The organism is Pantoea sp. Ep11b, assembly GCF_040783975.1.
GTDB lineage: Bacteria > Pseudomonadota > Gammaproteobacteria > Enterobacterales > Enterobacteriaceae > Pantoea.
Window position 1 is genome coordinate 3262393 of record NZ_CP160631.1, and the last position, 57671, is coordinate 3320063.

Genomic DNA, 57671 nt, shown 5'->3' on the forward strand with positions numbered 1-57671 from the left:
ACCCAGGCCCGCTTTGAGATCGACAATGCCGTGATTACCAAAGTTTTCGCAGAACTCACCGTTATCCGCGTTGATGGCAATCAGACGCGCATCGATGGTGTTCATCAGGATACGGCGCTGACAGCTGTCGCCGGCGGGCAGCACAGCGGCAGGCACCGGGGTGGTGTCAGGCTTGTCTGGCTGCTGCAGCGGTTTGGTCGCATCAAAGTAGGCCAGACCACGGCAGCGTGGCCAGACTTCCGCCTGAGCGTTGATTTCGCGTTTCCAGATCTGCTTACCGGTATTAGCTTCAACGGCGATGACGTTGTTGTGCGGCGTGCAGAGGTAAAGCGTGTTGCCGACCTGCAGAGGGGTCTGCTGATCTTCTGCACCGTTACCGGTCGGGCTGATTGGGGTATCGCCGGTGCGGAAGGTCCAGGCCACCTGCAGATCTTTCACGTTGTCGCGGGTGATCTGATCCAGCGCGACGAAGCGGCTGCCCTGAGGGGTGTTACCGTAGTTGTCCCAGTCTTTCTGCTGTTTTGCCTTATCCACCGGGATCAGCGGCAGCTCTTCGCCTGTACCTGCCACGGTCGGGTGCGGCTGGAACATCTGCACCAGGGTCACCACCATGCCGGCTGCCAGCAGCGCAGAGAAGAGATAAGCGGGTTTTGCCAGTGCGTGCTTACCTTCCTGCCTGCGCAGTGAAGGCCAGATCAGGAAGGCCAGCAGCGTCAGTCCGGCAGGCACCATCAGACGGGAGACCAGCGGCCAGAACTCCAGACCCGCGTCGAACAGCGACCAGATGAGGGTGCCGACGAAGACCAGCAGGAACAGAATCGCTGCCGACGATTTGCGGCGGAAGAACTGAATTGCGGAGAGGATCGTGACGATACCCGCAATTAAAAAGTACCAGCTGCCGCCAAGGGCGACCAGTTTGCCGCCGCCGATGGCAAAAAACAGACCGGTGGCAAGCAGCACCAGCCCTAGCAGCACGGATGCAATTCCCAGCCCCTTTCCGGAGCGGGAGGATGTTTCAGCCATAACACTTACTCTCCTGAATAAACAGAGCGACCGGACAGGACGCATCCTGACTCTGCCGCGCGATTAGCGCTGCACAGAGCGTTGCTCAGTTTCAAATCGAATATAAACAGACCCGCGTCCGTGAGTTTCTGTGGGCCGGAAGAGCATGAATTGCGCTGCCTCTCCCACGACGCGGCAGGATTGTACCACCTGGTACATTACAGAGTGAACATATACAACGCATTTGTTACGACGCAATAGCATTTTTGCTACAAAAAGGCCGCAGTAACCCGGTCCTGGCAGAGGAGAAAAAGCAGGCTCAGTGGGCCGGTAAGCGGAAAAGCAGGCGCGCGCGGGCGATCAGGCCATGTCCGTTGCGGCAGAAATAGTCCGTTGCGCCGCAGGCTCTGAGCACCTCAAGGGGCGCCTGGCACGTCGGGCAGCAGGGCTGCGCAGGAAAATGAGCGCCACAGGCAGAACAGATAAATTCACCGTCGCGGAGCAACAGCGGATGCTGACAGGTTTCACAACGCTCACACATTCTGCACTTCCGGTAGCCGGTTTCGGGCAAAAAAAGAGGGCCTGCTGGCCCTCTCCGTTTAACGCTTGTTCTTTTTCATGTGCGCCATAAGACGCTTACGCTTACGCTGCTGAGTCGGTGTCAGCAGGTTACGCTTGCCTTCATAAGGGTTTTCACCCTCTTTGAACTGAATGCGGATAGGTGTTCCCATCACGTTCAGTGATTTACGGAAGTAGTTCATCAGGTAGCGTTTGTAAGAGTCCGGCAGATCCTTAACCTGATTACCGTGGATCACCACGATAGGCGGGTTATAGCCTCCGGCGTGCGCATATTTCAGCTTCACGCGACGGCCGCGCACCAGTGGTGGCTGATGGTCATCTGCCGCCATGTTCATGATACGGGTCAGCAGCGAGGTGTTTACGCGACGGGTCGAACAGTCATAGGCTTCGGTGATCGACTCGAACAGGTTACCCACCCCGCTACCGTGCAGCGCAGAGATAAAGTGGATACGCGCGAAATCGATAAAGCCCAGACGGAAGTCCAGCGTCTCTTTGACTTCGTCACGCACTTCCTGCGACAGGCCATCCCATTTGTTGACCACAATCACCAGCGAACGGCCACTGTTGAGGATAAAGCCCAGCAGCGAGAGGTCCTGATCGGAAATACCGGCGTGGGCATCGATAACCAGCATAACCACGTTGGCATCTTCGATCGCCTGCAGCGTCTTAATGACCGAGAATTTCTCAACGGTGTCTGAGATTTTGGCACGCTTACGCACGCCTGCGGTGTCGATCAGAACGTATTCACGTTCGTCGCGCTCCATCGGAATATAGATACTGTCGCGGGTGGTGCCCGGCATGTCATAGACCACAACGCGGTCTTCACCGAGGATACGGTTAGTAAGCGTTGACTTACCTACATTCGGACGGCCAACAATCGCCAGTTTGATCGGCAGGCCCGTCGGGTCGAAGTTCTCTTCTTCCTCTGCAGCCTGCTGTCCCGCCGACTCTTCAGCGTCCAGCGCCGCCCAGTAGGCCTGGTTCTCTTCTTCTTCGGTCAGTTCGACCTGCTCAACCTTCTCCATCCACGGCAGCAGCGCCGTTTCGATCAGGCTGGTGACGCCACGACCGTGGGAGGCGGCAATCGCATGGATTTCGCCCAGGCCCAGGGAGTAGAAGTCGATTACTGCCTGATCCGGATCCAGTCCGTCCGTTTTGTTCGCCACCAGGAAGGTCGCTTTCTGACGGGAACGCAGATGTTTCGCGATTTGCTGATCGGCCGCCATCATGCCGGCACGCGCGTCAACCATAAACAGCACGACGTCCGCTTCTTCAATCGCCAGCAGTGACTGCTCAGCCATCCGCGTTTCGACGCCCTCTTCGGTGCCGTCGATACCGCCGGTATCGATAACAATAAATTCGCGCCCTTCCACTTCGGCGCGACCATATTTGCGATCGCGAGTCAGTCCAGGAAAATCCGCTACCAGCGCATCACGAGTGCGGGTTAAGCGGTTAAATAGCGTAGATTTTCCCACATTGGGACGCCCAACCAGCGCGACCACAGGTACCATAACAAAATGCCTCAATAGAAAATGAATCGCCCGAATGGCGTGATTATAACGGCTCTGGCCGTCAAGTTCAGGCTTAAGGCGCAAAGAATACCATGCCTGACTAAAAACGAAACGGCCCCTGATTAAATCAGGAGCCGTCGGAACGGAGGATTTTCCCTGCCGGACGTTTACCCGTTAGCGGGTAATCGCGTAAACCTCACCATCTTTCGACTGGATCAGCAGCTTATCGCTGGCGACCACCGGCTCGGTCTGGAAGCCTGAGCTGTCCAGTTTCTGCTGTGCGACGAAACGACCGTCGGTGGTGTTCAGCCAGTGCAGATAGCCTTCGCTGTCGCCGACCACCAGATAGCCGTTGTAGAGCACTGGTGAGGTCAGGTTGCGATGCAGCAGATCGCTCTGACGCCAGATCGCCACGCCGCCGTCAGCATTCAGTGCGATCACACGGTCGTCCTGATCCACCAGGTAGATGCGGCCCGCATCGACAATCAGATCCTTCACGCCGCCAATTTCGCGTTTCCACAAAATCTGACCGGAACGCAGATCCAGTGCCGTCAGGTTGCCATTGTAAGCCAGCGCGTAAACCACCCCGTTGACGATCACCGGCGTCGTATCGACATCATTAAGACGGTCAATCTCTGTGGCGCCGCTCACCTGAGAAATCCGCTGCTGCCAGATCAGCTGACCCTGGTTCATCACAACCGCACTGACGCGTCCGTTGTCACCCCCCACAATAGCGCCGCCAAATGCGACCGCAGGGGCAGACTCACCGCGCAGAGACAGCGCTGGCATATCCAGGTTGACGCTCCACTTCACGGCACCGCTGCTCTGGTCCAGACCCTGCAGCATACCGTTGCTGGTGTGAATCAGCACCAGGCCATCGCTGACCACCGGACGCGACAGCGCTTCACCGGCGACTTTGGTCTGCCAGGCCAGGCTGCCATCACTGCTGTTCAGGGCATAAACCTGTCCGCGTTCGCTGCCGACATAGACGCGGTCGCCATCTGCCGTCAGGCCGCCAGATAACAGCGCGGAACGATTTTTCGAAAAGAAGCCGGTTTTCTCAGAGAGATCGACCTTCCATTTTTCTTTACCGTCTGCGGCATCCAGTGCTTTGACAATACCAAAGCGGTCAGCAGCGTAAACCGTGCTGTCCTGCCAGGCAGGATGCAGGTTTGAGTAGAAATCACCGACGCCATCGCCTACCGAGGTGCTCCAGACTTTCTGTGGCGTGAACTGATTTTCCACCTGAGGCAACGGGGCCATTTTCACTACATCTTCTTCGCCGCTAAACAGCGAACAACCGCTGAGCAAAGTGACTGAAATCAGTCCCGGCAGCAGGTATTTACGTAATTCCATGCGCTCTCTCTTGACTGGCTTAGCTTAAGTTATTCATCTTCATCTGCATCATTTGCTTCAGTGCCGGAGAGGCGTCAGACTCCACCCCTTTACTCCAGGCATCGCGCGCGCCCTGCCTGTCGCCTTTAGTCAGCAGCGCTTCGCCGCGGATGTCGGCCACAATGGCTGTCCAGCCATCACCCTTCACACCGTCAAGGGTCTTAAGCGCCGCGTCCGCCTGATTCTGTTGCAGTTGAATGCGTGCCAGGCGCAGGTTAATCACCGCCTGCAGATTGGCATCTTTGGTATCTTTCAGTCCGTTTTGCAGCAGCGTTGCGGCCTTATCAAGCTGACCGGCGTCGACATACTGCTTTGCCAGATCCATCGCGGCCAGCGCACCGTAAGTGTTGCTGTTTTCGCTGGCAAAACGGTTAACGGCTTCCAGCGTCTCAGGTTTGTCCGCCTGCATGGCGGTGGTGAGCTGCTGATACTCTGCGGAGACTGTCTTCGCCGTATCGTCCTGATGACTGCTCCAGTAACGCCAGCCCCCCAGCGCAGCAATGCCGATTACCACGCCAATGGCTAACGCTTTCCCATTGTTGGCAAAAAAGTTGCGCAGCGCTTCAGTCTGCTCGTTTTCATTGCTATACACTTCCACGCAATCCTTCTCCTTTCTATGGTTGGTGCTGCGTCACGCTTACTGTAACAGCGAACGTAATACAGCAGCAGCCTCTGCCTGATCCCGCGTTTGCTGCTCGCCACGGCGCAGATCTTTAATCACGACCTGACCCGCTTTGACTTCATCCTCGCCTAACACCAGCGCGACGCGCGCGCCCCACTTGTCAGCACGGGCAAACTGTTTTTTGAAGTTGCCGCCGCCGAAGTTTGTCATCAGCCGCAGTTCCGGCGCTTCGTCGCGCAGTTTCTCAGCCAGCTGCATCGCAGCAGACTGCACGCCCTGACCGGAAGCGATTACATAGACATCCACATTGCTCGTCGGTTCAAATTCCGGGTTAACGGCCTGAACCAGCAGCACCAGCCGCTCCATTCCCATCGCGAAACCTACGGCTGGCGTGGCGCGACCGCCGAGCTGCTCGACCAGGCCATCGTAGCGGCCGCCGCCGCAGACCGTGCCCTGAGAACCCAGGCTATCGGTGACCCACTCGATCACGGTGCGATTATAATAGTCCAGCCCGCGCACCAGACGCTGATTGACGGTATAGCCGATGCCGGCATCGTCCAGCAGGGCACACAGGCCGCTGAAGTGTTCGCGGGATTCGTCATCCAGATAGTCGCCAAGCTGCGGCGCATCGTTCAGCAGTTGCTGAATCTCAGGATTTTTGCTGTCGAGCACGCGCATCGGATTGCTGTACATGCGGCGTTTGCAATCCTCATCCAGCGACGCTTTATGCTGTTCCAGAAACGCGACCAGCGCGTCACGATAGTGCGCGCGCGCTTCCAGCGAACCGATAGAGTTCAGTTCCAGACGGACATGATCGGCGATCCCAAGCGCTTTCCACCAGCGGGCGTTCAACATGATCAGTTCCGCATCGATATCCGGTCCCTGCAGACCAAAGACTTCCACGCCGATCTGGTAGAACTGGCGATAGCGGCCTTTCTGCGGACGCTCATAGCGGAACATCGGCCCCATATACCAGAGACGCTGCTCCTGGTTATAGAGTAAGCCGTGTTCAATACCGGCGCGCACACAGCCTGCGGTCCCTTCCGGGCGCAGCGTCAGGCTTTCGCCGTTGCGGTCCTCGAAGGTGTACATCTCTTTTTCAACCACATCGGTGACTTCACCGATGGCGCGTTTAAACAGTGGTGTTTGCTCCACCAGCGGTAAGCGAATTTCGCTGTAACCGTAGCTCGCCAGCGTCTGCTTGAGCACGCCTTCAATCCGTTGCCAGAGGGCCGTATCCGCAGGCAGGTAGTCGTTCATCCCGCGAATCGCCTGAATATTCTTCGCCACGTTAAAATCTCTTAATGCAAAAAAACCTGTCCGGCATCATACCTTATGAGGATGAAACCGCACAGGTTCAGTCAAAAAAGTCACGTACGCAGGCCGCGCACGCCATTATTTTTCCAGATGCTGCACGTCGATACGGCGGCTGGCATCCAGCATCGACGCTTTGGCACGGATACGCGCTTCCAGCTGGTCGATCATATTGTCGTTGTCGAGGCGATCGCGCTGACGCACGCCATCCTCGTAGAAGCCGCTCTTCTTACTGCCGCCGGTCACGCCCAGCGTCGAGAGGGTCGCTTCGCCCGGTCCGTTGACCACACAGCCGATGATAGAGACATCCATCGGGGTGATCAGATCTTCCAGACGCTGCTCCAGCGCGTTGACCGTGCCGATCACGTCGAACTCCTGACGTGAGCAGGTCGGACAGGCGATGAAGTTAATGCCGCGGGAACGGATGCGCAGTGACTTGAGAATATCGAAGCCGACTTTGACCTCTTCGACCGGATCGGCCGCCAGCGAGATACGCAGCGTATCGCCGATGCCTTCGGAAAGCAGCAGGCCGAGTCCGATCGCGGATTTCACCGCACCGGCACGCGCGCCGCCCGCTTCGGTAATGCCGAGATGCAGCGGCTGTTCGATCTGCTTCGCCAGCAGACGATAGGATTCGACGGCCAGGAAGACGTCAGACGCTTTTACGCTGACTTTAAACTGGTCGAAGTTAAGGCGGTCAAGATGGTCGACGTGGCGCATGGCGGATTCCAGCAGCGCCTGCGGGGTCGGTTCGCCATACTTTTCCTGCAGATCTTTTTCCAGCGAACCGGCGTTAACGCCAATCCGGATAGGAATATTTTTGTCGCGTGCGCAGTCGACGACCATGCGGATGCGCTCATTGTTCCCGATATTACCGGGATTGATGCGCAGACAGTCGACGCCATACTCAGCCACTTTCAGGGCGATGCGGTAGTCAAAATGAATATCTGCCACCAGCGGCACGTTTACCTGCTGCTTGATCAGCCTGAATGCTTCTGCGGCATCCATGGTAGGCACCGAGACACGCACGATGTCGACACCGACGCGCTCAAGGGCTTTGATCTGATTTACCGTCGCTTCCACGTCCGTGGTGCGGGTGTTGGTCATCGACTGAACAGCGATTGGGGCGCCGTCACCGACCGGCACCTTGCCGACGTAAATACGTTTAGATTTACGACGGATAATGGGTGCTTCGTTATGCATATATTTCTTCTCCACAATTGCCCGGTACAGAATACGCTGTTATTGCGCACCCAATGTCAGGCGAGCAACCTGGTTATTACGGATAAAACGACTTAAATCAACGGGCTGATTCTGATATTGCACCTGAACCGCCGATGGCGCGCCAATTTTCAGACGATACGGAGGTGTTCCTGCCAGGCTGAGTTTACCACCACTGCGCTGCGTGCCGCTGAACAGTTTTTTGCCGGTGGCATCGCTGACTTCCAGCCAGCAGTCCGCAGTGAAGGTCATCACGACCGCATTCGGGTCAGCTGCAGGTTCACTGACTGCGGCAGCTCCGACGGGCATCTGAGAGGCGGTGCCGGTGCTGCTGGTCGCAGCAGGCGCTGCCGCCGTATTCTCTGTCGGTGCCTGGCTCGGCGACACCACAGTGTTGCTGGCCGCATCCGGCTGAGTAGTGGCGGTGCTGTTGCTGGCGCTGGCAGCCGGTGCCGCCGTGGCAGGCGTGCTGGCTGCTGCACTGTTGTCGCTGTTGGCGCTGTTGCTTTCGTCAGGCGCCGCCGGGGTCGCGCTGTCACCGCTGGTTTCACCCAGCGGAATAGACTGGCTGTTATCTCCGCTGCCGTTCTGATCGGTCACTGACACCAGATCATCCTGTGACGCCTTGTGGTTCTGCCACCACCAGGCACCGGTCAGCCCCACGACAACAAACAGCACCAGCCAGGTGAAAATCATCAGCCAGCCATCGCGTTTTTTGCGGCGCTTGCCCAGGGAGAAACTTTGCATGGGCGCAATTTTGGCTGCCCGGACCGGCGTCTGTTTCGCCATCATCGGCAGCAGTTCCTCTTCAGGAATGTGCACCAGACGCGCATAGGAGCGGATGTAACCGCGCAAAAACGTCGAGGCGAGATCGACAGGTGATTTATCTTCCTCGATATCACGCACGGTGGTCAGTTTCAGGCACAGGCGTTCAGCAACGTTCTGCTGCGTCAGCCCCATCTGCTCACGAGCCAGACGCAGGCGTTCGCCTGTAGAGTGTAATGCAGAGTTTTCTTGAGTGGCTTCAGTATTCATTAGCTAAATAACGCTGGTACTGTATCGATTGCGGAAAACGTCGCGCTAACTGGTCGCCATAACGTAAAACGTCAGCGGCATTTCCCTGTAGCGCGGCGAAACGTAAGTGTAACGCCAGACTTCGTGCCGTTTCAGGCAGCGAGTGCTGGTAAACGTCGAGCAAAACCGGCACGGTTGTCAGATGGTTATCACTCATCTGCTTTTCAGCTTCAGCCAGCAACGCGTCCGCCTTGCGACGGTCTGCTTCAATGGCCAGCCGTAGCGTCCTGCGGGCTGCGGCATATTCGCCAGCCTGCAGATAACAATATCCTGCCAGCTCAAGCGCGTCATTACGTGCATCAGACTGCTGTGCTGCTCTTGCCCGACTAAACTGTTGATGCGCTTCATCATACTGCCTTAAAGCGCAGAGAAACGCACCGTAATTGTTAGCGACGAAACCATTATCCGGCGCCTGCTGCTGTGCCAGTATAAAGCGAGCCTGCGCCGCTGTCTGATTCCCCTGCGCCTGTGCCAGTCGTGCCAGCGCAAGCGAGACCCGGTAATCCCCGGGAGCGGCGGCCTGCGCACGCAGGAAGTTTCGCTCTGCGGCGGCGTAGTCGCCCCCGGCCAGATAGTGCATGCCGAGTTGCAGACGCACCTCTGCGGCGCCGGGTTGATGAGGCTGACTGACACACCCGCTTACAACTAACAGCGCCAGCAGTAATCCGTTACGCATAATCGTTTCCCTCCGATTGACGTTCACAGGCAGCAGCCTGCCACGCGTTATCCCGTCAGGAAACGTCTGCGATTACGCTTCTAGAGCGCCTTCACAGAGATGGCTTCACCCGCCATCTTTTTCCGCATGGTCCGCTTGGTACGGTCGATGACCTCTCCGGCTAACTGACCGCAGGCAGCATCAATGTCGTCGCCTCGGGTTTTGCGCACGATAGTGGTAAAACCGTAGTCCATCAGGACCTTGGAGAAACGATCGATGCGGCTGTTTGAGCTACGGCCATACGGCGCGCCCGGGAAGGGGTTCCAGGGAATCAGGTTGATTTTACACGGTGTTTCTTTCAGTAATGCGGCAAGTTCATGCGCATCATCTGTGCTGTCATTAACATGATCCAGCAACACGTACTCAATCGTTACGCGACCCTGATTGGCGTTGGATTTGCCGATGTAGCGTTTTACCGCCGCCAGGAAGGTTTCGATATTGTACTTTTTGTTGATCGGTACGATATCGTCACGCAGTTTGTCGTTAGGCGCGTGCAGGGAGATCGCCAGCGCGACATCAATCATATCGCCCAGTTTATCCAGGGCAGGCACCACGCCAGAGGTGGAGAGGGTCACACGACGCTTCGACAGACCAAATCCGAAGTCATCCAGCATGATCTCCATCGCCGGAACCACGTTGTTGAGGTTGAGCAGTGGCTCGCCCATGCCCATCATCACAACGTTAGTGATAGGACGCTGGCCGGTGATTTTAGCTGCGCCGACAATCTTCGCCGCGCGCCACACCTGACCAATAATTTCTGACACCCGCAGGTTACGGTTAAAGCCCTGCTGTGCGGTCGAACAGAATTTACACTCCAGTGCACATCCAACCTGGGAAGAGACGCAGAGCGTGGCGCGGTCTCCTTCCGGGATGTAGACCGTTTCCACCAGCTGATCGCCCACGCGAATCGCCCATTTAATGGTGCCGTCGGTGGAGCGCATCTCTTCCGCCACTTCTGGCGCGCGGATCTCCGTCAGTTCCATCAGCCGGTTACGCAGCTTTTTATTAATGTCGGTCATCTGCTCGAAATCGTCGCAGCAGTAGTGATAGATCCACTTCATGACCTGGTCAGCGCGGAACGGCTTTTCGCCCAGCGACTGGAAGAATTCGCGCATCTGCTGACGGTTGAGATCGAGCAGGTTGATTTTCTGGCTTTTCGGGGAAACGACAATGGGGGATGCGGACGCGGACGTCACAATCTGTTCGGACATAATATTCTCTGGCCTCGTTGTTACACGTTATGGCGCTGTTCAGGGATAGGTGAAAAAATTGCGCCTTCATTAAGCGGAGTCAATGAAGGCGCAATATTGTACAACATCTGCGGCCTGATAACAGGCGGGAGTCACCTCCCCCAGGCAGATTTTTGTAAAGCCGCTGTAACGTTTATCGCCAGGCGATTAACGGGTACGTGGGCAGATTTCGTTTTCGCCGAAGAAGTAGGCGATTTCGCGGGCCGCGGATTCAGCAGAATCTGAACCGTGGGTCGCGTTTTCGGTGAAGCTGTCAGCGTAGTCAGCACGCAGTGTGCCAGCCAGTGCGTTTGCCGGGTTAGTGGCACCCATCAGGTCGCGATGACGCTGAACGGCATTTTCACCTTCCAGCACGGAAACAACAACCGGGCCAGAGGTCATGAATTCAACCAGGCCATCGAAGAATGGCTTGCCCTGGTGCTCAGCGTAAAAACCTTCAGCCTGCTCTTTGCTCAGCTGCAGCATTTTTGCGCCAACGATTTTGAAGCCTGCGCTCTCAAAACGGTTGTAGATAGCACCAATCACGTTTTTAGCGACGGCGTTTGGCTTGATGATAGAAAAAGTACGTTCGATTGCCATGATGACCTCTGTCTTGACGTTCTGAAGAAACCGGTGGCATCCGCCCCGGTTAAGAAACGGCGCCGATTATAGGGGCTGAGTCCGGCATTGCCTATCAGAGATCCCTAATTTGGTGAAAATTCTTGATCTGAGTCGAAGCAGAGGCGCCAATATTATGATTTAGCGCAAAAAATCGTCAATCCCGCCGGAAAGTGACCGAGACCACGCCCCCCTCTTCATCCATCACCACCAGCTGATATTCACCGGGTCGATCGTGCGCCAGCGCCAGGTGTGTGGCGGCGTCCTGCGTCACCAGCGGTTCACCATTCAGAAACCACCAGCGCCGTGTGCCCTGCCCGCCCTGTACCGCAACCGGGATAGTCAGCGAACCTCTGCCCGGCAGCGGTCTGACGATCTGTCCCTCCGTCACGCCGGTGACGATCAGCGGTGCGCCACTGCCCTGCTGTAACGGCGGACAGCGCATATCCACCGACGGCAGGCGCTGTGCGCGCCGCTCCTGAGGCGGCAGCCAGGCCTCCAGCGGCAGCGGCCAGACCAGCAGTTCGCGGCGGGTCGCATCGGGGCAATCGGCGGCCACGCGCAGCCCCTGCCGGTTCTGCCAGTAGCTCAGGTGCAATCCGCTGAGGCTCTCCTGCCCGGCAGCCAGCAGCGTGGGCGGCAGTGTTCCGGCGGCGACCCAGCTCTGCCGGCGCTGCCGACAGTTTTCATCCCCGTCGGGCAGCGGCTGACCGCCAGGCCAGCAGATAGTCGCCACCGTTACCGTCGCCGGGCGCGGATCGACCGGAACATCCCGCCGGTTAAGGCGGCTCATCAGCAGGCTGTTGATCTGATTCATCACGGGCACGGCAGAGGCAAAACCGAACTGTCCGGCGACGGGCGTGGCATCCGGTCGCCCGACCCAGACGCCGATCAGATAGCGGGGATTGATGCCCACCGACCAGGCATCGCGATAGCCATAACTGGTGCCGGTTTTCCAGGCCAGAGGCACCACGTCGGGGACGATGCCACTGGCCGCAGGCTGGGCTTCACCAGCCAGAATACGCCGGATGATCCACGCCGATTCCGGCGACAGCAGCGGCCGCTGCTGCAAGGGTTGATCGGGCATCCAGCGCAGCTGAGCGGCGTAGCCGTGGCGGGCAAAGGCGCTGTAGGCCGCCACAAGCTCATCCATGCGCGCGCCGGTGCCGCCCAGAATCAGCGAAAGATTCGGTTCGGCGCCAGATGGAAAACGTAACGGCAGACCGACATTGCGCAGGCGCGCTGTAACATTCTTCGGTCCCAGCGCCTCCAGCAGCTGAACAGCGGGGAGATTCAGGGATCGGACCAGCGCATCACTGGCGCTGACCGGCCCGTGAAAGCCGGTGTCGAAGTTGCCGGGCCGGTAATCGCCGAAGCGGCGCGGCACATCCTGCAGCAGCGATTCGGCATGGATCAGCCCTTCATCCAGCGCCATGCCGTAAACAAAGGGTTTTAACACCGAGCCGGGCGACCGCACGCTGGCGATCATATCGACATGCCCAAACCGGCTGTCGTCGCTGAAGTCAGCCGAACCTGCGTAGCCACGCACGGCCATCGTGGTGTGATCGACTACCAGCATCGCCAGCGAGGTGCGTGGCGGGAGCTGATTTTTAACATTCAGCGCCAGGTTTTCCAGTTCACGCTGCAGGGCGGGATCGAGCGTAGAGACAATCTTGTCGCGGTGACTGACGGACAGCAGTCGCCGGGCCAGCAGCGGCGCCATCTGCGGCATCTGGCGCGGCGGCAGCCAGACCGGCTCCTGACGGATTTCCGCGACCTGCTCAGCAGACCAGATGTGATACTCCGCCAGCCGATCCAGCACTTTGTTGCGGGCGGCCTCCGCCCTGTCGGGCCAGCGGTCGGGGCGCAGGCGGCTGGGCGCCTGGGGCAGGACGGCCAGCAGCGCCGCCTCGCCCGGCGTCAGCTGCGACGGCGCTTTTCCGAGCCAGCTCCAGCTGGCCGCCCCCACACCCTCCAGCGTGCCACCAAAGGGGGCGCGGTTCAGGTAGAGCGTCAGGATGTCACGTTTCGAGAGATGCCACTCCAGCTGCAGCGCCCGCCACGCCTGGATCAGCTTGCCGCGCAGCGTACGGGGTTGCGGATCGATCAGGCGCGCCACCTGCATCGTCAGCGTACTGCCGCCAGAAATGACGCTCTGATGACGCAGATCCTGCCAGGCGGCACGGAGCAGCGCCAGCGGATTGATGCCAGGGTGATACCAGAACCAGCGATCTTCATAGGTGAGCAGCGCCTGCAGATAGGCCGGTGCGACCTCCTCCGGCGTTACCGGATAACGCCAGATCCCGTTGCCGTCGGCAAAACGCCATAATGGCGTACCGTCGCTGGCCACCACTACCCGCGCGGGCTGCACCTGCTTAAGCGGCAGCGGGAACAGACGATCCAGCCCCCAGACCGCCAGCCACAGCATCAGGAAAAAAAGCAGCAGCGCGAGCCACCGCCTGTTGAGGCGACTGCGTTTTATCACAGGTCCCGTCACTTACTGAATGTGCAGCTGCGACGGTGTGCTACCGGTCGCGCGCCACTCCGGCACATACATCGATTCGACCTGGGGTGGCGGCATCAGGAAACGGCCCGGCGTTACCGCCCGCGCCAGATAGACCAGCGTCGCGGGACGATAAGTGTCGATCGCCAGCGCGGCAACAAAGCGGTCGTCGCGGAACTCGATGTGCCTGATGTCCGCCTGCTGCATGTCACCCATGCTCTCTTTGAGCGCATCCGCACTGTCACCGAGGCTGGCGCTGCTGTCTGCCAGGTTCTGGTTTTCCAGCTCCAGTCCGGCAGGCAGCAGATCCACCACCAGCGCATCGCTGATGCTACGCTTCGAAGAAACGGTCAGACGGACCACCAGCAGTTCACCGCTGCGCAGATTGCTGAGATCGGCAGCTTTACCATCCAGAGTGAAATAGTCGCGTTTTATTCCGAGCTGGTTGCTCTCCGGTGGTGGCACGGTCAGCGGATAGCCCGTGACATCCAGACGACCATAGAGCGGCGCACTGCCCGGATTTTGCACCTCAACGCCCTGCAATAACCGCTCAGCCCCCAGCCCTCTGTTCAGTGGCGCATCGCCCTGCAAAGGCTGTGGCGAGCCCGCCAGCAGCGCCTGCCAGCCGCCACCCTGCCCCTGCTGCAGCGTGTGAGCCGCCAGCCAGAGCGCGTTATTTTCCTGGGTTGAGAACCAGCGTTTACCGTTGACCTCTTTCGACAGCGCCAGCAGCAGACTGTTCTGCAGCTGAGGCTGCAGCTTATACTCCGCTAACAGGGCGATCATCATCCCCTCATCGCGCACCGTGCTGCCGTAATCGCCATACCAGGTTTTTTCTGGTCGCGTCAGCGTGGCCCCCTGCATGATCGCCTGCTGCGCGCGCTGCCCGTCACCCATCAGCTTCAGCGCCACACCCAGCTGCATCAGCGCCAGACCGGAGCGGGCATGCTCACGCTGCTCATAGATCGCGCGCAGCGCCCCCAGCGGCGCGCGCTGCTGACGCGCCAGCACCAGTCCGGCGTAAGCCTGAACGCTGAACCGCAGGGCGGCGTGACTGTCACTGTCGCCACCGCTAATCTGCGTGGGATCCTGCAGATAGCGCAGCAGACGGGTGTTCGCGCGATCCACCACATTATCCGGCAGCGCATAGCCCGCCTCGCTGGCACGCAGCAGGAAGTCCGTTACGTAAGGCGTCAGCCAGAACTCCTCTTCACTCTGTTTATCCCACAGCCCGAAACTGCCGTTGGCCCGCTGCATCCCGGCCAGGCGGGCTATGCCAGTATCGATCGCGGCCCGGCGCGCCTCATCGCTGCTGGTTTTTATTCCCATCGCGCTCAGTTCGGCGTGGCGGGTATAGAGAGACGGCCAGAGGCCACTGGTGGTCTGCTCCAGGCAGCCGTACGGATAGGCATAAAGCGCGCTGATATAGCGGGCAATATTGAGCGGCGGACGATTGCTCAGCGTCAGCTGTCCGCTCAGGGTCTGAGGATCCAGCCCGGTAAAGGCGGCGGCCGCGACCTGCCAGGGCCGATCAGGATTAATGACCGCATCAAAGCTCAGCGTGCTGGCCGGATAAGGCGGCCTGACACCGATTTTCCACTGCTGTTTCATGGGCCGCAGCGTCTCGCCGGGCAGATTCAGCCCGGAGATGGCCACCGTCACCGCACCATCACCAAAGCCGGTTTTCGCCGTGACCGGAATCTGCAGGGTCGTGCGCGCACCTTTGGCCAGCGTCACGCGCTGGCTGGCCGCACCGGCCAGATCCACCAGCCCGGTGCTGCTCAGATCCACGCTCAGGGTCTGCGGCAGATCCGTCAGGTTGGTGATATCCAGCGCCAGGGACGCCGAGTCGCCGCTGGCGAGGAAGCGCGGGGTCGCCAGCTCACTGATGAGCGGTGCCGCCACGGTCAGCCTGCGCTCTGCCGCCCCGAAGCTGTCCTCGCTCCAGGCCTGGGTCATCAGCCGCAGCTCTCCGTTAAAAGCCGGAACCGGCAGCGTTATCACGCCGTTGCCCGCTTTATCCAGTGTTACCGCCTGAAGCTGCTGCGCCACAATATTGACGTGCGTAACCGGTTTTTTACCGCCGCGCGTCATCGAATCGTCATCCCCGTCGCCGCCAAACCGCAGCGCCGCCAGCCGGCCCCCGCCGTCGATCAGCTGCCCGAAGACATCATACTGATCGGCGTTATAGCGTTTGCGGCCAAAGAAAGCCTGCCATGGATCGGGCGTTCTGAAATCCGTTACGCTCAGCACACCGCTGTCCACCGCAGAGAGCAGTACATTGACTTTTTCAGGCAGCAGGCCGCCGTCACGACTGGCATGAACCCTGACCGTCAGCGTCTGTTCAGGCCGGATTTTGTCGGGCGCATCCAGCGTCAGAGTGAGACGCCGCGCCTCTGTTGCCATCGGCAGATGCAGCAGCCCCACCGCACGTTTCGGCGTGGCACCGCTGGCCTTATCGCCGTCGCGCACCACGATGGCGCTGAAGTAAAGATCGTGTCGCCGCCAGCTCTCCGCTACCGGCACATCGACCTGGATGCCACCCTGCGGCACCGTCAGCGGTTGCCACCAGAGCGTGCCGCTGGCCGACTCCACCATCAGATAGCCCTTCCCGGCGGCCGGTGATTCAACCTGCAGGTGCACCGTGTCACCAGGCTGATAGGCCGCTTTATCCAGCTTCAGCCTGACCTGATCGGGCCGCAATGCGCCCGTGCCGTTGGTGTTGTCCTGCCAGTCATATCCCGCCTGGAACCGCACGCTGCTGACGATCTTTTCGCCCGCCTGGACTTCCAGCCGGTAGTGGCCCCACTCGACCGGGAAACTGACCCGGGTGCTGCCGTCTGCAGGCACCGCGATAATCCGCTCATCTTCCTGCAGATCTTTATTGCTGTACTGCGACTGCCAGCCTTCGCTGTCTGAGAAGCTCCAGTAGTCATCGCGGCGCTCCTGAATCAGTCGCACCGTCAGCTTATCTGCCGCCAGTTTTTTGCCCTGACTGCTGGCATAGACGATGTCAAATTCGGCCAGTCCGCCTTCCGGTACGGTAGGCTCATCGTGGTAGCGGTCAGTGCGGTAGTCATAGACCGCCTTGTTGCCGAACAGCGGCCGGATGCCGGGCAGCGCCCCGGCGGGCCAGATCGCCTGCGTAATCCGGCGCGTTACCGGGCGGCCACCGGTTTCCAGCAGGCTGGCCTGCAGGATCAGGCTGAGCGGCGAGTGCAGCTGATCCCACTGATTTTCGACCGCGAGCGTCGCTTTACCGCTGGCGTCGAGTTTCAGCTCCACCTCATCCAGCGTGCGCTTCAGCCCGTCCTCGGTAATGTCGCCAAACTGATAACCCGGCAGGGCCGCCACCGCTTCGCGCGCGGGCCGGAGATAGAGTTGCCCCTGCAGCGTGTTACCCGCCGCAGGCGCGCCGTAGAGGTAGCGCCCCTCGATACCAAACTCAATGCTGGCATCCGCGGGCTGTGGCTGCGGGTCGCTTTTCAGGGTTAAAGCCATGCGCTCCGGCAAAAAATCCTCGACGTGGAACCGCCACTCGCGCTTAAGGTTATCGCCGGTATTGAGCCGCAGCATCCAGTCGCCGGTCATGGCGGCGTCAGGGATCGGCAGACGCTGCTGATAGAGCCCGGCTTCCGGCTGCCAGACAAATGTCCGCATCACCTGACCATCGGGCTGAACCAGCTCGGCTTTAATCGGCTGGGCGGGCAACGGCTTGCCATCGGCATCGCGAAGCAGCGCATTGACGATGACCGTTTCACCGGGCCGATAGATGTCGCGCGGCCCGAACACAAACAGCTGTTTCTCGTAGCCCTGCGGCCCGGCCACCGGAAACTCCGCCAGGTCCAGCGCCGGACGCGCCAGGTCGATCAGCGAGGTCTGCTCACCCTGCACGGCCAGCAGCAGCTTGCCCTTCTCCTCCGCTCTGAGGCGAAGATGGCCGCTCCCGTCACTGGTGCCGCTCTGCAGCACCTGCCCTTTCTCATCCAGCAACCGGACGCTGACGCCAGACAACGGCTGGCCGTTAGCCAGGCTCTGGGCGAACAGTTCGAGCTGCGCCGGGAAGCGATGCAGCGACAGGCCGATATCACTGAGGGTGAAAAGCGTGGCAGGCTGGCTGTAGCGATAGGTCCCGGCCTGCTTCATCACGGCCAGATAGACGCCTGGCTGCTGCAGCGCGGCGATATCACTCATCGGCAGCTGCAGTTTTTCGCGGGTGTTGCGCGCCGGATTGAGTGCAAAGCGCCCGGAATAGACCAGCTGGCTACTTTTCAGCAGATCTTCAGACTGCCAGGTAGAGAGATTGTTGCCGTAGTTCCACTGCGCGAGAAATTCCGCCAGGCCCGCATTCTTTATCCGGAAGAAATCGACATCGACCTGATCCACGTTGAGCGCCAGCACCGGCAGCCCCTGAGTAATGCGCAGCGGCAGCAGAGAGCCGCGGCTGGCAAAGCCTACCATCGGCTGGATATCACGGGTGACGATTTTCTGGCTGTAACCGGCGGCCAGCGTCTCACCGCTGGCGGCGCGCAGGCCCGCCGCGACCGTGACGGTAAAGTGACGTGAGGGTTCGGGATGGCGGAAGCGCAGCGTCCTGCGATTGCCGGAAAGCTCCCAGCCGCCATCCACCCGGCCCTGTTTGTCGTCGGTCAGCCTGACGCTCTGCGCGAAATCCTGTTTCTCATCGAGCGGCTGACTGAAGGTCAGAACCAGCGCGGCGGCACCGTCGATCTGCAGTTCTGAAAGGTCGATAATCGTCAGCGGTTTGCTGACCTGGGTTGTCGCTGGGGCTTCAGCCGCGTAGAGCGGCAGAACGGGAAACAGGGTGGCTGCCAGCAGCGACCCTCCGAACAACATGCTGAACAGCAGTCGGTTAGTGCGTTTTTTCATGGTAGTTCCTTCACCGGGACGCAGAGAGTGTCAATTGATGACGCAGGGCAATTTCATATCAATGCTCGCATTTAATCAACGCTTCTCTTGAGATGGGGCGCACATTCCCCGACACTGGTACGACAGATTGCTGAGATGAGGTTGTTATGACGACTCCCCTGTTTGTGTCCGCCGACTGGCTGCATGAGCACTACGATGATGAGGGGCTTCAGGTGCTGGATGCCCGGCTGCTGCCACCCGGGATGGAGACGGTGCGCGATGTTCAGGCTGAATATCTGGCGGAGCATCTGCCCGATGCGCCCTACTTCGATATCGAAGCCCTTTCCGATCACACCAGTCCCTATCCGCATATGCTGCCGCGTGCCGAGGCTTTTGCCGTCGCCATGCGCGAACTGGGCATCAGCAGCGATAAGCACCTGATCGTCTATGACGAGGGGAATCTCTTTTCCGCTCCGCGCGCCTGGTGGATGCTGCACACCTTTGGTGTGGCGCAGGTGTCGATCCTGGCGGGCGGATTGCAGGGCTGGAAAGCCGCCGGGTATGCGCTGGCAACCGGCGAGGTGGATCTGCCGGAGGGTGAGTTTGAGGCGCACGCAGATGACAGCCGGGTGAAACGCCTGACGGATGTGCTGCTGATCAGCCATGAGGGCGGCGCACAGATCGTGGATGCGCGTGCCGCTAATCGCTTTAACGCAGAGGTGGACGAGCCGCGTCCCGGCCTGCATCGCGGGCATATTCCCAACAGCCTGAACGTGCCGTGGAATATGCTGGTCGAGCAGGGAAAACTGAAACCGGATGCGGAACTGCGCCAACTGTTTGCCGACGCGGGCGTGGATATCAGCCGCCCGGTGGTCGCCAGCTGCGGCTCAGGCGTCACGGCGGTCGTCCTGATTCTGGCACTGACCGCGCTGGGCGTTCGGGATGCCACGCTGTATGACGGCTCCTGGGGTGAATGGGGCAGTCGCGACGACTTACCGATCGCGAAATAAAAAGAGGCGGCCCGTGAGCCGCCTCTTTTTTTGCCTGTCAGATAATCCGTTCGCTGCCCTTAAAGTCACGCAGGAAACTGCCCCAGCGACGTTCATAAAAGGGCGTGATGTGGGCGGTGAAGAAGTGGCTGATGCCGCGTTCCTCTGCCCTCACCTCACAGATATCGATCGGCGCGTCGTCCGGCAGCGTGTCGGTTGCCACGCTGCCCGCGGCCTGAATAATCGCCTCAATGTTGCTGTCCGCTTCGATCCCAATCAACAGATTCGGCGCCTCATCGGCCTGCTCACGAAGGGTGGCGATAAACGCGCGACGCACCTGCTTATGCTTGCTGAACAGCTGCGTCAGCGAGTCGATCATCTGCGCAGGCGGTTCGGCCACTTCAGAAAGCAGCAGCGAGGTGCCGCCCTCCAGCACGGTTTGCTGAGTCAGCGCACTGCCCTCTTCCGCCAGCAGATGCGTGATCTCGGAGGCGGTAAACTCCTTGCCGGAAGGAAGTCGGGGATTGAGAAACAGCGTCTCGCCGCGCGTGATCTCAAACAGCGTCCGCACCGGCAGACGCAGCCAGGCCTGTTCACCTTTGACCGCTTCGCTCATCGCCTCTTCCGAGGTGAAAAAAGGAATGACGCTGCTGCCATCCTCTTTTTCCCAGTGCTGCAGATCGACGGGCGTGCTGGCATCAAACTGCTGTTGGGTGCTTTCGCCGGGCACCCAGACATCCGACGCCAGCAGCAGTTGAAAAAATTCGGGCCGATGGGCGGGCTCGGTCGCCGCCAGCTTCAGCACCTCTTCAAGACGGTTCATACTTCCCCTCTGAACAGCGGTGACTCTGGTCACCGCAGCGTTCGGCTTATTTCAGTAACAGATTGGCAATCGTGCGCACGCCCAGACCGGTGGCCCCCGCCGCCCATTGATCGACCGCGCCTTTACGATAGGTCGCGGAACAGTCGATATGCAGCCAGCCCTGCTGATAATTGCTGACGAAGTAAGAGAGGAAGGCCGCCGCACTGCTGGCACCCGCCGCATGGGAGGGGCTGGCGATGTTATTAAGATCGGCGAAGTTAGACGGCAGATGGCTGCGATGGAACTCGGCCAGCGGCAGACGCCAGAAGGGTTCGTTCTCACTGACCGCGCTGCCCATCAGCGACTGCGCCATCACCTCATCAAAGGTAAACAGCGCGTGGTAGTCGTTGCCCAGCGCGGTTTTGGCAGCGCCGGTCAGCGTGGCGGCGTCGATAATCATCGTCGGATTCTGCTCGCTGGCGTCGATCAATCCGTCGGCCAGCACCAGACGCCCTTCCGCGTCGGTGTTCATCACTTCCACCGATTTGCCGTTGCGATAGCGAATGATGTCGCCCAGCTTAAAGGCGTTGCTGCTGACCATGTTGTCGGCGCAGCAGAGATAGAGTTTCACGCGCTTGTTGAGGCCGCGTGAGATCGCCATCGCCAGTGCACCGGTAACGGTTGCCGCGCCGCCCATGTCCGATTTCATGGAGTCCATGAAGCTGCTCTGCTTCAGGCTGTAGCCGCCGGTGTCAAAGGTGATGCCTTTACCGACCAGACAGGCGTAGACCGGAGCGTTGTCGTCACCGGTCGGGTTGTAGTCGAGCGCCAGGAAGACCGGCGGACGGTTCGACCCGCGACCAACGGTGTGCAGGCCCATATAGCCCTGCTCACGCAGATCCTCACCCTTGGTGATGCGGTAGCTGACCGCGCTGCCACCCACTTCGCTGATCAGATCGATGGCGTTATGCGCCAGCTGCTCCGGCCCCAGATCTTCCGCTGGCAGGTTAATGACATTGCGCACCCAGTCGATGATTTTCAGGCGGCGATCGAACTCGGCCTGCTCATGCTCACCGAGCGCAGGCCACTCTACCTGACGCTGGCCTTTGGGACCACGGAAGCCCTGCCAGAATGCCCAGCACTGCTCAAGGTGCCAGCCCTCGCCGGTCAGCGCCACATGGCGGATCCCCTGGCTGTCGATTTTGTGCGCCGCACGCTGAATGATATTCAGCGCATCTGCGCCGGTCAGATGCAGCGTCATGCCGCTGTCGTTGCTGCTGAGAATCGCTTTCTCGCCCCAGCGCGCATCGGCGGGCTGGCTGCTAAGCGTAATGTTCATCGGTTGTGTGGTCATCGAAAAGCTCCATAGTCGTTATCTGTTTCATCCAGCCTGATTGTTATAACGGCTTTAATAAGATGTTAAATGTAACTCGCAGAGACCTGATAACAGATTCCGTCAGCGGTTGCCAGCGAACGGCATCACAGGACGCCGTTTCCGGATTATGGCCGGGTGTCAGGATTTCATGACGGCGCGCAGGCGGGTCACGGATTTCTGCACCAGGGCAATGGCGTAGTCAATCTCTTCTTCTGTGGTAAAACGCCCCAGCGAGAAGCGCAGCGAACTGTGCGCCAGCTCCTCGTTCAGCCCCATCGCCCGCAGGACATAAGAGGGCTCCAGGCTGGCAGAAGTACAGGCGGAGCCGGAAGAGAGCGCCAGATCTTTCAGCGCCATAATCAGGGATTCCCCTTCAACGTCAGCAAAACTGAGGTTGAGAATGTTCGGCGCGCCCTGCTGAAGAGTGCCATTAAGAGAAACGCCGGGCAGCACGCTGATCCCCTCCCACAGGCGCAGGCGCAGGCGCTGCAGTCGCGCCATCTCGGTTTCGCGCTCTTCGGCGGCGATACGATAGGCTTCCCCCATTCCAACAATCTGATGCACCGGCAGCGTGCCGGAGCGCATACCGCGCTCGTGGCCGCCGCCGTGGATCTGCGCCGCAATCTGCACGCGCGGTTTGCGCCGCACATAAAGCGCACCGATCCCTTTCGGGCCATAGAGTTTGTGGGCAGAGAAGGACATCAGGTCCACCGGCAGCACACTGAGATCGATCGGCAGTTTGCCAACGCTCTGGGTCGCATCCACATGAAACAGAATCGCCCGTTCGCGGCAGAGTTCGCCAAAGGCGGCGATATCCTGAATCACGCCGGTTTCATTATTCACATGCATCAGGGTGACAAGAATGGTGTCATCACGCAGCGCCGCGCGCAGCTGGTCGGGCGAGATAATGCCGTCTGCAGCCGGAGCCAGATAGGTGACCGTAAAGCCTTCGCGCTCAAGCTGCTGGCAGCTGTCGAGCACCGCTTTATGTTCTGTCTGGCTGGTGATGATATGTCTGCCGCGCGCCTGATGAGCGTGGGCCGCCCCTTTAATCGCGAGGTTATCCGATTCGGTAGCGCCGGACGTGAAGACGATTTCGCGCGGATCGGCATTGACCAGTTCGGCGATCTGATTGCGGGCGACATCCACCGCCTCTTCAGACTGCCAGCCAAAACGGTGCGATCGCGAGGCCGGATTACCGAACGTGCCATCCAGCGTCAGAAACTGCATCATTTTGCTGGCCACACGCGGATCGGCCGGCGTGGTGGCGGCATAATCCAGGTAAATCGGTAATTTCATTGCGCTACAGCTCCGTATTAAAAATCATACGTCTTTATAGCAGATTCGGCCCTGACCGCGTTAGCAGTAAGGGCCGGAACAGCGGGGATCAGGAGGCGCGCTGGTTAACGTTAATTTCCTGAGCGCGCGGGCTCTGGAAGCGACGATTATCGTTGGCATTCTGGCGGTCGGCCACATCCAGGATCTCCTGATTGTTTACCAGCTCCGCCAGCGTGATGTTGTTCAGGAAATCACTGATGCGCACGCTCAGGTCGCGCCACAGGACGTGGGTCAGGCAACGTTCGCCCCCCTGACAGCCCTCTTTGCCCTGACATTTCGTGGCATCGACGGACTCATCAACAGCGGTGATCACTTCCCCGACGGAGATGGTATTGGATGCTTTGCCCAGCAGATAACCCCCGCCCGGCCCACGGACGCTGGAGACCAGATCGTTTTTACGCAGCCGCGAAAATAACTGCTCCAGATAGGAGAGCGAGATGCCCTGACGTTCAGAAATATCAGCCAGCGGAACGGGGCCTTCATGAGAGTGAAGGGCAACGTCCAGCATGGCAGTCACGGCATAACGTCCTTTGGATGTCAGTCTCATAGCGTACGACCTCAATAGCGTCCGGTTATCGGAGGATTAGCAACAGATGCGATGAAGTCTGACATTCCTGAGTAAATTGGTCAACTATTTAACCTGGTAAAACACTCAGGTATTTAACCTGGTAATTTACTCAACTATTAACGGCTTATTTTTTATCGCTTTTCGGCTTTTCAAACGACGAGAGCATCCCGCGCAGAATATTGAGTTCGTCGCGTTCGGGACGCGCACGGGTGTAGAGACGGCGCAGTTTACTCATCACCTGGCCTGGCGTCGCTTCACGGATAAAGCCGCTGTTCAGCATCATCTGTTCCATATGCTGATAGAAGCGTTCGAGGTCATCGACCAGCGGATAGGGAGACGCTTCATACGTCGGTTGTGGGGTCGCCTGCTCCTGCGACTGCAGCCAGGCCATACGCACTTCATAGGCGATGATCTGCACGGCCATCGCCAGATTCAGCGAGCTGTATTCCGGGTTCGCCTGAATGGCGACATGATAGTGGCACTTCTGCAGCTCTTCATTGGTCAGGCCAACACGTTCGCGACCAAATACCAGCGCAACCGGTGCCTGCTGGGCCTCTTCCACACTTTTCACGCCACATTCGCGTCCATCCAGCATCGGCCAGGGCAGCGAACGGGAACGGGCGCTGGTGCCCACCACCAGACTGCATCCGGCAATCGCCTCATCCAGCGAGTCGACGATTTTAGCGTCGCCGATCACATCGCTGGCACCGGCCGCCAGGGAGATCGCCTGGGAGTCAGGCTTGACCAGCGGATTCACCAGATAGAGGTTGGTTAAACCCATGGTTTTCATGGCGCGGGCCACGGAACCCATGTTACCGGTATGGGAAGTTTCGACCAGCACGATACGGATATTTTGCAACATGATTAGGGATACTCAGAAACGGGTCAGTAAAATCAGTGGAGAGAATCCTAACATAAAGCAGGACATTTACCGAACACACTGCTATACTCCGCGCCGTTTTCCCCGTTCTTTAACATCCAGCGAGAGATACCGATGCATCCAATGCTCAACATTGCCGTGCGCGCAGCGCGCAAGGCCGGAAATTTAATTGCCAAATATTATGAAACCCCGGACGCCGTCGAAGCCAGCCAGAAAGGCAGCAACGACTTCGTAACCAATGTTGACCGCGAAGCAGAACGCCTGATTATCGAAATTATTCGTAAATCTTATCCAAAACACACCATCATCACCGAAGAGAGCGGTGAACTGGCGGGTGAAGATCAGGACGTTCAATGGGTTATCGATCCGCTGGATGGCACCTCCAACTTTATTAAACGTTTACCCCACTTTGCCGTCTCTATCGCGGTGCGCATTAAAGGCCGCACTGAAGTCGCCGTGGTTTACGACCCGATGCGTAATGAGCTCTTCACCTCGTCACGCGGTCAGGGCGCGCAGCTGAACGGCTACCGTCTGCGCGGCAGCATTGCACGCGATCTGGATGGCACCGTTCTGGCGACCGGTTTCCCGTTCAAAATGAAGCAGCATGCGCCTGCCTACATGAACATCCTCACTAAGCTCTTTACGCAGTGCGCCGATTTCCGCCGCACCGGTTCTGCTGCGCTGGATCTGGCTTATGTCGCGGCCGGTCGCGTGGATGGCTACTTCGAGATTGGCCTGAAGCCGTGGGATTTCGCCGCGGGCGAACTGCTGGTGCGTGAAGCGGGCGGTCTGGTCACCGACTTCACCGGTAACCACGGCTATCTGCTGTCAGGAAACCTGGTGGCAGGTAACCCGCGCGTGGTGAAAGCGATGCTGTCAGGCATGCGCGATGAGCTGAGCGAAGCGTTAAAACGCTAAGTTGCAGACGCAAAAAAAGGCGGCCTCCTGGCCGCCTTTTTTATTGCCTGTTAAGGCCGATTAACGACGTTCGTGTGACAGCACCTGACGAGGCTGAGTACGACGACCCACCATCCCCATCACGCCAGCCAGCACAGCTTCGATAACCAGCAGGATCAGGGCATACCAGCTTGCTTTAGCGGTCGCGGCAGCGGCTTTCTCACCGGCTTCACGCGCTTTCTGTTCAGCCTGCTGTTTCAGTTCCTGATATTTCTGCATCGCCTGCTGATAGTTCTGCTCGGCTTTAGCTACGATCTGATCCACTTCTTCATCGCTTTTACCGGTGCGGGCTTTGATAATATTTTTCAGCGCATCGCGGTCGGCAGCCTGCAGCGTATCCGAGTGACGATCCATCACGCCTTTTAACCAGTTAGTCAGATCAGTATCAGCTGTCTCAGGATGATTCGCGGTATTACTTGCCTGGTTCTCAGCGTTCTGCGCTTCATTATTCGCATCCTGCTTCAGGTTCTCTGGCTGTAATTCCGGCTTGCCGGTCTGACGTAAAGTGGTTTCCAGTTCATTCTGCAGGCTGTCGAGATTAATATTATTTTCCTGCAGTTTTTCTTTCGCCATCTGAGTAACCGAAGGCGCGGCGGCGGAAATACCACTGCCCAGTGCCTGGAAACCGGAACCCAGAATATTCATGGCACCACCTAATACGCTGGTTGCCAGCGCAATCGCCAGGTAAATAGTGAAAATTGTGCTAACGCCGAACATCAGTAAACCGTGCATGGCGCCTTCACGCTGAGCCAGACGGCCTGCGACATAACTACCCGCGGCCATCGCGACCAGCATTTCAATGGCCGTCCAGACCAGTGCACCAGTACCAATGCCGTCGAGAGGGTTCTGTTCTTTCATCGGATCAATGGTGGTGGCACCAATGGCCGTACCCAGCAGCGTCAGAATGATATGAACGATTAACGCACAAATAACACCGGCAAATACGGCGCTCCAGGAAATACGCTTTAACGGTAATCCCGCGGGCCCGGTCGCCAGCGTTTCGGTGTAGCCATTATTAAAACGGGTATCAGCCATGAAATATACTCCTCACAATAAACAGAAACTGTTCTGAACTTTTATCATCCTGACGGCGGAATGCCGTTTTGGTATTAACAGCGTAGACAGGGAATAGTTTTTTCTCCACTAAAGCGGATAGAGAAAAAATTAACGGGGTGAATTTAAAGATAATTAACGGGGAAACGCGGACGGCGGGAATTTAATTCCCGCTGCGTTTCAGTCAGAAAGGACGAATGCCACCGGCTGGCGTCATCCGGGCGGCCTGCCATAAGGCCACTCCGGCTACGATTAAAATCAGGCTCCCGATCAGGGTCAGCAGCGGCATGAGCAGCCGGGACGTTCCGGCCTCTTCGCTCGGCTGCGCCAGGCGCTGCGCCACCGTACGCGCCTGCTGAACCAGCAGACCAATGGCCGAAATCGTCAGCGCCGTGCCCAGCGCCATCACCGCAGCGGAGAGAACGCCCCAGAGATAGACTCCGATCACTTTGGCGAACAGCAGCATCATAATCGCGCCGGAACAGGGGCGCAGTCCCATCGATAGCACCACCAGCAGCTGGGTTTTCACGCTGACATTGCCGCTCAGCTGCTGCGGAGTCGGCAGATGGGCATGACCACACCCACACTGATCGCTGTGCTGATGGTGAGGGGAATGCGGCGTCAGCGGCTGGAACGACTGAAACGGCGGTGCCGCTCGCGGACGCAGCGCCCGCCACAGCGCCCGCAGCGCCCGATACCCCATCACGATCCCCAGCCCCATCACCAACAGGTAACTGCCCCTCTCCAGCCAGAAACTGCTGAGGTGCAGCTGACGCGACGAGGTTTTCAGCAGCACCAGCATCACCGTCACCAGGGCGATCGCCACCGAGCCCTGCAGCAGGGAGGCCAGCAGCGTGAGTCTGATACTGGTTTTTACGCGGCCCGGATGGGTCGCCAGAAAGGTAGTGATCACCACTTTACCGTGGCCCGGCCCCAGCGCGTGCAGCACGCCATAGAGCAGGCTGAAGATCACCAGTGAAAGGCCAGCCTGATGAGGCTGCGCCGCCACCTGCTGTAACAGCCAGGTCATCTGCTGGTGCAGATCTTTCTGCCACAGGACGCTCTGCAGCAGGATCTGCGGCCAGCAGAACCAGACCAGCCCCGCAGTGCTGATAAACAGTGCCGCCATCAGCCAGAGTGGCCAGCGCCGGGGCACCCGGTTCGACCGGGCGATCACTGACATGTCAGCACCACCGTCTGCGCAAACTGGCGACCCAGATCGAGTTCTTCCGCCGGTGCGTCCGCCTTATCCAGTGACAGCGCATACTGCTTCAGCGCGTCGTCAGGCTTTGGCGTGTTCAGGGTTAACCGGCAGCGCGTCTGCAGCGCGGGTGGCAGCGTCAGGGCACCGGGGTTGTCATAGAACATATCGACAAAATAGGTGGGATCGAACGTCAGGATCTCAAAGCGCTGTCCGGCCAGCGTTGGCGGTTCCGCCAGCGGCAGAATGAACTCCAGCACTGCTTTGTGGCCGCTGCGCGACAGGTTGTATTCCGTTGGCAGATTCAAAAACTTTACCCGCTGTTGGTTATGCCAGATTTCCGAAAAGTAGTGCTGTCCCAGCACGTTGGCCATCACCTCCGCCGCCAGCTTCTTCCACACCACGCTGCCAGGCTTCGCCTCGCCTGCGTCATAGAGCAGATCGGCAGAGGTAATCTCATCCATGGTCCAGATCATCTTCAGGCCGGTAAAGGTGTCATCCTTCGCCACCAGCTCAGTTTTCATGTCGATGAAGCTATGCGGATGGGCCAGCAGCGCCGGACTCGCGGTCATCAGCAAAAGAAAAAGTGCACGTTTCATAATGTTATAAAGTAACGTTTCCGATGAAAAGGATCCAGAGGTAACAAAATTTTGTGACCCGCCTTAAACCTCCGGCAAATAAACCGCGCAAACCGCGCAACCGCTAACGGGGTTGACTATTCTTAGCTCAAAATAGCCTGCTGGAAATCTGATTGATGAGTTCTGCTACCCCTTTGGCACCACTCTTCACCCGTTCACAGCGTCAGTGCCATCTTTTATTGCTGCTATTTCTGCCAACACCCGCGCTTACACTTGAAAAAGTCTGCCAGCTGAATGGCGTCGATCCTGCTGTTGCCCGACAGGATATCGCGGATGTGGGCCTTGAGATACAGCGATATCACCAACTGGAGTTGCACCAGATGGTCGATGGCAGCTTTCGCCTTCATGGTACAGAGTTGGATCGACGCCTTTGTCTGCTGCACAACCTGCGACGCAGTCTGCGCCTGTCGACGGATTTCGTCTGCGAGCAGTTCGCCGCCCCCCTGCGTCAGCGCCTGAAGGTAATGAAGATCGAGAAGGCGCTGTGGGATGAGACCAATCTGCAGGCGCTGATCCAGCACTGCAGCCTGCGCATGAAGCGTGATTTCAGCGACCGCGACCGGCTGTTTTTGCAGATCTATATGAAGTATGGCCTGTGTCAGCGTCAGCCGGTGCTGTTCAGTGAAACCCAGCGCGCGTGGCTACAGCATAAAGCTGAACGCCAGGCCGCAGAGGATGTGATTCATCACTGGCGAAAACGCTGCAATCCTGCCCCGCCCGTCAGTGAAACGGACTTCTGGACGTTGCTGTTCAGCCAGATCCATACGCCTGGCGTGGAGACAGTTGCCCATCCTGCGGAAACGCAACTTCTGCAGGCCACTCAGCAGCTGATCGATGACTTTGAGCAGTGTGCCGGGGTCACCTTCGCCGACCGCGCCGAGTTGCTGCACCAGCTCTATCCGCACCTGACCCAGGCGCTGGACCGCACCCATTTCAGTATCGGTATTGATAATAGCGTGGCCCTGGATGTCAGCCGCCTCTATCCCCGGCTGCTGCGCACCACGCAACAGGCATTGCAGCGGTTTGAGCAGCACTATCAGGTGACGTTTTCTCAGGAAGAGGTCAGTTTAGTGACCATCATTTTTGGGGCCTGGCTGATGCAGGGCAGCGCGCTGCAGGAGAAGCAGGTGCTGCTGCTGACCGGTGACGATGCCGATCTGGAACAGGATGTTGAGCAGCAGATCCGGGAGATTACCCTGCTGCCCGTCAACATTACCTATCAGGATGTGAAACTGTTTCAGCGGGAGGGCGCGCCGCGGGATGTGGACATTATCATTTCACCCTACCCCACCTCACTGCCGCTCTTCTCGCCGCCGCTGGTGCATGCTGAATTGCCGCTGACGCTACACCATCAGCAGCGCATTCGTTATTTGCTGGAGTCGTAGCCCGGACGCAGAAACAGCGCAGGCAGCGCGACCAGTGCCATCACCCAGAAAAGATGCCCCTGCAGATGGGCGAACAGCACCCCGCAGATCATGGTCATGATCGCAATCCCGCCGCCCATCGCCAGCGCCGAATAGAGCGACTGCAGCCGGATTACCTCCGCGCCCTGCCGCGCGGCAATAAAGCGCATCGCCGCCAGATGACAGACAGTAAAGCTGCCGCAGTGAAGGATCTGCGCCACAATCAGCAGCGGCAGCGCGGTGCTGGCTCCCATCAGGCTCCAGCGGATCAGGGCACAGACGCCCGAGAGCAGCAGCAGATCGCGCGCGCTCCAGCGGCGGAACAGGCGATTGCTCAGGGCAAAGATGATGATTTCCGCCACCACGCCCAGCGACCAGAGATAGCCCACCATCGAGGCAGAATAGCCGCTCTCCTGCCACCAGATCGCACTGAAGCCGTAATAGGCGGCATGCGCCCCCTGCAGCAGCGTCACGCAGAGCATAAATCGCCAGACCGCCTTTTCCCGCAGCAGGTCACGCCAGACCTGCCAGCCGCCGCCTGCGGCGCTCTGCCGTTCGTTGCCGTGCGGCTGAGTCGCGGGCTTCAGCATCATCCCACTCAGCATGGCGATAACGCCGACGGAGAGCAGCAGCAGAATCGCCTGAGAGGAGTAAGCACTGACCAGCACGCCGGTTAAGGCTGAGCTGACCACAAAGGCCAGCGATCCCCACAATCTGACCGGCCCGTACGCCAGGCCAATCTGCTGCGTCCAGGTCGCGGCCAGTGCATCGCTAAGCGGCACCAGCGGCGAGAAGAAGAGGTTAAAACCGATCATCACGGTCAGCAGCCACATCCACTGCTCCCCTGCCCAGAAACCAGCAGCAAACAGAGAGGTCATCAGTGCCAGCAGGCGCAGTGCGGTGATCAGCCGGCCGGGATTACGGACCTGCGAGGCGATCAGCAGGCTGCCGACAAAACGCGCCACCATACCGCAGCCCAGCAGCAGGCCAATTTTTTCCGCATCCAGCCCGGTGCCTTTCAGCCAGACGCCCCAGAATGGCAGATAGATGCCGTAACAGAAGAAGTAAGTGAAGTAGCCCAGTCCGAGCCATCTGGCAGACGCGATTGCCATATTCCCTCCAGCAGGTGTGCCGCATGGCAGCATAAGTGGGCGCTACTCTGGCAGAGCGCCGCGGTACAGGCAATAAAAAAGGATGGCAGATGCCATCCTTTTTATGCTGTTTCACAACGGGTTAGCGATTATGCATAAACCGGCAGACGGCCGCAGATATCCAGCACTTTCTGTTTGGTGCGCTCAATGGTCGCTTCATCATTGATGTTGTCCAGCACGTCGGCGATCCAGCCCGCCAGTTCACGCACGTCAGCTTCTTTGAAGCCACGACGGGTTACTGCCGGAGTGCCGATACGGATACCGGAGGTAACAAACGGGCTTTTCGGATCGTTTGGTACGCTGTTTTTGTTGACGGTGATGTTGGCACGGCCCAGCGCCGCATCCGCCTCTTTACCGGTCAGGTTCTTGCTCACCAGATCGATCAGGAACAGATGGTTGTGCGTGCCGCCAGAAACGATGTCGTAGCCGCGCGCAATCAGCACCTCTACCATCGCTTTGGCGTTTTTTGCTACCTGCTGCTGGTAGGTTTTGAATTCCGGCTCCATCGCCTCTTTGAAGGCCACGGCTTTACCGGCGATAACGTGCATCAGAGGACCACCCTGACCGCCCGGGAAGACCGCCGAGTTCAGTTTCTTGTAGAACTCTTCGTCGCCGTTTTTCGCCAGGATGATGCCGCCGCGCGGACCCGCCAGGGTTTTGTGGGTGGTGGAGGTCACGATATGGGCATGCGGGATCGGGCTTGGGTAGACCTCAGCGGCCACCAGACCGGCAACGTGTGCCATATCAACAAACAGCCAGGCGCCGACGCTGTCCGCGATCTCGCGCATTTTCGCCCAGTCGCAGACGCCGGAGTAAGCTGAGAAGCCGCCGACAATCATTTTTGGCTTGTGGGTTTTCGCCAGTTCAGCCAGTTCGTCGTAGTCAATTTTACCGGCTTCATCGATACCGTAAGCCACGACGTTATAGAGTTTGCCTGACAGGTTAACCGGTGAACCGTGAGTCAGGTGTCCACCGTGCGCCAGGTTCATGCCAAGAATAGTATCGCCCGGCTGCAGCAGCGCCGTGTAAACCGCAAAGTTAGCCTGGGAACCGGAGTGTGGCTGCACGTTAGCGTAATCGGCACCAAACAGCGCTTTAGCGCGGTCGATAGCCAGTTGCTCAACGATATCAACGTATTCACAACCGCCGTAGTAGCGTTTGCCCGGATAACCTTCAGCGTATTTGTTGGTGAGCTGAGAACCCTGCGCCTGCATAACACGCGGGCTGGTGTAGTTTTCAGAAGCAATCAGTTCAATGTGCTCTTCCTGACGCACTGTCTCCTGCTCCATTGCCTGCCACAACTCGGCATCGTAATCGGCAATGTTCATATCACGCTTTAACATCCGGATCTCCTGACTCAGCTAACTTTCTGACGGTATTTACCCCTCTTCAGGGGCGAAGGCCCACAGTGTAAACCGTTTTAACAGGTGAAGGTAGGGTGAACCGCCTCTTTTTACGCAAACGTTTGGCTGGCACTGGCATCGCCTTTTTACACCTTTTGCCGTGCCTGCCACACGGTGTTCCTCCCCCGCCCGCGACCGCCGTTTTTTGCCATGCACACAAAAGTTGCCACTCTGACAGCCTGAAAAAGGAGCCACATATTTACAGCGTGGACCGTTCAGCCATAAGATGCATTTAAAATACATCTTTTAACCTGAGGTCCTTTTTATGCTTGATGCCCAGACAATCGCCACCGTTAAATCGACCCTGCCTGCCATCGCCGCCTGCGGCCCGGCGCTGACCGCACACTTCTATGACCGCATGCTGTCGCGCCATCCGGAACTCAAAAATGTCTTTAACATGAACAACCAGCGCAACGGCGATCAGCGGGAAGCACTGTTCAATGCGATCTGCGCCTACGGTGCTAACCTGGAGAACCTGGCCGTGCTGCTGCCTGCGGTAGAGAAGATCGCCCAGAAACACACCAGCCTGAATATTCAGCCTGAGCAGTACGCCATCGTTGGCGAGAATCTGCTGGCGACCATTCAGGAAATGCTGAATCCGGGCGATGAGGTGCTGGCGGCATGGGGACGCGCCTATGGCGTGCTGGCGGATCTGTTTATCCGGCGGGAAGAGGAGATCTATCAGGCAACAGAACAGCAGACCGGCGGCTGGCGCGGCACCCGCGCCTTTCGCATCAGCGCCATTGAGCCGCAGAGCGAGGCGATCAAGAGCTTTACCTTCACGCCGGTCGGTGACGGCCCGGTTGCCGCCTTTAAACCAGGTCAGTATCTGACGATTCATCTGCAACCCGCCAGTTTCGCCCATCACCAGATTCGTCAGTATTCACTGACGCACCTCAGCAACGGCAAAGATTATCGTATCGCGGTGAAACGTGAGGCGCAGGGCACGGTCTCAGGCTGGCTGCATGAGCACGGCCGGGTGGGCGATGTGCTGCAGCTGGCCGCGCCGCACGGCGACTTCTTCCTGGATATCGACTCTGTCACCCCGGTGGCGCTGATCTCTGCGGGCGTCGGGCAGACGCCGATGCTGGCGATGCTGCATGCGCTGGCGGCCAGCCACCATCCTGCGCCGGTCAGCTGGCTGCACGCGGCGGAGAACGGTAAACAGCACGCCTTTGCCGAAGAAGTTCGTGACACGGGGGCACCGCTCTGCGATTTCGCCAGCCGGGTCTGGTATCGCCATCCTACGGCTGACGATGCCGGTCGTTATGATGCGGAGGGCGTGATGGATATCAGTCAGCTCTCTGCGCGGCTCACCTTACCCGAAACGCACTTTTACCTCTGTGGTCCGCTGGCCTTCATGCAGCATGTGGTGGCGCAGCTGCGTGATGCCGGGGTGACAGAAACACATATCCACTACGAACTCTTTGGCCCGCATAAAGGGATGTGACAGCCCCATAAAAAAAGTCCGCAGCGCGGGCTTTTTGTTCTGCCGAAGAGAGAATCAGATCGCCTCTTCATCCTCTTCGCCGGTACGGATACGCACGACGCGCGCCACGTCAAAGACAAAGATCTTACCGTCACCGATTTTGCCGGTCTGCGCGGTGCGCATAATGGTCTCGACGCAGGTATCAACGATATCGTCGCCAACCACTATCTCGATTTTCACTTTCGGTAAAAAGTCGACCATATATTCTGCGCCGCGATAGAGCTCGGTGTGCCCTTTCTGGCGGCCAAAACCTTTGACTTCGCTCACGGTCATCCCGGTGATGCCCACTTCCGCTAAGGCTTCACGAACATCATCGAGTTTGAATGGTTTAATAATCGCATCAATCTTTTTCATGTCAGACCCTTTTTCACTCCCTCCATGGTCAGAGGGTATATCAAGTATAAATGTTGCTGGCGCTGTCGGGCGGTAATATCCGGGATTCTTCGGGCGGCCGCAAGCGCTGTCAGACTACGCCAGGTACTGCGACCGATCCGGGCCGTGGCACACCCGGTCAGCACAAGGTGTTTCCGGGCTACTCTTTAAAATCACTGGCATCCAGTTCATGGCGGGAGAGCAGCTTGTAAAACTCGGTGCGGTTGCGTCCGGCCAGGCGTGCGGCATTGGTGACGTTGCCTTTGGTCATCTGCAGCAGTTTTCGCAGGTAGTTCAGCTCGAACTGATTGCGGGCCTCCGCAAAGGTCGGCAACGCGCTGTTTTCGCCGCTTAACGCCTGCTCCACCAGCGCATCGCTGATCACCGGCGATGAGCTGAGCGCAACGCACTGCTCAATCACGTTCACCAGCTGGCGGACGTTGCCCGGCCAGCTGGCGGCCATCAGGCGCTTCATCGCATCGACCGAAAAACTGCGCACCTGAGGTTTATGGCGCTCCGCGGCCTGACGCAGCAGATGATTCGCCAGCAGCGGGATATCCTCCGTGCGCTGATGCAGCGCCGGAATTTTCAGGTTCACCACGTTGAGGCGATAGAAGAGATCTTCGCGGAACTCTTTTTTCTCCATCGCTTTTGGCAGATCGCGATGCGTCGCAGAGATGATACGCACATCAATATCAATATCGTGATCGCTGCCCAGCGGCCTGACCTTGCGTTCCTGCAACACCCGCAGAAGCTTTACCTGCAGCGGCTGAGGCATGTCGCCGATCTCATCCAGAAACAGCGTGCCGCCGCCCGCGGTTTTAAACAGGCCGTCACGGGCGCTGACCGCTCCGGTGAAAGCCCCTTTCGCATGTCCGAACAGCTCGGACTCCAGCAGCTGCTCCGGCAGTGCGCCGCAGTTGATGGCCACAAAGGGTTTACCGTTGCGCGGGCTGGCGGCGTGGATCGCCTGTGCCAGCATCTCTTTGCCGGTGCCGCTCTGGCCGTTAATCAGCACGCTGACGTCTGACTGCGCCACCATGTGTGCCTGCTCCAGCAGCCGCAGCATCAGCGGACTGCGGGTAACAATCGCCTCGCGCCAGCGGTCGTCGCTGACCGGTGCCTGCTGAGCCAGCGCCTCATCAATTGCTTTATAGAGCGCATCCCGATCCACCGGTTTGGTCAGGAAGCTGAACACGCCCTGCTGAGTGGCGGAAACAGCATCCGGGATGGAGCCATGCGCGGTCAGGATAATCACCGGCAGACCGGTATGGCGTTTCTGAATCTCGCCAAACAGCGCCAGGCCATCCATTTCATCCATCCGCAGATCGCTGATCACCAGTTCGATTTTCTCTTTCTGCAGCAGACGTAACGCTTCGGGTCCGCTGGCCGCTGTGGTGACCTGATAACCTTCGCTGCGCAGACGCATTCCCAGCAGCTTCAGCAGGCTGGGATCGTCATCCACCAGCAGCAGTTTTGCCGCCTGTCTGACCATTACTGTTCCTCCTCCTGCGGCAGCGCCGTGCCGTGACCGTTGTCAGAGACATCCGGCGCTTTGCGTGACGAGAGCTGACGCTCAATGTCAGTCAGCCGCTCCAGCTTATGCTGTGTGTCACTGAGTTGTTGCTGTTGTTTCACCATCTGCTGGCGCGTCGCCTCCAGCTGGGCATCGCTGCTCTGCTGGAGATGCGCATAACGGGTGCGTGCCTCGCTCAGGTCGAGCTGCGCGGTCTGATTGCTGCGCCAGAGCTGAATCAGCGGGCGCAAAGAGGAGGGGAAGTCGCTGCTGTAGCGATCCAGGGTTTCCACATAGCGACGACGCTCGACGGGCGTGACGTTGCCGTTGGACATCAGCACGCCCTGCTTAAAGGCGCGCGACCAGCTCTCAGCTGGCCAGCGGTGGGCTTCTGCCCGGGCTTCGGCGGGGGAAAGATGCTCCGCGCAGTCGATCGCCCGCATCCAGTAGAGGGGATTATTCAGCGCCTCGCCCTTCTCCACCGGCCACAGGTCGTTGCAGCGGATCGCCAGATAATCAGCGACTCTGACCTCGGGTTCCGCCACCTGATGGCCTGACGGCAGAGAGGAGGTGGCCGGGGAGGTCGTACAGCCGCAGAGCAGCAGCGTGCTCAGCAGCAAAGCGGGTAAATATTTCATCGGTCAGACATTCCCGGCTGTGGTGTTCAGTTCAATTCGAAAACAGACGTCAGCCTGCTCGCAGGGGACCAGCGTCAGGTCGCCGTGCATCCGGCGCAGGCAATCCTTGGCAATACTGAGTCCCAGCCCGCTGCCTTTTACCGGCCCTTTGCGCTGCTGGCTGCCCTGGAAGAAGGGTTCGAAAATCATCGCCTGCTCTTCCAGCGGGATCGGCGTTCCGCTGTTCGCGACCTCAATCCATATCCTGTCGCCCTGCTGCTGACTGCGCAGCCAGATGGTACCGGATTCGCTGCCGTAGTTCACGGCGTTCGAATAGAGGTTATCAATGACCCGCATCAGTAACGTCGGTTCAGCAAGGCAGTGGCTGACCTGGAGATCGACCACCGTCTGCATCAGTTTGGCGCGCGCAGAGAGTGCATGGGCGTTAACCACGTTCTCCACGATCTCCGTCACGCTGACCGGTTCAAGCTGAATCGGGCCATCCGCCAGTTTGCGGTTGTAATCCAGCAGTTGCTCGATCAGGCGCTGCAGATGGCGGCTGCTGCCGTCGAGGATGGTCACCACCTCTTTCTGGTCGGCGTTCAGCGATCCAGCGACCTCATCAGCCAGCAGCTCGGTGCCTTCGCGCAGGCTGGCCAGCGGCGTTTTCAGCTCGTGAGAGAGATGGCGCAGAAACTCGTGACGCTGCGACTCCAGCCACTGCAGCCGTTCGCTGAGCCAGACGATACGCTGCCCCAGCGAGCGCAGCTCACGCGGGCCGCGAAATATTACGCTGTTGCCCAGCTCCCGGCCCTCTCCCAGCCGGTTGATCATGCGTTCGATGCGCTTAACCGGGCCGATGATCATGCCGGTAAACAGCAGCATCAGCGCCAGGCTGATGATAAACAGAATCAGCGCCTGCCAGCCGAAAAACTGGCCACGATCGGCGATTTCGCGCTGCAGTTGCAGGCCGCGCGAAAAGACCACCTCGCGCGTCTCCTGCACCATCTGCGCGTTGGTGACGGAGAAGCGGTCCAGCGCCTCGGCGGCGCGCGGAACGGGGTTGCCGTTATCACATTGCAGCGGCGTCAGCAGCGGCAGGGTCGCCTGCAAAATCCGGAACACCGGCAGCTCAGGCAGGCTGGCGCTGTGCGAGTTCAGCATCTGACTGTAACGGGTATGCTGAGTCTGATAGAGGCGAGCCAGTGAGGCATCATCCAGCACACAATACTGACGATAGCCGCGCTCCAGCTCAACAGCCGTTCGTGCCATCGCCTCACTTCTGCGCACGTCGGTGAAGGTGTTGCGGTTGGTGTCCGCGGCCTGTTCGCTTAACGCAGAGAGACTCTCCCACGCCTGCCAGGCCAGCACCAGTAACGGCAGCAGGACCAGAACAAACGCCATCAGCACCAGCTGACGCAGCGAGCGGGGAAATAAACGCCATTTTTTCACGCAGCCGTTTCCTCAGAAAGTTGCTGTCTGGATGCTAGCGGACTCTGCTGGCGGAAGAAAGGGGAAGAAAAGAAAACGGCAGGCTCAATGGCCTGCCGCTGGCGCGACGCGTGAGGCATCGCGTAAAAATGGGTGGAGCCTTACTCAACGTGACGTCCGGTGGTTGATAACGCAAGCGATTATCGGTCAGGTGGACGGCAGGCTCCGTTTGGTGCGTCATTCGGGCTTTATGAGCTCTTTTCCGCCAGGCGGGGCAATCATAAACAGGTGAATGAGCAGTGCCAGAATTATAGCAAGTTCCGTGCCAGAAAATAAATCATTATATTTTTCAGCGGATTGAATCTTTATGCCGCTGAGAGGCTGCGAAAAGTCTGATGGTCATTGTCCGATCTGTCTCCGGCAGGCGACACTAATCGGCGGCCCTGATGCTGTCATTGAAAATCAACAGGATAGATGTCGCCATACAGCGACAGTGCCCTGTACCCGCTGTCGCTATTTGCCAACAGCATCACAAAAAAACAGGAGGCACACTGGCCTCCTGTTTTTTTCAGCGGTCGGTATTAACCCAGTTGCCTGCGCGCATTACGGAAGATACGCATCCACGGACCATCCTCGCCCCACTCGGCCGGATGCCAGGAGTTGCTGACGGTACGGAACACGCGCTCCGGATGCGGCATCATGATGGTGACGCGACCACTTTCGTTGGTCACGGCGGTGATGCCGTTCGGTGAACCGTTCGGGTTAGCCGGATAGGTTTCTGTCACCTTGCCGAAGTTATCGACAAAGCGCAGGGCCACCAGGCCTTTCGACTCCAGCGCCGCCAGGTGCGCAGCGTCACGAACTTCCACAAAGCCTTCACCGTGGGAAACGGCGATCGGCATATGTGAACCGGCCATGCCATCCAGCAGCAGTGACGGACTGGCGGCCACTTCGACCAGGCTGAAGCGTGCTTCAAAACGCTCAGACTGGTTGCGGACGAAGCGCGGCCAGAGGTCGCTGCCCGGGATCAGCTCGCGCAGATTCGACATCATCTGGCAGCCGTTACAGACGCCCAGCGCCAGGGTCTGCGGGCGGTGGAAGAAGGTTTCGAACGTGTCACGCACGCGTGGGTTAAACAGAATCGATTTCGCCCAGCCTTCACCGGCACCCAGCACGTCGCCGTAAGAGAAGCCGCCGCAGGCAACCAGCGCCTGGAAGCCATCCAGATCGCGGCGTCCGGCCAGCAGATCGCTCATGTGCACGTCAATCGCGGTAAAACCGGCCCGGTCAAAGGCGGCCGCCATCTCTACATGTGAGTTAACGCCCTGCTCACGCAGCACCGCCACTTTTGGCCGTGCGCCCGTCGCGATCATCGGCGCCGCCACATCTTCCTGCGGATTAAAGGTCAGATGGACGTTCAGGCCAGGATCGCTGTCGTTTTTCTTCGCGTCATGCTCCTGATCGGCACACGCCGGGTTGTCACGCAGGCGCTGCATCTGCCAGGTGGTTTCAGCCCACCAGGTGCGCAGCGTGGTCCGGCTTTCGCTGTAGACCGCGCTCTCTCCGGCGCGGATCACAAAGCGATCGCCCGGCTGTGCGCTGCCCAGCAGATGAGTGCAGGCCGCCAGGCCGTGATCCGCCAGGATCTGCTCAACCGCTGCGCGATCGGCGGCGTTGATCTGGATCACCGCGCCCAGCTCTTCGGTGAAGAGCGCGGCCAGGGCATCGCTGCCCAGCGAGGCGATATCCACGTCGACGCCGCAGTGACCCGCAAAGGCCATCTCCGCCAGTGTCACCAGCAGACCGCCATCGGAACGGTCGTGATAGGCCAGCAGTTTCTGCTCCGCCACCAGCGCCTGAATCGCATTGAAGAAACCGGCCAGCTGTGTGGCATCACGCACGTCCGCCGGTTTGTCGCCAAGCTGGCGATAGACCTGCGACAGCGCGGTTGCGCCCAGCGTGTTCGCGCCATTACCAAGGTCGATCAGCAGCAGCAGGTTATCCTGATCGGCCTGCAGCTGTGGCGTAACCGTGCGGCGGACATCTTCGACGCGCGCAAAGGCGGTGATGACCAGCGACAGCGGCGAGGTCATCTCACGCTGTTCGGTGCCTTCCTGCCAGCGGGTTTTCATCGACATCGAATCTTTGCCGACCGGGATGGTGATCCCCAGCGCCGGGCAAAGCTCTTCGCCGACCGCTTTCACCGCCGCATATAACCCGGCATCTTCACCCGGATGACCGGCTGCGGACATCCAGTTGGCCGAGAGCTTCACGCGCTTCAGTGAACCAATCTGAGTGGCCGCCAGGTTTGTCAGGGCTTCACCGACCGCCAGGCGTCCCGAAGCCGCGAAGTCCAGCAGCGCCACCGGCGAACGTTCGCCCAGCGCAAAGGCTTCGCCGTGATAGCTGTCGAGGCTGGCGGTGGTGACCGCGCAGTTGGCAACCGGGATCTGCCACGGACCGACCATCTGGTCGCGCGCCACCATGCCGGTCACGCTGCGGTCACCGATGGTGATCAGGAAGGTTTTTTCTGCCACGGCGGGCAGATGCAGGACACGGTTCACCGCATCGACCAGCGTGATCCCGTCACGCTGCAGAGCCTCGCCCTGAGCCTGCAGGGTGACGACATCCCGCGTCATCTTCGGTGTTTTACCCAGCAGGACATCAAGCGGCATGTCGATCGGCTTATTGCCGAAGTGACTGTCTTCCAGGCTCAGATGCAGCTCTTCGGTCGCTTCGCCGATGACGGCGAACGGCGCGCGCTCGCGCTGGCAGATCGCCTCAAACTGCGCCAGCTGGTCAGGGGCCACGGCCATCACATAACGTTCCTGCGATTCGTTGCACCACACTTCCAGCGGGCTCATGCCTGGCTCGTCGCTCAGGATGTCGCGCAGGTTAAAGCGGCCGCCACGACCGCCGTCGCTGACCAGCTCCGGCATGGCGTTGGAGAGACCGCCGGCACCCACGTCGTGGATAAACAGAATCGGGTTTTTGTCGCCCAGCTGCCAGCAGCGGTCGATCACTTCCTGACAGCGGCGTTCCATCTCCGGGTTGTCACGCTGGACCGAGGCGAAGTCGAGATCGGCATCCGACTGACCTGAGGCCATTGATGACGCCGCACCGCCGCCCAGGCCGATATTCATGGCCGGACCGCCCAGCACCACCAGCTTCGCGCCTACGGAGATCTCCCCTTTCTGCACATGGTCGGCACGGATATTACCGATGCCGCCCGCCAGCATGATCGGCTTGTGATAGCCGCGCAGTTCGGTGCCGTTGTGGCTGGTCACCTGCTCTTCATAGGTACGGAAGTAACCGTTCAGCGCAGGACGACCAAATTCATTGTTAAACGCCGCGCCGCCGAGAGGGCCTTCGGTCATGATCTCCAGCGCACTGACGATGCGGGCCGGTTTGCCGAAGTCCTCTTCCCACGGCTGTTCGAAGCCCGGGATACGCAGGTCAGAGACCGAGAAGCCCACTAGGCCCGCTTTTGGCTTGGAGCCGCGTCCGGTGGCACCCTCATCACGGATTTCCCCCCCGGAACCGGTCGCCGCACCTGGCCACGGCGAGATCGCCGTTGGGTGGTTATGCGTTTCGACCTTCATCAGGATGTGTGCCGCTTCCTGATGCCAGCGATATTCATCCTCTCCGGCGTCCGCAAAGAAGCGTCCCACTTCGGAGCCTTCCATGACGGCGGCGTTATCTTTATAAGCAGAGAGCACGTAGTCCGGCGTCTGCTCCATCGTATTCTTGATCATCTTAAACAGCGATTTCGGCTGCTTCTCGCCGTCGATCACCCAGTCGGCGTTGAAGATCTTGTGACGACAGTGCTCCGAGTTCGCCTGGGCGAACATATAGAGTTCGATGTCGTTTGGATTGCGGCCCAGGGCAGTAAACGCTGCCACCAGATAGTCGATTTCATCGTCGGCCAGCGCCAGACCCAGCGCGGTGTTTGCCTGAACCAGCGCCTCACGGCCCTCGCCCAGCAGATCCACACTTTTCACCGGCTGCGGCGTATGGTGCGCGAAGAGCTGCTCAGCCTGCGCCAGATCGCTGAAGACCGTTTCCATCATGCGATCGTGCAGCAGCGTACCCAGCATCTGCCACTGTGCTTCCGTCAGCTGCGGAGCCTGCACATAAAAGGCCAGACCGCGCTCCAGACGGCGCACCTGCGGCAGTCCGCAGTTGTGGGCAATGTCGGTGGCTTTGGAGGACCAGGGGGAGATGGTACCGGGACGGGGCGTCACCAGCAGCAGACGCCCCTGCGGGGCATGTTCAGCCAGAGAGGGACCATATTTCAGCAGGCGCTGCAGACGGCTCTGTTCGTCGGCGCTTAAGGGCGTGCTGACATCAGCGAAATGGATGTACTCAGCGTAAATATCACTCACCGGCAGATGAGCGTCCTGAAAGCGGGTCAGCAGTTTGTTTACACGAAATGCCGACAGGGCGGGCGAACCACGCAGAATTTCCATTAATAAGTCTCTCGTCAGGGCGCCGGGCGACGCAAATTGGGCGCAACAGGGAAAACGGGGCGTATTATAGAGAAAGCGACCTCGCGACGAAACCGTTTGCGCAGAATTTTTGGCGACCCGGATTTGCCTGAATTTTGCGCAAAAGCTGCTATAAAAGTTGCTCAGCGTCATTTTGTTGCGCAGAATGCCCCTCGCTCTGGGAGTTCAAAGAAGATAAATACTGCCTTTAAAAGACAGAGGCCTTAGAGCCAGCGAGAGATAACTATTTGAAACGCCTAAAATTTAATTATCTGTTTATCGGTCTGGTTGCCGTGCTGCTTGCGTTGGCGCTGTGGCCCTCCGTTCCCTGGTATGGGGGCGGTCAGGACGCGATTTCACAGATCAAATCACGGGGAGTGCTGCGTGTCAGTACCATCAATTCCCCGTTAACTTACTACACAGTGAACCGATCTCCGGCCGGTATGGATTATGAGCTGGCAAAACGCTTCGCCGATTATCTGGGCGTTAAACTCAAAGTGACGGTTCGACCTAACCTGAGCGACCTGTTTGACGATCTGGACGATGGCAAAGCCGATGTGCTGGCTGCGGGCCTGAACTACAACCGCGAGCGCCTGACCCGCTATCAGACCGGGCCGGGTTACTACAATGTTTCGCAGCAGCTGGTCTATCGCGTGGATAAGCCGCGCCCTAAAAACCTCGGTGATTTAAAGGGGCGGCTCACGGTCGCCTCCGGTTCGGCCTATCTCTCCACGCTGAAGAGCGCGCGTTCCAGTCAGTTCCCCGACCTGGACTGGGCGATCGCCACCGACCAGAGTCCTAAAGCCCTGCTGGAAGCGGTGGCCGACGGCAAGCTGGATTACACGATTGGCGACTCCGTGACGATCGCCCTGCTGCAGCGCATCTATCCGCAACTGGCGGTGGCGTTCGACGTAACTGATGAAGAGCCGGTCACCTGGTATGTGCGTCACAGCGACGATGACAGCCTGAATGCCGCGATGCTCGACTTCTTTAATGGCATGGGCGAAGAAGGGGCGATGGCGCGGCTGGAGGAGAAATACCTCGGCCATGTCGGCACCTTCGATTATGTTGATACCCGCACCTTCCTGCGCGCCATCGACAATACGCTGCCCGACATCAAACCGCTGTTTGAGAAGTATGCCACCAGCATCGACTGGCGGCTGCTGGCGGCCATCTCTTATCAGGAGTCGCACTGGAATCCGCAGGCCACCTCGCCCACCGGCGTGCGCGGCATGATGATGCTGACCCGTAACACTGCCGACAGTCTGGACGTGGGCGACCGGACCGATCCGGAACAGAGCATTCGCGGCGGCAGTCAGTACCTGCAGGATATGATGGCGAAGGTGCCGCAGACCATCCCTGAAGATGAGCGCATCTGGTTTGCACTGGCGGCCTATAACATGGGCTATGCCCATATGCTGGATGTGCGCAAGCTGACGGCGCGTCAGGGCGGAAACCCGGATAGCTGGGCGGATGTGAAGCTGCGCCTGCCGATGCTGAGCCAGAAGCGCTACTACGCGCAGACGGCCTATGGCTACGCGCGCGGGCACGAAGCCTATAACTATGTCGAAAATATCCGCAAATATCAGATAAGCCTGGTGGGTTACCTGCAGGAGCAGGAGAAGCGCCTGGCGCGGCAGGCCGAAGCGCAGGCGGAGCTGGCCAGAGGCTATCCGGCGGTCGAACCGACGATCGCCATGAACTAACCCCGGCGTTGCGCCTGGCGCAGCGCTTTTTTCTGCTCGCGCCGCATACGGAAGAAGTCGCTCAGCATGGCAGCACACTCCTCTGCCAGCACGCCGCTGTGTAATTCAACCTGATGGTTCATGCCGGGATGGCCGAGCACATCCAGCAGTGACCCCGCCGCCCCGCTTTTGATATCGTGCGCGCCATAGACCAGCCGGGTGATGCGGCTGTGCACCATCGCACCGGCGCACATCACGCACGGCTCCAGCGTGACGTAGAGCGTGGTATCCAGCAGACGATAATTCTCCAGCACCTTGCCGCCCTGCCGCAGCGCCATGATCTCCGCATGCGCCGTGGGATCGTGCTGGCCGATGGGCCGGTTCCACCCCTCGCCAATCACCCGTTCGTTCTGCACCAGCACGGCCCCGACCGGCACCTCCCCCTGCGCCCAGGCACGGCGTGCCAGGTCAAGCGCATGGCGCATCCAGTATTCATCTTGTTCTATCATGCAGACCACTCCGGGCGACTGAAAAGCGGCGCATTATAGCGATCTCCTCCTGCGTGTCGAAACTTATTCCAGCTGTTGCAGCTCACCGGCAGGTGTCACGCGCCAGCGATGCTGACAGAAAAAGAGCAGCGGGTTGTCCTGCTTGCTGTCGCTGTAGCCGCTGTAGAGCTGCAGCGGTGTGCCGATTTTCTCTTCGAGTTGCGCCACCTTTTCATGCCCCAGGCAGCGCATCGACAGTACCCGGCCGCCCCAGCCGCGCTGCATCTGGCTGGCGATCAGTTTGACCCGCGGCAGAAACGCCGAGTCGTAATAGACCTGCTCCACCAGCGACTGCGGCGATCCGGTAATCAGCCAGACATCGGCATCATCACTGCCCAGGTATTCGGTCAGGCGCTGCTGCACCACCGGAAAGGCTCTGACGCGCAGACGGAACCACTGCGCAAATTCGGCTTCCAGCCGCAGCAGGGTCTGTTCTGAGCGGCCAAAGGTAATCGACCAGAGCAGCAGGCTCATGGGCCAGCGGGCGGCCCGCCCTTTCAGCAGCAGGCCGATCCCCACCACCGGCAGCAGTGGTACCACCAGCAGCAGATTGAGCGGGCGGCGACGCAGCAGATAGCGCATAAAGGTGCCAAACATATCCTGCTGGTGCAATGTGCCATCCAGGTCGAAAAATACGATGCGACGATGTGTTCCCCTGGTCAAACAGCTCTCCTTCAGACAGATTCCGGGATGTTAAGAATAGTGTAGCCATCATCAGGCGGCTCGGCGATGCGTGTCATTTTTAATTCCGATGACTACAATGCCTGATGAATAGTTTATTCTTCTCCGATTATCCCTGAATATTGAGGATTGGGCATGAGTTCATTGCTGCGCATTCGCCAGCTTTATCCCCGTCTGGCATTGAACGAGCGTCGGCTGGCGGATTTTTTACTGTCGCAGCCCGATCGGGCGCGCCACCTGAGTTCGCAGAAGCTGGCGGAAGAGTCCGGCGTCAGCCAGTCAAGCGTCGTCAAGTTTGCCCAGAAACTGGGATACAAAGGTTTCCCGGCGCTGAAGCTGGCCCTGAGTGAGTCACTGGCGGACAAGGATGCCATTACCGTGCATAACCATATCCTCAGCGACGACCCGCTCAAGATGGTGGGCGAAAAGCTGCTGACCGAAAAACTTTCGGCGATCCGTGCCACGCTGGATATTAACAGCGAAGAGAAGCTTAACGACGTGCTGCAGCTGCTGAAGAATGCCCGGCGTATTCTGCTGGTGGGCATCGGCGCATCGGGCCTGGTGGCAAAAGATTTCTCCTGGAAGCTGATGAAGATCGGCATCAATGCGGTCGCGGAGCAGGACATGCACGCGCTGCTGGCCAGCGTTCAGGCGATGGGGCCTGGCGACGTGCTGCTCGCTATCTCCTATACCGGAGAGCGGCGAGAGATGAATCTGGCGGCGCAGGAAGCCGCGCAGGTGGGCGCCGACGTGGTGGCCTTTACCGGCTTTACCCCTAATACGCTGCAGCAAAGTGCCAGCTACTGTCTCTACACAGTGGCCGAAGAGCAGAGCACCCGCAGTGCGGCGATCTCCTCCACCACGGCGCAGCTGGCGCTGACCGATCTGCTGTTTATGGCGCTGGTGCAGAACGATCCTGAACGCGCTTCCAGCCATATCCGCCACAGCGAGGCGCTGGTGAAAAAGCTGGTCTGATCAGCGGCAGCGCGTATAATACCCGCGCTTTTTCTGTTGTTATCAGGTGGGAAAGATGGCGCTGTTGATTACGTCCCGATGCATTAACTGCGATATGTGTGAACCGGAGTGCCCGAACCAGGCCATTTCACTGGGCGATGCGATCTATGAAATCGATGTCAGTCGCTGTACCGAATGCGTCGGCCACTATGAGGTGCCGACCTGTCAGCAGGTCTGCCCTATCGACAACACCATTATTACCAACCCACAGCACATCGAATCACGCGATGCGCTGTGGGAGAAGTTTGTGCTGCTGCACGGCTAGCTTTCGATAATCACCGTGGCACAGGCGTAGTGACGCTCATCGGCCAGGGTGACATGAACCCGGTTTACCCCCAGGTTCTGCGCCACTTCCGCCGCATGCTGGAAGAAACGGAGCCCCGGCTTGCCCAGCTCATCGTTGTAAACTTCAAACTGATTAAACGCCAGCCCGCCGCGAATGCCGGTGCCAAAGGCTTTGGCCGCCGCCTCTTTGACCGCAAACCGCTTGGCGAGAAAGCGCACCGGCTGATGATGGGCCTGATACTGCTGCCATTCCGCTTCGCTCAGGACCCGACGCGCCAGCCTGTCACCGGCGCGTTCAATCACCCCGGCGATGCGTTCAATCTCAACGATGTCGGTGCCCAGTCCCAGAATAGCCATCAGCGACGCGCTTCACGCAGCAGCTGTTTCATCTCTTTCACGGCATCCGGCAGGCCACTCATCACGGCCCGGCCGATAATGGCATGGCCGATGTTCAGCTCGTGCATTTCCGGCAGCGCCGCAATCGGCAGCACGTTGTGGTAGGTCAGACCGTGACCGGCATTCACCTTCAGCCCCAGGCTGGCGGCAAAGGTCGCGGCGTGACGGATCCGCGCCAGCTCGGCGTCGCGCGCCAGCCCCTCTGGTGCTTCGGCGTAGGCACCGGTGTGGATCTCGATGTAGGGTGCGCCGCTGGCCACCGCCGCCTCGATCTGGCGATGGTCGGCATCGATAAACAGCGACACCAGGATGCCCGCATCACTCAGCAGACGCACGGCCGCGTTCATCTTCTCCTGCTGCCCGGCCACATCCAGACCGCCTTCGGTTGTCACTTCCTGACGTTTTTCCGGCACCAGGCAGCAGAAATGGGGGCGGATATCACAGGCGATGCCGATCATCTCATCGGTAACGGCCATCTCCAGATTCATGCGCGTCTGGATGGTGTCACGCAGGATACGCACATCACGGTCGGTGATATGACGCCGATCTTCGCGCAGGTGAACGGTAATGCCATCCGCGCCCGCCTGCTCGGCGATAAACGCCGCCTGCACCGGATCGGGATAGTTTGTGCCGCGGGCATTACGCACCGTGGCAATGTGATCGATATTGACGCCTAACAGCAACTCAGCCATGACCATCCTCACTTCTTTTCCATCGTGATGTTGAGTGTACCGCGCAAACCACGCCAGGCGGTACGACCCGCGCTATTCATCTGCCTGTTCAGGCTTTTTCTTCGGGACAAACTGGCGAAACAGCTCCTGACTTTTCAGCGGCTTGCCGCCCAGATAGGGTTTGAGGGCGATGCGGGTAAAGCGTTTGGCGGCGCGCAGCGTGGCGGCGTCAGGAAAATTCCGCTCAGACAGGGCCCGCAGTTCGCGGCCGGTAAAGCTGCGCTGACCGACCACCAGGCTGGCGATAAAGCCGCGCTCTTCGCGGTAGCTGTAGGTCATCTCATCGCTGACCGCCTCGCCACTGCCGGCGCAGTGCAGGAAGTCGACGCCATAACCCAGATGACCGAGCAGCGCCAGCTCAAAGCGGCGCAGCGCCGGTTCCGGCTGACCGTGGGTGGAGGCTAACGCCTGAAGGCAGTTGAGATAATCGAAGAAGAGTTCGGAGAAGGGAAACTCCTGCTGCAGCACGCGGGAGACCAGCTCATTGACGTAAAGACCGCAGTAGAGCGTGATGCCGCTGAGCGGTAAGGCCAGCGACACCGCTTCGGCATTGCGCAGGGTTTTAACTTCACCGCGCCCGCTCCAGCGCACCAGCAGCGGAGTAAAAGGCTGTAACGCACCTTTCAGCTGCGAGCGCCGCGACCGGGCGCCCTTAGCCAGTACCCGCACCCGCCCTTCGTTTTCGCTGAACAGGTCGAGCAGCAGACTGGTTTCGCTGTAGGGACGACTATGCAGCACAAAGGCGCGTTGCCAGCCTTCCATTGAATCAGAGATCGTCTGTATAACCCAGGCTGCGCAGCGCACGTTCGTCGTCTGCCCAACCGGATTTCACTTTCACCCACAGTTCGAGATGCACTTTGGCTTCAAACATCTCTTCCATATCCCTGCGCGCTTCGGTGCCGATGACTTTAATTTTGGCACCTTTGTTGCCAATCACCATCTTCTTCTGGCCTTCGCGCTCAACCAGAATCAGGCCGTGGATGTCGTAACCGCCGCGTTCGTTCGTCACGAAACGCTCGATCTCCACCGTCACCGAGTAAGGCAGTTCCGCGCCCAGGAAGCGCATCAGTTTTTCACGGATCATCTCCGACGCCATGAAACGCTGAGAGCGGTCGGTGATGTAATCTTCCGGGAAGTGATGATCGGCCTGCGGCAGATGCTTGCGGGTAATCGCCGCAATGGTATCGACGTTCTTGCCGCTTTCCGCCGAGATCGGCACGATATCGAGGAAGTTCATCTGCTGGCTCAGGAACTGCAGATGCGGCAGCAGAACGGTTTTGTCCTGGATGTTGTCGACCTTATTGACCGCCAGGACCACCGGCACTTTGTTGTCGCGCAGTTTGTTCAGCACCATCTCGTCATCGGGTGTCCAGCGCGTGCCTTCGACCACGAAGATCACCAGCTCAACGTCGCCGATCGAACTGCTGGCTGCGCGGTTCATCAGACGGTTAATGGCACGCTTCTCTTCCATGTGCAGGCCGGGGGTATCGACGTAGATCGCCTGATAGTCGCCCTCGGTGTGAATGCCCATGATGCGGTGGCGCGTGGTTTGCGGCTTGCGCGAGGTGATCGACACCTTCTGCCCCAGCAACTGGTTCAGTAAGGTGGATTTACCGACGTTGGGTCGGCCAACAATCGCGACAAAGCCGCAATAAGTAACGTTTTCGCTCATTCGAGTCCTGAATTGTTCAGCGCCTGAAAGGGCGCCGAAAGAGTGCTATTTGAATCGTGTGTCATTCAGCGTCTGCTGACGCCGGGACAGCTCTGCGTCTGGTGTTATCGCGCCACAGCGGACGCCGTGACGCCGGCAGAACTATTCGAGACCTAATTTTATCAGCGCCTGTTCCGCTGCTGCCTGCTCAGCTTTACGGCGGCTGGAGCCGACACCGACAACCGGCTCGGCCATGCCACTCACCTGACAGTGAATGGTAAATTCCTGATCGTGGGCTTCGCCACGGACCTGCACCACCAGATAACTGGGCAGCGGCAGATGACGCCCCTGCAGATACTCCTGCAGTCGCGTTTTCGGATCTTTTTGCTTGTCGCCCGGACTGATTTCGTCGAGGCGGGTCTGATACCAGTCCAGGATCAGCTGCTCAACCCGTTCAATGCTGCTGTCGAGGAAGATACCGCCAATCAGCGCTTCCACCGTATCAGCGAGGATTGATTCGCGACGGAAACCGCCGCTTTTCAGCTCACCCGGCCCTAAACGCAGGCACTCGCCGAGGTCAAATTCGCGCGCCATCTCCGCCAGCGTATTACCGCGTACCAGCGTGGCGCGCATGCGGCTCATGTCACCTTCGTCAACCCGCGGGAAGCGGTGATAGAGGGCATTTGCAATCACATAGCTAAGAATAGAGTCGCCAAGAAATTCCAGGCGTTCATTGTGCTTACTGCTGGCGCTGCGGTGAGTCAGGGCCTGCTGTAACAGTTCCGAATGAGTAAAAGTGTAGCCCAGTTTGCGCTGAAGCTTGTTAATCAGGATGGGGTTCATGCGATTCCAGTTCTTTGTTGCGTCTGTGACTCTGCATACCAAACGGGGCTGGCAATCCAACACGTTCCGTTTGGTGTGCAGTGGCCTCCCTGAGGAGGCCACCCGATTTGCCTGTTAATCAGACAATAATTTAGTGAATACCGCCGATGCGACTGAATCGCACGCCGGTTGGCCACTGCCCTTCTTGTTTCTCAAAGCTCATCCAGATAGCGACCGCTTTACCCACCAGATTACGCTCAGGGACAAAGCCCCAGTAGCGGCTGTCGGCGCTGTTATCACGGTTGTCGCCCATCATGAAGTATTGCCCTTTCGGCACTACCCAGGTCGCCTGCGGCTGACCCGGCTGCTGAAAATACATGCCCGCCTGACTCTGCGCTTCGTTAACCAGCAGGATGTCATGCGTAACGTTGCCGATGGTCTCTTTGCGGGTTCCCAGGCGCAGTCCGCCGCGCAGCGTATCGCCCTGCGGCACCTGATAGAAGCCGTTGCCGGTTTCGTTGCCATCAAAGCCGCTGAAGGTCTGAATAAAATTGCTCGGTTCCACGTCAGTGTAGGTCACCGCTAACGCCGACACGCAGGCTTTTTCATCGGTGCAGGCCGGTTTCACCGTCAGCGTTTTGCTGTAAGGATCATAGATGACTTTGTCGCCCGGCAGGCCAATCACGCGCTTGATGTAGTCCAGGCTCGGATCTTTCGGGTATTTGAATACCGCGATATCACCCCGTTTTGGCTCACCGGTCGGGATCAGCGTGGTCTGGGTAATCGGATCCTTGATGCCGTAGGCAAACTTCTCCACCAGAATAAAATCGCCAATCAGCAGAGTCGGCATCATCGAGCCCGACGGGATCTGGAACGGCTCGTAAATAAACGAACGCACGATGAAGACCACGGCCAGCACCGGGAACACGGAGGCGGTGGTTTCCACCCAGCCTGGCTGAGAAGAGACCTTCGCCAGCGTTTTGCTGTCGAGCGCATTACCGGTCTGGGCCTGGGCCGCCGCCTGTTTCGCACGACGCTCAGGCGCCCATTTGAACCGATCAATAACCCAGACGATGCCAGTAATCAGCGTCGCTATCGCCAGAATCAGGGCGAACATATTAGCCATCAGAAATCCTTATTTGCTGTCCTTACCGACATGCAGAATGGCGAGGAACGCTTCCTGTGGCAGCTCAACGTTACCTACCTGCTTCATGCGTTTCTTACCATCTTTCTGTTTCTGCAACAGTTTCTTCTTACGGCTGACGTCGCCGCCATAACATTTGGCCAGCACGTTTTTACGCAGCTGTTTTACCGTCGAACGGGCGATGATGTGGTTGCCGATGGCAGCCTGAATCGCGATGTCGAACTGCTGACGCGGGATCAGATCTTTCATCTTCTCCACCAGGTCGCGTCCGCGATAAGGGGCGTTGTCGCGGTGCGTAATCAGCGCCAGCGCATCCACACGTTCACTGTTAATCAGAACGTCAACGCGCACCATGTCCGAAGGCTGGAAGCGTTTGAAGTTGTAATCCAGCGAGGCGTAACCGCGCGAGGTTGACTTCAGACGGTCGAAGAAGTCGAGCACCACTTCTGCCATCGGAATTTCATAGGTCAGCGCAACCTGCTTGCCGTGATAAACCATGTTGGTCTGCACGCCACGCTTCTCAATACAGAGCGTAATGACGTTGCCCAGGTACTCCTGCGGCAGCAGCATGTGACATTCGGCAATCGGCTCACGCAGCTCTTCGATGTTGTTCAGCGGCGGCAGCTTGGACGGGCTGTCGACATACACCACTTCACCACTGGTGGTCACCACTTCATAGACTACCGTCGGGGCGGTAGTGATCAGATCGAGGTCATATTCGCGCTCCAGACGCTCCTGAATGATCTCCATGTGCAGCAGACCCAGGAAGCCGCAGCGGAAACCAAAGCCCAGCGCCGTCGAGCTTTCTGGCTCATAGAACAGGGAGGCGTCGTTCAGGCTCAGTTTACCCAGCGCGTCGCGGAAGGCTTCATAGTCATCAGAGCTGATCGGGAACAGACCGGCATAAACCTGCGGCTTCACTTTTTTAAAGCCTGGCAGCGCTTTGTCCGCCGGATTACGCGCGGTGGTCAGCGTATCGCCCACAGGTGCGCCGAGAATGTCTTTGATGGCGCAGACCAGCCAGCCCACTTCGCCGCAGTTCAGTTCGGTGCGGTCGACCTGTTTCGGCGTGAAGATCCCCAGACGGTCAGCATTGTAGGTCTGACCGGTACTCAGGACTTTGATCTTGTCGCCTTTGCGCATGGTGCCGTTTTTCACACGCACCAGCGAGACAACACCCAGGTAGTTATCGAACCAGGAGTCGATGATCAGCGCCTGCAGCGGGCCATCCGGGTCGCCTTCCGGCGGCGGAATATCGCGCACCAGACGTTCCAGCACGTCCGGTACGCCAACGCCGGTCTTGGCGGAACAGCGCACCGCATCGGCAGCGTCGATACCGACGATATCTTCAATTTCCTGCGCGGCGCGCTCGGGATCGGCGGCGGGCAGGTCAATCTTGTTCAGAACCGGCACCACTTCCAGATCCATCTCCATCGCGGTGTAGCAGTTCGCCAGTGTCTGCGCTTCAACACCCTGACCGGCGTCCACCACCAGCAGTGCGCCTTCACAGGCTGCCAGTGAGCGGGAGACTTCGTAGGAGAAGTCAACGTGGCCCGGGGTATCGATGAAATTGAGCTGGTAAGTTTCGCCGTCTTTCGCGTGGTAATCGAGTGTCACGCTCTGGGCTTTGATGGTAATGCCACGCTCGCGCTCCAGATCCATGGAATCGAGAACCTGCGCAGCCATCTCACGGTCAGTGAGGCCACCACAGATCTGAATAAGGCGGTCAGAGAGCGTAGATTTACCATGGTCGATGTGAGCGATGATGGAGAAATTTCTTATGTGCTTCATTTATTGGGATATCTTCGCTTAAAATTCAGTTGAAAATCTGAGCACAGACACATTCAGGAAGATCGCTCTTTACCCACAATCCTGTCAGCCTCATTAATGACGACGCATATTACACTGTTAACGCCGCGCATAAAAGAATGGAACGTGGTGGAAGCGAAACAGATATCTGCGCAGGGCAGAACAGACAAAGGCCGCGGAGTACGCGGCCTGGACACAGGTTACGCTTCGCTTTCAACACGCAGCGCATCGGGCGGTAAGGCAACGCTGAGAATGACGGGCTGAAAGGCTTCGCGATCGCCAAATTTCATCGACACGCCTTTGGCGACGATGAATCCACCGATGCCGCCCAGCAGCGCGCCACAGGCGGCCGCCAGGTCGCTGCCGAAGAGCGACTGAAACAGCCCCGCCACCAGAAACAGGCCAAAGAGCGGCGTCATGTAGACCAGCAGTGCCGATCCGAGCAGGCTGCTCTCTTTAATGCCCAGCTCAATGCGCTGGCCCGGCTGCAGCGGCTTGCTGCTGGCGATCTGCATCACATGCGCATTCTTCGGGCCGAGCTTGTTGAGCATATGGCTGCCGCAGCCTTTACGGGCCTGGCAGCTGTTGCAGGAGGTTTTTGCTTCCGTGTGCAGCGTGGCGATACCATCCTGCCATGCCACCACGGTGGCCCATTCTCTCATCATTTTTGTGACCCCAGGTCGATGCTGTCCGCAATACGTTTCGCGGTAGAGGGCGGCAGTTCGCCGATCACCGCAATCTCGCTATTATTGCGCACAACGGTCTGGACCGTACGACGTCCAGTGCGCAATGTCTGCGTGTTACTGGTTTTATCGGCCGGCGTCACGTTAATGGCAAAGCTAAACAGCCCATCGCTGTAGAGCTTCGACTCCATATTTTTATTCAGGCCCGGCAGCGTACGACGGTTCTGCGACACCAGCGACATCCCGGCGGGTAACCAGCCAGGCTGCCAGCTGAGCGTCACCGCGTCCCCTTTCGGCACGGAGAGCGATGGCGGCAGATTCGCCTTTTCCAGCCCCTGCATCAGGTTGCGCACGCCCTCATCCACCGCAAAGCTGATAACACGGAACTGCTCCAGCGTTTCACCATCGCGGTCGAGCAGGTCGATGCGCAGCGGCAGCCTGGTGTCCACGTCCAGCCAGACCACATAACTGTAGCGGGTGCCGTCACGCGACACGATGCGCAGCACATCGCACATCTGGTCGGCGATGCGCGAGCGGCCAACCGTGATGAAATCGTAGGCGGAGGAGAGCCTGGCGAAATCCGCAAAAATCACCGAAGGCAGTGCATCGATGATGTGCGTGCCGGGAAGGGAAAAGGGATCGAGTCCGGGTTCGAAATAGCTGATATCGTTGCCACGCTGGATCACTTCCCGGCGCGGTCCATCCATCTGCAGCAGCTGCGCAAAAATCCGGTTATCGATCACCGCGTGACGATAACGCAGCGATTCAATGCCGATGCGGGAGACGTTGATATAGGCGAATTCGTAGTTGAGGTTCTGGCTTGCCTGCTCCATCTGCTGCAATAGCGCCCCGGACGCAGAGGTTTGCGCCGGGGCCGCAGATGACCAGAACAGACTGCCTGCCAGCAGGCTAACAGCATACCAAAGCGGCTTCATTACTGCTGCTGCTGTCCTAATGATTGGTTTCCGGGAACATCAACCTGAGCCTGTTTTGGCGCACTGGTTTCAAACTGCAGCTGATCCGCGTGCAGGCGACGCTGAAGTTCATAGTCCTGCAGCATGGCGTTTACACGACGACGCTGGTCCTGCACCTGCTGATTGGCGCTGTTGGTATCAAACGCATCAGAAGGTACGCCCAGGCTGACCGGAGAGGCTTTGCCCATCATTGGCAGCGTGTTGAAGACCGGCGAGTCGGATGTCTGCGTGGCACTGCCCTGCGGCTGGTTGTAGTGCTGAACACCCACAATGACCGCCAGAGAAACACAGGCCGCGACGCCCACCTGGGTCAGTTGCGCAGCCCACGGACGCGCTTTTTTCCAGAACGGCATTTTTTCCCAGCGGGAAGGTTCTGGCTGAGCTTCAGGGATCAGCGTAGTCACCGTACGCAGCGGCTCTTTTTCAATGGCCGCCGCAACGCGCGCAGAGATATCAAAATGCAGATGCTCGCCAACATCACCGCGCATTGTGTCGCGAATCAGATGATAGCTCGCCCAGCTTTTCTGTAATTCTGCGTCCTTCGACAGGGCGGAAAACAGCTCGTTGTCTAAGGTTTCACCATCCATTAAAGCGGAAAGTTTTTCTTTCTGCATGCCTATGTACCCTTCCAGTAGCCGTTATCACTAACGTTGGATAAGCGGTTGAACTTTGTTATCAATGGCCTCTCGCGCACGAAAGATACGTGATCGAACAGTGCCTACCGGGCAATCCATAATGACGGCGATCTCTTCATAACTCAGACCGTCCAGTTCCCTGAGGGTGATTGCCATACGCAAGTCCTCGGGTAGCGCCTCGATGGTACGAAAGACAATTTGTTTCAATTCGTCAGACAACATTAAGTTCTCAGGGTTCGAAATTTCTTTTAATGCACTCGCACTTTCGAAATTTTCCGCGTCAATCGCATCCACATCGCTGGATGGCGGACGACGCCCCTGAGCAACCAGGTAATTTTTCGCTGTGTTAACCGCAATGCGGTACAGCCAGGTATAAAACGCGCTATCGCCCCGGAAAGAGTCCAGTGCGCGATACGCTTTAATAAAGGATTCCTGTACTACATCTGGCACGTCGCCCGAAGGAACATAGCGTGAAACCAAACTCGCCACTTTGTGCTGGTAACGAATCACCAGTAAGTTAAACGCTTTTTGATCTCCCTTCTGTACCCGCTCGACAAGGACCTGATCCGTTAACTGCTCGCTCATCCGAGGTAATGTCTCCCCAAATTCTAAATGCATAAAGTAACTGCCAGCACATCTCATCATTCTGAGCAAGCATGCGCTTAGAGTTGTGATGTGGTGCGAAGTTCACTTTTCGCCCTGATATTTACTGCTCCGATGGCCGTTACACGGGTTGTTCGTTTTCGTTCAGTGTAAGGAGCACAAATCGCTGGCAGAGTAACCTATGACAACAGCTTTTTCATCATTAAATCCGTCAGGTTTTATGCGTTTGCTATAAAAAACATGACGAAGAAGCGCACCATTTTAACTCATTGATCAGATTCGGATTCAGAAAGCCGTTCGCCAAAACACACCCTGCGCTGTTTAAAATACTTCACAGCAGACCCGTTCGGGCTTATGCTCAGGTCAGGTCCTGTTTAGTAAATTAAACATTATGATGAAAACAACCCCGGATTATCAGTGTGATGTTTTAATTGTCGGCAGCGGTGCTGCCGGATTGTCGCTGGCGTTACGGCTGGCAAAGCAGTATCAGGTGACCGTTCTCAGTAAAGCGCAGGTTAATGAAGGCTCGACGCTCTATGCACAGGGCGGCATTGCTGCGGTATTTGATGAGACAGACAGCATCGAGTCACACATCGAAGATACGCTTATTGCTGGCGCAGGCTTGTGCGACCGCGAGGCGGTCTCCTTTGTGGCCAGCAATGCGCGTCACTGCGTGCAGTGGCTGATCGACAATGGCGTAGCCTTTGACCTCGATCCCCAGGCCGCTGGCGATATGCGCTATCACCTGACGCGTGAAGGCGGCCATAGTCATCGCCGTATTCTGCACAGCGCGGACGCCACCGGCCACGCGGTGGAAACCACTCTGGTAAGCCAGGCGCTAAGCCATCCCAACATCCGGATTCTGGAGCGCACCAACGCGGTCGATCTGATCCTTTCAGACAAAAGCGGACTGCCTGGCCCCCGCCGGGTGATAGGGGCCTGGATCTGGAACCGGAATCGCGAGCAGGTTGAAACCTGTCAGGCGCGAGCCGTGGTGGTCGCCACCGGCGGCGCGGCCAAAGTCTATCAATACACCACCAACCCCGATATCGCCTCCGGTGACGGCATCGCGATGGCGTGGCGTGCGGGCTGCCGGGTCGCCAATCTGGAGTTTAATCAGTTTCATCCGACCTGCCTGTTTCATCCGCAGGCGCAGAATTTCCTGTTAACCGAAGCCCTGCGCGGCGAAGGGGCCTGGCTGCTGCGTCCCGACGGCAGCCGTTTTATGCCCGACTTCGATGAACGCGCAGAGCTGGCCCCGCGCGATATCGTCGCCCGGGCCATCGACCATGAGATGAAGCGGCTCGGCGTCGACTGTATGTATCTGGATATCAGCCACCAGCCCGAAGCCTTTGTGCGCGCCCACTTCCCGATGATCTACGAGAAGCTGCTGACCTTTGGCTTTGATCTCACCAAAGAGCCGATCCCGATTGTGCCCGCCGCGCACTACACCTGTGGCGGCGTGGTCGTCGACCAGCATGGACAGACCGACGTCAGCGGCCTGTTTGCCATCGGTGAAGTGAGCTACACCGGCCTGCACGGCGCAAACCGCATGGCGTCCAATTCGCTGCTGGAGTGTCTGGTCTACGGCTGGTCTGCCGCCGAAGAGCTGATGCGTACCCTGCCCGCCATTGAGGCCGTCACAGAGCTGCCCGCCTGGGATGAGAGCCAGGTGGATGATGCGGATG

49 protein-coding genes (2 of these 49 only partly in view) are annotated in these 57671 nt (G+C 58.7%); 8 read left to right on the top strand and 41 right to left on the bottom strand.

The window, feature by feature from the left end:
• The 13 genes from AB1748_RS15270 to AB1748_RS15330 form a co-directional block, all read right to left on the bottom strand.
• On the bottom strand, positions 1–1023 hold the start of the coding sequence (locus tag AB1748_RS15270) for a glucose/quinate/shikimate family membrane-bound PQQ-dependent dehydrogenase (protein WP_367395692.1). The gene continues 1419 nt to the left of window position 1, outside the view; the window shows 1023 of its 2442 coding nt (coding positions 1–1023); the start codon lies at positions 1021–1023; its stop codon lies off the left edge, out of view.
• A gap of 298 nt (positions 1024–1321) precedes the next feature.
• Entirely contained in the window at positions 1322–1543 is a 222-nt protein-coding gene (locus tag AB1748_RS15275; protein WP_293772910.1) for a zinc ribbon domain-containing protein, read from the bottom strand.
• Between the two features lie 58 nt (positions 1544–1601).
• Entirely contained in the window at positions 1602–3092 is a 1491-nt protein-coding gene (gene der / locus AB1748_RS15280; RefSeq protein ID WP_111139155.1) for a ribosome biogenesis GTPase Der, read from the bottom strand.
• Between the two features lie 174 nt (positions 3093–3266).
• On the bottom strand, positions 3267–4448 hold the full coding sequence (bamB, locus tag AB1748_RS15285; RefSeq protein WP_111139154.1) for an outer membrane protein assembly factor BamB: 1182 nt from the start codon (positions 4446–4448) through the stop codon (positions 3267–3269).
• 19 nt (positions 4449–4467) lie between these two features.
• Positions 4468–5085: a YfgM family protein gene (locus AB1748_RS15290; RefSeq protein ID WP_111139153.1), complete on the bottom strand. Its 618-nt coding sequence runs from the start codon at positions 5083–5085 to the stop codon at positions 4468–4470.
• 39 nt (positions 5086–5124) lie between these two features.
• The gene (gene hisS, locus AB1748_RS15295; RefSeq protein ID WP_111139152.1) at positions 5125–6399 is read right to left on the bottom strand and encodes a histidine--tRNA ligase; all 1275 of its coding nucleotides are present in this window, start codon (positions 6397–6399) and stop codon (positions 5125–5127) included.
• Positions 6400–6504: 105 nt separating this feature from the next.
• Positions 6505–7626, bottom strand: coding sequence for a flavodoxin-dependent (E)-4-hydroxy-3-methylbut-2-enyl-diphosphate synthase (ispG, locus tag AB1748_RS15300; RefSeq protein ID WP_111139151.1), 1122 nt, complete (start codon positions 7624–7626; stop codon positions 6505–6507).
• A gap of 39 nt (positions 7627–7665) precedes the next feature.
• Positions 7666–8679, bottom strand: a complete 1014-nt coding sequence (gene rodZ / locus AB1748_RS15305; protein ID WP_293772922.1) for a cytoskeleton protein RodZ — start codon at positions 8677–8679, stop codon at positions 7666–7668.
• The gene (pilW, locus tag AB1748_RS15310) at positions 8669–9394 is read right to left on the bottom strand and encodes a type IV pilus biogenesis/stability protein PilW (RefSeq protein ID WP_111139149.1); all 726 of its coding nucleotides are present in this window, start codon (positions 9392–9394) and stop codon (positions 8669–8671) included. Before pilW ends, rodZ begins: the two co-directional genes overlap by 11 nt.
• A gap of 80 nt (positions 9395–9474) precedes the next feature.
• On the bottom strand, positions 9475–10644 hold the full coding sequence (locus tag AB1748_RS15315) for a bifunctional tRNA (adenosine(37)-C2)-methyltransferase TrmG/ribosomal RNA large subunit methyltransferase RlmN (RefSeq protein WP_111139148.1): 1170 nt from the start codon (positions 10642–10644) through the stop codon (positions 9475–9477).
• A gap of 186 nt (positions 10645–10830) precedes the next feature.
• A complete protein-coding gene (gene ndk, locus AB1748_RS15320) occupies positions 10831–11262 on the bottom strand; it encodes a nucleoside-diphosphate kinase (RefSeq protein WP_003848684.1) in 432 nt (143 codons plus the stop codon).
• A 175-nt stretch (positions 11263–11437) separates the two neighbouring features.
• Positions 11438–13765 carry a peptidoglycan glycosyltransferase PbpC gene (gene pbpC, locus AB1748_RS15325; protein ID WP_367395693.1) on the bottom strand — a complete coding sequence of 776 codons (2328 nt, stop codon included), beginning with the start codon at positions 13763–13765 and terminating at the stop codon, positions 11438–11440.
• 12 nt (positions 13766–13777) lie between these two features.
• Positions 13778–18673: an alpha-2-macroglobulin gene (locus AB1748_RS15330; RefSeq protein ID WP_367395694.1), complete on the bottom strand. Its 4896-nt coding sequence runs from the start codon at positions 18671–18673 to the stop codon at positions 13778–13780.
• Between the two features lie 146 nt (positions 18674–18819).
• On the opposite strand from AB1748_RS15330, the gene sseA reads away from it, so the two are divergent.
• Positions 18820–19662, top strand: coding sequence for a 3-mercaptopyruvate sulfurtransferase (sseA, locus tag AB1748_RS15335; protein ID WP_111139145.1), 843 nt, complete (start codon positions 18820–18822; stop codon positions 19660–19662).
• A 37-nt stretch (positions 19663–19699) separates the two neighbouring features.
• Here sseA and sseB read toward each other — a convergent pair whose 3' ends face one another.
• The 5 genes from sseB to trmJ all read right to left on the bottom strand — a co-directional run bounded on the left by sseB (position 19700) and on the right by trmJ (position 24586).
• Complete coding sequence (sseB, locus tag AB1748_RS15340; protein WP_111139144.1) at positions 19700–20464, bottom strand: enhanced serine sensitivity protein SseB; 765 nt, start codon at positions 20462–20464, stop codon at positions 19700–19702.
• 46 nt (positions 20465–20510) lie between these two features.
• Complete coding sequence (gene pepB, locus AB1748_RS15345) at positions 20511–21797, bottom strand: aminopeptidase PepB (RefSeq protein WP_111139143.1); 1287 nt, start codon at positions 21795–21797, stop codon at positions 20511–20513.
• A 159-nt stretch (positions 21798–21956) separates the two neighbouring features.
• Positions 21957–23117 carry an IscS subfamily cysteine desulfurase gene (locus AB1748_RS15350; RefSeq protein ID WP_111139142.1) on the bottom strand — a complete coding sequence of 387 codons (1161 nt, stop codon included), beginning with the start codon at positions 23115–23117 and terminating at the stop codon, positions 21957–21959.
• 88 nt (positions 23118–23205) lie between these two features.
• A complete protein-coding gene (iscR, locus tag AB1748_RS15355) occupies positions 23206–23703 on the bottom strand; it encodes a Fe-S cluster assembly transcriptional regulator IscR (RefSeq protein ID WP_111139141.1) in 498 nt (165 codons plus the stop codon).
• A 145-nt stretch (positions 23704–23848) separates the two neighbouring features.
• Entirely contained in the window at positions 23849–24586 is a 738-nt protein-coding gene (gene trmJ / locus AB1748_RS15360; protein ID WP_367395695.1) for a tRNA (cytosine(32)/uridine(32)-2'-O)-methyltransferase TrmJ, read from the bottom strand.
• 132 nt (positions 24587–24718) lie between these two features.
• Between trmJ and suhB the strand changes: the two genes are divergently transcribed.
• Positions 24719–25522, top strand: a complete 804-nt coding sequence (gene suhB / locus AB1748_RS15365) for an inositol-1-monophosphatase (RefSeq protein WP_111139139.1) — start codon at positions 24719–24721, stop codon at positions 25520–25522.
• Between the two features lie 60 nt (positions 25523–25582).
• Here the strand turns inward: suhB and AB1748_RS15370 are convergent, their stop codons facing one another.
• The 3 genes from AB1748_RS15370 to AB1748_RS15380 all read right to left on the bottom strand — a co-directional run bounded on the left by AB1748_RS15370 (position 25583) and on the right by AB1748_RS15380 (position 28414).
• Positions 25583–26596 carry a TIGR04086 family membrane protein gene (locus AB1748_RS15370; protein WP_111139138.1) on the bottom strand — a complete coding sequence of 338 codons (1014 nt, stop codon included), beginning with the start codon at positions 26594–26596 and terminating at the stop codon, positions 25583–25585.
• 202 nt (positions 26597–26798) lie between these two features.
• Positions 26799–27797 carry a nickel/cobalt transporter gene (locus AB1748_RS15375; RefSeq protein ID WP_367395696.1) on the bottom strand — a complete coding sequence of 333 codons (999 nt, stop codon included), beginning with the start codon at positions 27795–27797 and terminating at the stop codon, positions 26799–26801.
• Complete coding sequence (locus AB1748_RS15380; RefSeq protein ID WP_367395697.1) at positions 27788–28414, bottom strand: DUF1007 family protein; 627 nt, start codon at positions 28412–28414, stop codon at positions 27788–27790. Before AB1748_RS15380 ends, AB1748_RS15375 begins: the two co-directional genes overlap by 10 nt.
• 155 nt (positions 28415–28569) lie before the next feature.
• Between AB1748_RS15380 and csiE the strand changes: the two genes are divergently transcribed.
• Positions 28570–29838, top strand: coding sequence for a stationary phase inducible protein CsiE (csiE, locus tag AB1748_RS15385; RefSeq protein WP_111139135.1), 1269 nt, complete (start codon positions 28570–28572; stop codon positions 29836–29838).
• Here the strand turns inward: csiE and AB1748_RS15390 are convergent.
• Positions 29820–30968: a 3-phenylpropionate MFS transporter gene (locus tag AB1748_RS15390; RefSeq protein WP_111139134.1), complete on the bottom strand. Its 1149-nt coding sequence runs from the start codon at positions 30966–30968 to the stop codon at positions 29820–29822. The genes csiE and AB1748_RS15390 overlap by 19 nt on opposite strands.
• A gap of 128 nt (positions 30969–31096) precedes the next feature.
• Positions 31097–32350 carry a serine hydroxymethyltransferase gene (glyA, locus tag AB1748_RS15395; RefSeq protein WP_111139133.1) on the bottom strand — a complete coding sequence of 418 codons (1254 nt, stop codon included), beginning with the start codon at positions 32348–32350 and terminating at the stop codon, positions 31097–31099.
• Positions 32351–32675: 325 nt separating this feature from the next.
• Here glyA and hmpA point away from each other — a divergent pair, with 325 nt between their 5' ends.
• Positions 32676–33860 (top strand): NO-inducible flavohemoprotein, encoded by a 1185-nt coding sequence (hmpA, locus tag AB1748_RS15400; RefSeq protein ID WP_111139132.1) that lies wholly within the window; start codon positions 32676–32678, stop codon positions 33858–33860.
• Between the two features lie 54 nt (positions 33861–33914).
• On the opposite strand, the gene glnB is transcribed toward hmpA, so the two are convergent.
• The 5 genes from glnB to purL all read right to left on the bottom strand — a co-directional run bounded on the left by glnB (position 33915) and on the right by purL (position 42304).
• Positions 33915–34253: a nitrogen regulatory protein P-II gene (gene glnB, locus AB1748_RS15405; RefSeq protein WP_111139131.1), complete on the bottom strand. Its 339-nt coding sequence runs from the start codon at positions 34251–34253 to the stop codon at positions 33915–33917.
• Between the two features lie 178 nt (positions 34254–34431).
• Positions 34432–35766 carry a two-component system response regulator GlrR gene (glrR, locus tag AB1748_RS15410; protein WP_111139130.1) on the bottom strand — a complete coding sequence of 445 codons (1335 nt, stop codon included), beginning with the start codon at positions 35764–35766 and terminating at the stop codon, positions 34432–34434.
• On the bottom strand, positions 35766–36425 hold the full coding sequence (gene qseG / locus AB1748_RS15415; RefSeq protein ID WP_111139129.1) for a two-component system QseEF-associated lipoprotein QseG: 660 nt from the start codon (positions 36423–36425) through the stop codon (positions 35766–35768). The genes glrR and qseG overlap by 1 nt, the downstream gene beginning before the upstream one ends.
• 3 nt (positions 36426–36428) lie before the next feature.
• Entirely contained in the window at positions 36429–37856 is a 1428-nt protein-coding gene (locus tag AB1748_RS15420; protein WP_367395698.1) for an ATP-binding protein, read from the bottom strand.
• Positions 37857–38416: 560 nt separating this feature from the next.
• A complete protein-coding gene (gene purL, locus AB1748_RS15425) occupies positions 38417–42304 on the bottom strand; it encodes a phosphoribosylformylglycinamidine synthase (RefSeq protein ID WP_111139127.1) in 3888 nt (1295 codons plus the stop codon).
• A 266-nt stretch (positions 42305–42570) separates the two neighbouring features.
• Here purL and mltF point away from each other — a divergent pair, with 266 nt between their 5' ends.
• A complete protein-coding gene (gene mltF, locus AB1748_RS15430) occupies positions 42571–44028 on the top strand; it encodes a membrane-bound lytic murein transglycosylase MltF (protein WP_367395699.1) in 1458 nt (485 codons plus the stop codon).
• Here the strand turns inward: mltF and tadA are convergent.
• The gene (gene tadA / locus AB1748_RS15435) at positions 44025–44516 is read right to left on the bottom strand and encodes a tRNA adenosine(34) deaminase TadA (RefSeq protein ID WP_367395700.1); all 492 of its coding nucleotides are present in this window, start codon (positions 44514–44516) and stop codon (positions 44025–44027) included. The two genes, mltF and tadA, sit on opposite strands and share 4 nt — an antisense overlap.
• A gap of 63 nt (positions 44517–44579) precedes the next feature.
• Positions 44580–45218: a phosphatidylglycerophosphatase C gene (gene yfhb / locus AB1748_RS15440; RefSeq protein ID WP_111139124.1), complete on the bottom strand. Its 639-nt coding sequence runs from the start codon at positions 45216–45218 to the stop codon at positions 44580–44582.
• Positions 45219–45371: 153 nt separating this feature from the next.
• On the opposite strand from yfhb, the gene AB1748_RS15445 reads away from it, so the two are divergent.
• Positions 45372–46211, top strand: coding sequence for a MurR/RpiR family transcriptional regulator (locus AB1748_RS15445; RefSeq protein WP_367395701.1), 840 nt, complete (start codon positions 45372–45374; stop codon positions 46209–46211).
• 55 nt (positions 46212–46266) lie between these two features.
• Entirely contained in the window at positions 46267–46515 is a 249-nt protein-coding gene (locus tag AB1748_RS15450) for a YfhL family 4Fe-4S dicluster ferredoxin (RefSeq protein ID WP_111139122.1), read from the top strand.
• On the opposite strand, the gene acpS is transcribed toward AB1748_RS15450, so the two are convergent.
• The 11 genes from acpS to rpoE form a co-directional block, all read right to left on the bottom strand.
• Positions 46512–46892 (bottom strand): holo-ACP synthase, encoded by a 381-nt coding sequence (gene acpS, locus AB1748_RS15455; protein WP_111139121.1) that lies wholly within the window; start codon positions 46890–46892, stop codon positions 46512–46514. The genes AB1748_RS15450 and acpS overlap by 4 nt on opposite strands.
• Entirely contained in the window at positions 46892–47623 is a 732-nt protein-coding gene (gene pdxJ, locus AB1748_RS15460; protein WP_111139167.1) for a pyridoxine 5'-phosphate synthase, read from the bottom strand. The genes acpS and pdxJ overlap by 1 nt, the downstream gene beginning before the upstream one ends.
• 72 nt (positions 47624–47695) lie before the next feature.
• The gene (gene recO, locus AB1748_RS15465) at positions 47696–48424 is read right to left on the bottom strand and encodes a DNA repair protein RecO (RefSeq protein WP_111139120.1); all 729 of its coding nucleotides are present in this window, start codon (positions 48422–48424) and stop codon (positions 47696–47698) included.
• A gap of 4 nt (positions 48425–48428) precedes the next feature.
• A complete protein-coding gene (gene era / locus AB1748_RS15470; protein ID WP_111139119.1) occupies positions 48429–49334 on the bottom strand; it encodes a GTPase Era in 906 nt (301 codons plus the stop codon).
• A gap of 141 nt (positions 49335–49475) precedes the next feature.
• Positions 49476–50156, bottom strand: a complete 681-nt coding sequence (gene rnc, locus AB1748_RS15475; protein ID WP_010257656.1) for a ribonuclease III — start codon at positions 50154–50156, stop codon at positions 49476–49478.
• A gap of 130 nt (positions 50157–50286) precedes the next feature.
• Positions 50287–51261 carry a signal peptidase I gene (gene lepB / locus AB1748_RS15480; RefSeq protein WP_367395702.1) on the bottom strand — a complete coding sequence of 325 codons (975 nt, stop codon included), beginning with the start codon at positions 51259–51261 and terminating at the stop codon, positions 50287–50289.
• Positions 51262–51270: 9 nt separating this feature from the next.
• Complete coding sequence (gene lepA / locus AB1748_RS15485; protein ID WP_111139117.1) at positions 51271–53070, bottom strand: translation elongation factor 4; 1800 nt, start codon at positions 53068–53070, stop codon at positions 51271–51273.
• Positions 53071–53288: 218 nt separating this feature from the next.
• Positions 53289–53753 (bottom strand): SoxR-reducing system protein RseC, encoded by a 465-nt coding sequence (gene rseC / locus AB1748_RS15490; protein ID WP_111139116.1) that lies wholly within the window; start codon positions 53751–53753, stop codon positions 53289–53291.
• On the bottom strand, positions 53750–54706 hold the full coding sequence (gene rseB, locus AB1748_RS15495; protein ID WP_111139115.1) for a sigma-E factor regulatory protein RseB: 957 nt from the start codon (positions 54704–54706) through the stop codon (positions 53750–53752). The genes rseC and rseB overlap by 4 nt, the downstream gene beginning before the upstream one ends.
• A complete protein-coding gene (gene rseA, locus AB1748_RS15500; RefSeq protein WP_111139114.1) occupies positions 54706–55359 on the bottom strand; it encodes an anti-sigma-E factor RseA in 654 nt (217 codons plus the stop codon). Before rseA ends, rseB begins: the two co-directional genes overlap by 1 nt.
• Positions 55360–55389: 30 nt before the next feature.
• Positions 55390–55965, bottom strand: a complete 576-nt coding sequence (gene rpoE, locus AB1748_RS15505; protein WP_111139166.1) for an RNA polymerase sigma factor RpoE — start codon at positions 55963–55965, stop codon at positions 55390–55392.
• 412 nt (positions 55966–56377) lie between these two features.
• On the opposite strand from rpoE, the gene nadB reads away from it, so the two are divergent.
• Positions 56378–57671 carry the 5' portion of an L-aspartate oxidase gene (nadB, locus tag AB1748_RS15510; RefSeq protein ID WP_367396349.1) on the top strand. The gene runs 326 nt beyond the window's last position, so only the first 1294 of its 1620 coding nucleotides appear in the window; its start codon is at positions 56378–56380; its stop codon lies off the right edge, out of view.

Excerpts from the sequence above, each read along its gene's own strand:
- AB1748_RS15275 (WP_293772910.1), bottom strand. The coding sequence starts at position 1,543 with ATGTGTGAGCGTTGTGAAACCTGTCAGCATCCGCTGTTGCTCCGCGAC.
- der (WP_111139155.1), bottom strand. The coding sequence starts at position 3,092 with ATGGTACCTGTGGTCGCGCTGGTTGGGCGTCCCAATGTGGGAAAATCT.
- bamB (WP_111139154.1), bottom strand. The coding sequence starts at position 4,448 with ATGGAATTACGTAAATACCTGCTGCCGGGACTGATTTCAGTCACTTTG.
- ispG (WP_111139151.1), bottom strand. The coding sequence starts at position 7,626 with ATGCATAACGAAGCACCCATTATCCGTCGTAAATCTAAACGTATTTAC.
- rodZ (WP_293772922.1), bottom strand. The coding sequence starts at position 8,679 with ATGAATACTGAAGCCACTCAAGAAAACTCTGCATTACACTCTACAGGC.
- pilW (WP_111139149.1), bottom strand. The coding sequence starts at position 9,394 with ATGCGTAACGGATTACTGCTGGCGCTGTTAGTTGTAAGCGGGTGTGTC.
- AB1748_RS15315 (WP_111139148.1), bottom strand. The coding sequence starts at position 10,644 with ATGTCCGAACAGATTGTGACGTCCGCGTCCGCATCCCCCATTGTCGTT.
- ndk (WP_003848684.1), bottom strand. The coding sequence starts at position 11,262 with ATGGCAATCGAACGTACTTTTTCTATCATCAAGCCAAACGCCGTCGCT.
- AB1748_RS15330 (WP_367395694.1), bottom strand. The coding sequence starts at position 18,673 with ATGAAAAAACGCACTAACCGACTGCTGTTCAGCATGTTGTTCGGAGGG.
- sseA (WP_111139145.1), top strand. The coding sequence starts at position 18,820 with ATGACGACTCCCCTGTTTGTGTCCGCCGACTGGCTGCATGAGCACTAC.
- sseB (WP_111139144.1), bottom strand. The coding sequence starts at position 20,464 with ATGAACCGTCTTGAAGAGGTGCTGAAGCTGGCGGCGACCGAGCCCGCC.
- pepB (WP_111139143.1), bottom strand. The coding sequence starts at position 21,797 with ATGACCACACAACCGATGAACATTACGCTTAGCAGCCAGCCCGCCGAT.
- AB1748_RS15350 (WP_111139142.1), bottom strand. The coding sequence starts at position 23,117 with ATGAAATTACCGATTTACCTGGATTATGCCGCCACCACGCCGGCCGAT.
- iscR (WP_111139141.1), bottom strand. The coding sequence starts at position 23,703 with ATGAGACTGACATCCAAAGGACGTTATGCCGTGACTGCCATGCTGGAC.
- trmJ (WP_367395695.1), bottom strand. The coding sequence starts at position 24,586 with ATGTTGCAAAATATCCGTATCGTGCTGGTCGAAACTTCCCATACCGGT.
- suhB (WP_111139139.1), top strand. The coding sequence starts at position 24,719 with ATGCATCCAATGCTCAACATTGCCGTGCGCGCAGCGCGCAAGGCCGGA.
- AB1748_RS15370 (WP_111139138.1), bottom strand. The coding sequence starts at position 26,596 with ATGGCTGATACCCGTTTTAATAATGGCTACACCGAAACGCTGGCGACC.
- AB1748_RS15375 (WP_367395696.1), bottom strand. The coding sequence starts at position 27,797 with ATGTCAGTGATCGCCCGGTCGAACCGGGTGCCCCGGCGCTGGCCACTC.
- AB1748_RS15380 (WP_367395697.1), bottom strand. The coding sequence starts at position 28,414 with ATGAAACGTGCACTTTTTCTTTTGCTGATGACCGCGAGTCCGGCGCTG.
- csiE (WP_111139135.1), top strand. The coding sequence starts at position 28,570 with ATGAGTTCTGCTACCCCTTTGGCACCACTCTTCACCCGTTCACAGCGT.
- AB1748_RS15390 (WP_111139134.1), bottom strand. The coding sequence starts at position 30,968 with ATGGCAATCGCGTCTGCCAGATGGCTCGGACTGGGCTACTTCACTTAC.
- glyA (WP_111139133.1), bottom strand. The coding sequence starts at position 32,350 with ATGTTAAAGCGTGATATGAACATTGCCGATTACGATGCCGAGTTGTGG.
- hmpA (WP_111139132.1), top strand. The coding sequence starts at position 32,676 with ATGCTTGATGCCCAGACAATCGCCACCGTTAAATCGACCCTGCCTGCC.
- glnB (WP_111139131.1), bottom strand. The coding sequence starts at position 34,253 with ATGAAAAAGATTGATGCGATTATTAAACCATTCAAACTCGATGATGTT.
- glrR (WP_111139130.1), bottom strand. The coding sequence starts at position 35,766 with ATGGTCAGACAGGCGGCAAAACTGCTGCTGGTGGATGACGATCCCAGC.
- qseG (WP_111139129.1), bottom strand. The coding sequence starts at position 36,425 with ATGAAATATTTACCCGCTTTGCTGCTGAGCACGCTGCTGCTCTGCGGC.
- purL (WP_111139127.1), bottom strand. The coding sequence starts at position 42,304 with ATGGAAATTCTGCGTGGTTCGCCCGCCCTGTCGGCATTTCGTGTAAAC.
- tadA (WP_367395700.1), bottom strand. The coding sequence starts at position 44,516 with ATGATAGAACAAGATGAATACTGGATGCGCCATGCGCTTGACCTGGCA.
- AB1748_RS15445 (WP_367395701.1), top strand. The coding sequence starts at position 45,372 with ATGAGTTCATTGCTGCGCATTCGCCAGCTTTATCCCCGTCTGGCATTG.
- AB1748_RS15450 (WP_111139122.1), top strand. The coding sequence starts at position 46,267 with ATGGCGCTGTTGATTACGTCCCGATGCATTAACTGCGATATGTGTGAA.
- acpS (WP_111139121.1), bottom strand. The coding sequence starts at position 46,892 with ATGGCTATTCTGGGACTGGGCACCGACATCGTTGAGATTGAACGCATC.
- pdxJ (WP_111139167.1), bottom strand. The coding sequence starts at position 47,623 with ATGGCTGAGTTGCTGTTAGGCGTCAATATCGATCACATTGCCACGGTG.
- recO (WP_111139120.1), bottom strand. The coding sequence starts at position 48,424 with ATGGAAGGCTGGCAACGCGCCTTTGTGCTGCATAGTCGTCCCTACAGC.
- era (WP_111139119.1), bottom strand. The coding sequence starts at position 49,334 with ATGAGCGAAAACGTTACTTATTGCGGCTTTGTCGCGATTGTTGGCCGA.
- rnc (WP_010257656.1), bottom strand. The coding sequence starts at position 50,156 with ATGAACCCCATCCTGATTAACAAGCTTCAGCGCAAACTGGGCTACACT.
- lepB (WP_367395702.1), bottom strand. The coding sequence starts at position 51,261 with ATGGCTAATATGTTCGCCCTGATTCTGGCGATAGCGACGCTGATTACT.
- lepA (WP_111139117.1), bottom strand. The coding sequence starts at position 53,070 with ATGAAGCACATAAGAAATTTCTCCATCATCGCTCACATCGACCATGGT.
- rseC (WP_111139116.1), bottom strand. The coding sequence starts at position 53,753 with ATGATGAGAGAATGGGCCACCGTGGTGGCATGGCAGGATGGTATCGCC.
- rseB (WP_111139115.1), bottom strand. The coding sequence starts at position 54,706 with ATGAAGCCGCTTTGGTATGCTGTTAGCCTGCTGGCAGGCAGTCTGTTC.
- rseA (WP_111139114.1), bottom strand. The coding sequence starts at position 55,359 with ATGCAGAAAGAAAAACTTTCCGCTTTAATGGATGGTGAAACCTTAGAC.
- rpoE (WP_111139166.1), bottom strand. The coding sequence starts at position 55,965 with ATGAGCGAGCAGTTAACGGATCAGGTCCTTGTCGAGCGGGTACAGAAG.